The sequence below is a fragment of the Lentilactobacillus fungorum genome (assembly GCF_016860605.1).
GTDB classification, from domain to species: Bacteria; Bacillota; Bacilli; order Lactobacillales; family Lactobacillaceae; genus Lentilactobacillus; species Lentilactobacillus fungorum.
Genome location: NZ_BNJR01000008.1, coordinates 1 through 57671 on the forward strand (window position 1 = coordinate 1; position 57671 = coordinate 57671).

Sequence of the window (57671 nt, forward strand, 5' to 3'; positions counted from 1 at the left end):
ACAACTTCCAATCTAACACTTTTATAATACAAATGTTTCATATTTGCCCAGTATCAAAAGCGTAAATATTCTGTAAAAGTTATTAGAAATTAGCTAACGCAACGAATATTCCTCGATGCTTGACTTACCTTGCTCACAATAGCTTAACGGGCAGCGCCTAACCCCGATTTTACATTTTATGTCTCGCCTTTAACAACACCAACAGCCACACAATCAAGAACACCGAGATAGCGATTGCGATTATCCAAGCGTACTTTAACGTTGCCAGCGGAAGTTTGACGTTCATTCCGTAGAATCCCGTAATGATTGTCGGAACTGCCATGGTTAACGACCAGATCGTTAGGAATTTCATCGTGTCATTCAAACTGTTATTGGCAATGCTATTGAACGTATGGTCAATTCGATCAACCACTTGAGTTTCAATTTCAATCATTCGCTGGACTTGTTCGGCTTCAATTGTAACGTCTTCGAACAGATCCTGCTTTTCTTGATCTGCCCCCTTGCCAAAGTGAGTGCTGGGCATTCGTCTGAGTAAACTTAAGTTTAATTGAACCGCGCTGGTTAAAAAAGTCAGGGTTTGTTGCAGATGAGATAGTGCAATTAAATCAACATTTTTAGTCTTTCGATTCAGCATCTTATCTAATTGATTGCGTTTTCGAGTGACCGCGCGAGCGATGGGAATATAGCTGTCTACGACCGTAAATAATGCTTCTAAGATGAAGGCGTCAACCGTATCAACCTCTGGATTTTCAAAAGCCGATTGAAAAGCATCGTTAACTTCTGCAATGTGTCCTTGATTAAAGGTAAACAAAATGCCCTGATGAAGTAAAATGCCAAACGGCTGGGTAATATAGCGAATATCATTCTTATTCAAGGCATATGGCCCCAACAAAATAAACAGTTGGTCGTCTTCATTGACATCATACACGTAGTTGGCACTTTCATCGCGGTCGGTCACGTATTCAATAATATCTTCATCAATCCCATAATCATCTTGAAGGCGGGCCTGCTCGGCCGGTGTTAATTTAATGGTCTCAATCCACTTGGTTTTGCCAATTGTTTTTTCAGGTCTAATCATGTCAATATCCCCCATCGCTTTTTCTCCATCAATTAACTTTATTCTACCCTAAAAGAAAAGAAGCCGCAGGCAAGATGCCAACAACTTCTTATCAATCAGTTTGTGCCCTTAAGCCTTTTTATAAAGAGTGTGACGTTATATCTAAAGCTCCGAGCACCCGGTTCATAACGAGGTGTTGTCTGAGATTCAATCGCAAACTTTTTATAAAGAGATTTAAAGCAGACCAGTGGATTGTAGGATTAAATAGATATTTAAGATAACCAACACAATCGCTGCCACCCAAGCTGAGTATTTCACCCAAGCTTTGTTGACAAACTCGCCCATTAACTTCTTGCTGCTGGTAAAAATAACCAAGGGAACAACAGCAAACGGTAAGGCAATGCTTAAGAATACCTGCGACAACGTTAACAGCTCTTCAATTTTAGCTTCGTTGCCATGGTAGTAAATGGCAAAGGCGATGACGGGAGAAACTGATAACAATCGCGTTAACAAGCGCTGTGCCCATAATGGCATCTTCAAATGAATGAAGCCTTCCATAATGATTTGACCAGATAATGTTCCAGTAATTGTGGAGCTTTGACCAGACGACAGTAGGGCAATTGCGAACAGCATACTCAATAGCGGACTAGCAATCGCGCCAACAATATGGGAATTACTCAATGCGTTAAATAGATCAACGAATCGGCCTAACTGACTATCTGTGCCAAAGAACAAGGCAGCTCCTAAAACAAGCAGGAGGCTGTTCACGACAAAGGCAATCGACAATTGGATATTTGAATCAATTGTCGTAAACTTAATGGCCCGCTTAACGGCATTACGATCACTACGATCTAGCGCCCTGGTTTGTGAAATCGATGAACCCAAGTATAGGTCGTGAGGCATAACCGTTGCGCCGACAATGCCAAGCGATAAATACAGCATCGACTTGTTAGTCACGATGTCTTTTGAAGGAAAATAGCCCTCCAATAATTCAGTTAGATGTGGTCCTGACAGGAATACTTCATATGAAAAGACCATCAAAATAACAGCTACCAATGTTGCCACAATCGCTTCAATCTTTCGAAAGCCCAGCTTCATCAGCAACAAGAGGATCAAAACGTCCGCACTGGTAATTAAAATTCCGACGATGAGTGGAATATTAAATAGTAATTTGATGGCGATTGCCGAACCAATAATTTCGGCGATGTCCGTTGCCATAATAGCCAGTTCGGTAATAATCCAAAGGAAAAAGCCACCCCATTTGGATGTCGACTCTCGTGTTAATTGGGCCAAATCTTTGCCAGTTACAATTCCCAGCCTCGCAGACATTGCCTGTAACAACATCGCAATCAAGCTGGAAATCAAGATTACGGATAGTAAGCTGTACTTGAACTGCGCGCCCCCGGCGATCGATGTAATCCAGTTTCCCGGGTCCATGTAGCCAACGGCGATTAAGATCCCTGGCCCGGTGTACGTTAGTAGTGTTTTCCAAAAGCCCGCATCATCGGGAACTTTGATACTGCCGTTAACTTCATCCAGGCTTTTACTCGGTGTTTCATCAAATGAAAATAATTTTTTCTTAGGTTCGATAACGTTCTCTCGCATTTCGAATGCCCTCTTTCCATTGGTTTGAAATTCAGGTCAGTTATTTGAGCGAACTCAATTAATTGCCACTAGGGAGTATATACTCATCAAGTTTTTAGTCAAGCCTAAACATTTTGTTTTTTGATGATTAAAAATTGATAGTGGTTACATCGTGATTGAGCTTGCTTTTTGCAAATTATCATTTTTAGAGCAACGTCATTGTAAACTAGATAATTCTCTTTTTTACTCATTAATCGGTCAGATATCGGATGCTTTTTCAACGCAAAAGTAAACTCATGAAAAAAAGTCAAATTATTTAAGTTAAATGATTGCTATTTTCGAGAATGGCTGTTAAAGTATAGATAATGTATTTATACTTCGAAACAAGGTACAACGTTCTATTAAGAATGATTCCTGTTTTTCAAGTTTCAAATGCAAATATAACGGCGCAAAGCGCATGGAGGTTTCATTCTTATGGAACAAGGTACAGTTAAATGGTTTAACGGCGACAAAGGTTACGGATTTATCACTTTAGAAGACGGCAAGGACGTATTCGTTCACTTCTCAGCTATTAATGCTGATGGTTACAAGACCCTCGAAGAAGGCCAACACGTAACCCTTGACGTTGAAGACAGCGATCGTGGCCCACAAGCTGCTAACGTTACTGTTGTAAACGACTAATTTAATTAATTAATGAAAGTCCTCTGTTGAGGGCTTTTTTGTTAGCTTAAATTAAAAAAAACGGGTTGCACCCTTTATAGGTGTGACCCGTTTTTTAGGTTCTCAGCTACCATTATTTCTTGGTAACTGATACATATTTCTGATTTGCAGTGACATAAGCACCATTAGTTAACTGGAATCTAGTAGTCTTGCCTTTTACGACAATCCGCTTAATTTTGAGTGTCGTTCCTTTTTTAAGTCGTTTACCTTGCTTGGAAGTTAAACCACTATTTTTATACTTAAAGATCCCCTTGGCATTCTTAACGGTAACTTTGTATCCCGTTAATTTTCCAGTATAATACGTTGCCTTAACCTTAGTTCCTTTTACAAAGCCACGGTTGGCAGTGACGTATTTTCCATTCGTCAAAAGATATCTCGTAGTTTTACCAGAACGAACAATTCGAGCGACATGCAGCACAGTCCCAACCTTTACATGACGTCCTTTCTTCGCCTTCTTAAATGTCTTACCGGAGTATTCGTACAATCCCTTGGCATTTGCAACATAAAGAAGTGAATTCTTGTAAAGATCATCATTGTACTTGGAACCAACCGTTGTAAAGTCGATAAAGGACTTCAACCCAGTAACGTGAGAGCCATCAGTCAAAATCAACTGCGTCTTGTCACCAACTTTTTCAACTCGTACCACGTGCAAAACTGTCCCGACTGAAATGTAGTTGATTCGCTTACCGCTCGCCGTGTAACGATACAGTCCCTTTCGAGTGATCATTGTCTTACCGGAAAGCGTTGTCCAATACTTGCTGGTAGCTTCGGCAGCTTCAGAAGTGTTTGACGTGTTAGCAGAAGCATTGGCTACTGATGATGAAGCAGCAGCTGACGAACCGGTCGTTGTTCCAGATGTTCCAGCCCCTCCAGTGATACCACCGCTTATTGAACCGCCATTTGTGGATGTCGTCGCAGCGGCACTAATTGCTTGAGCAGCACTGGCGGCGGCACTGGCAGCCGTACTATTAACGGCAGCGCTCGCAGCACTGGCGGCTGAAGTTGCAGCCGAGGCAGCAGCTGAAGCAGCGGCACTGGCTTGTTCTGAAGTACTCTTGCCAGCTGAAGCAGCACTAGCGGCAGCTGAAGCAGCGGCACTGGCAATTGCGGCACTCGCACTTGTTGCAGCACTGGCTTGGGCACTCGCGATTGCTTCACTAGCAGCCGTTGCAGCTGAAGCAGCGGCACTGGCTACAGCAGCACTGGCAGCGCTATTCTTTCCAACTGCCTCACTGGCAGCGGCACTAATAGCGGCATTTGCCGAAGCAACGGCACTCGTAGCGGCCGTCGACGTTGCAGCAGAAGTAGTAGCCGCAGCTGTAGAGGTAGCGGCAGAAACGGCAGCACTAACCTGTTCTGACGCGTTCTTACCAGCGGCACTGGCTGAATCCGCAGCGCTCTTTGCAGCAGATTCAGCAGTACTCGTGGCGGCAGAAGCAGCATCAGCGGCACTTTGAGCGGCAGAAGCGGCGGCACTCACTGCTTTGGCAGCACTGGCGGCTGCACTTGCAGCGGCAGATGAAGTAGCAGCAGAGGCAGCAGAAGCAGCGCTAACAGCAGCACTCGTAGCGGCAGAAGCGGCAGCACTGGCTTGTTCAGAGGCTGTCTTGCCAGCCGCAGAAGCACTAGCGGCGGCAGAAGCAGCAGCGCTGGCAATTGCGGCGCTCGCACTAGCTGAACCACTGGCAGCAGCACTGGCAATTGCGGCACTGGCCGCAGCGGAAGCACTAGTAGCAGCACTGGCAGCAGTGCTTGCAGCAGCACTACCTTTTTGAGCAGCTTCACTAGCTGCAGCACTGATTGCTGCTGAGGCAGAAGCAGCGGCGCTCGCAGTAGCAGCACTTTGAGCAGCGCTGGCAGCTGAGTTAGCAACCACTGCAGCAGCAGAGGCGGCCGCACTGGCTTGTTCAGAAGCCGTCTTGCCAGCTGCACTCGCTGAAGTAGCAGCGCTATTTGCGGCACTTATAGCAGCATTGGCAGCAGCACTAGCCGAATCTGCGGCGCTTTGAGCCGCACTGGCGGCATCACTAATTGCTTTTTCCGCACTCGCAGCAGCACTGGCAATTGCGGCACTTGTAGCAGCGGAAGCGGCGCTGGCAGCTGACGTTGCGGCGCTGGCAGCAGCGGAAGCAGCGGCACTGGCTTGTTCAGAAGCCGTCTTGCCAGCCGCACTCGCTGAAGCAGCAGCTTCACTGGCAGCAGCGGAAGCAGCAGCACTCGCTGAATTTGCGGCACTGGTTTCAGCACTGGCGGCCGCACTGGCTACTGCGGCACTCGCAGATTTAGCAGCACTGGCGGCAGCTTCACTGGCGGCGCTCCCCTTTTCAGCGGCTTGGCTAGCAGCAGCGCTAATTGCGGCACTCGCTGAAGCCGATGCAGCAGAAGCGGCGGCACTCGCAGCAGCACTAGCCGCACTCGCAGCAGAAGCAGCTTGAGCAGCGGCGCTAGCTTGAGCACTCGCAGCGGCACTGGCTTGCTCTGATGCATTCTTACCAGCCACACTCGCTGAAGCAGCAGCACTGGCCGCAGCGGAAGCGGCAGCAGAAGCCGCACTCGCAGCAGCACTTTGAGCAGCGCTGGCAGCATCACTGATTGCCTTTTCAGCACTCGCAGCGGCACTGGCAATTGCAGCACTTTCAGCAGCAGAAGCGGATTTAGCAGCAGAAGCGGCGGCACTCGCAGCAGCAGAGGCAGCAGCACTGGCTTGAGCCGAGGCATCTTGCCCAGCCGCAGAAGCACTCGCAGCAGCGGCACTGGCCGCAGCGGAAGCGGCAGCAGAGGCAGCATTAGCAGCTGATGTAGCCGCTGAGGCAGCCGCACTTTCAACCGCCGCACTGGCTGACTTGGCAGCCGAAGCAGCCGCCTCACTTGCAGCACTACCCTTTTGAGCAGCCTCGTTAGCAGCACTACTAATGGCAGCACTGGCTGATTCGGATGCCGCAGAGGCAGCAGCAGAGGCAGCGGCACTGGCACTTTCAGCAGCAGAGGCGGCACTAGCAGCGGCAGAGGCAGCAGCAGAAGCGGCAGCGCTAGCTTGCTCTGACGCATTTTTGCCGGCAGTCGATGCCGAATCAGCCGCACTCTTAGAGGCAGCAACAGCAGCACTGGCGGCAGCAGAGGCAGCGGCACTGGTTTGTTGGGCATTAGACTTAGCAGCAGAAGCAGCACTGGCAGCCATTGAAGCTGCAGCCGAAGCACTAGTAGCCGAGGCAGCGGCGCTAGCGGCAATATCCCTTGCAGCACTAGTACCAATCTGATCAGCCGCTGAAGCAGCAGCACTGGCAGCAGAAGCAGCATTAGCAGCGGCAACACTAGCCGATGTAGCCGCATTCTCAGCGATAAAGGCAGCACTTGATGTGGTTGCATTATCACCTTCGCTTGCAGCACTAGCGGCAGCGTTAGCAGCACTAGTGGCAACACTGGCAGCCGCACTGGCTTGAGTAGTAGCATCACTTGCTGCCACAGAAGCAGCATTAATGGCAGCTGAAGCACTTGCACTAGCGGCCGTACTGGAAGCTACCGCGCTGGTATACGATTCACCCGCTTCACTAGCGGCCAAAGCAGCTGAAGTTGCATCTGCTTTGGCGCTTGTAGCGTTTGCTAAAGCCGCACTAGCTGAAAGCATTGCAGCCGCAGCACTAGCAGCTGCTTCAGACGTCTTCGCAATTGTTGCTGCATTTGAAGCAGCCGAAGCGGCAACACTGGCAGCAGAGGCGGCAATGTCGGCACTCGTAGCGGCACTGGCAGCTGTAGAAGCCGCATTACTTGCAACAATTGAAGCTGATTTAGCATCAGAAACGGTCGTTGCGTTTTTGGCAACTGCTGCGGCACTAATTGCCGATGAAGCATTTGCCGAGGCAATATTAGCAGCAGAAGCAGCAGCTTCACTCGCGGCACTGGCAGCCGAAGCGCCACTGGTTATAGTTGCATTAGCTGAGCTAAGAGCAGCACTCTCTGAGTCTGCGGTACTCTGAGCTGCACTGGCAGCTGCACTAATTGATTGAGCTGCACTCGCTGTTGCATCAGAGATGGCGGCACTTTCAGCCGCACTGGCCGACTTAGCAGCTTCAGAAGCAGCACTGGCAGCAGCCGATGCAGCGGCACTGGCTTGAGCCGAGGCATCTTGGCCAGCCGCACTAGCGCTCGCAGCAGCGGTGCTGGCGGCAGCGGAGGCTGCAGCCGAAGCGGCACTCGCAGCTGATGTAGCTGCTGAGGCAGCCGCGCTTTCAACCGCCGCACTGGCTGACTTGGCAGCCGATGCAGCCGCTTCACTCGCAGCACTACCCTTTTGAGCAGCTTCACTGGCGGCTGCACTAATCGTGGCACTAGCCGATGCCGAAGCGGCATTGGCAGCCGCACTAGCGGCGGCGCTGGCACTTTCAGCTGCCGAAGCGGCACTCGCAGCGGCACTGGCAGCCGCACTTTGGGCGGCACTAGCTTGAGCCGATGCGTCTTGGCCGGCGCTGGCAGCACTCGCAGCCGCACTAGCGGCCGCTGAAGCAACGGCTGAGGCTGAGGCAGAAGCGGCATTCGCAGCACTCTGAGCGGCACTGGCAGCCGCACTAATTGATTGAGCTGCACTGGCTGTTGCATCAGAGATGGCGGCACTTTCAGCCGCACTGGCCGACTTAGCAGCGTCAGCGGCGGCACTCGCAGCAGCTGAAGCAGCGGCACTGGCTTGAGCCGAGGCATCTTTCCCAGCCGCACTAGCGCTCGCAGCAGCGGTGCTGGCGGCAGCGGAGGCTGCAGCCGAAGCGGCATTCGCAGCTGATGTAGCTGCTGAGGCAGCCGCACTTTCAACCGCCGCACTGGCTGACTTGGCAGCCGATGCAGCCGCTTCACTCGCAGCACTACCCTTTTGAGCAGCTTCACTGGCGGCTGCGCTAATCGCAGCGCTAGCCGATGCTGAAGCGGCATTGGCAGCCGCACTAGCGGCGGCACTGGCACTTTCAGCTGCCGAAGCGGCACTCGCAGCGGCACTGGCAGCCGCACTTTGGGCGGCACTAGCTTGAGCCGATGCGTCTTGGCCGGCGCTGGCAGCACTCGCAGCCGCACTATTAGCAGCACTTTGAGCGGCACTAATAGCATCCGAAGTGGCAGCACTGATTTGGCTGGCAACAGATGTAGCCGCACTCGCAGCAGAGGCCGCACTCGCAGCAGCAGCCGAGGCACTGGCAGCGGCAGCCGAGGCGCTGGTAGCGGCTTGACTAGCCGCACTGGTGCCTGCTTGACTGGCTGCATTCGCAGCACTAGTCGATGCACTGGCAGCACTCGCAGCAGCGGCACTGGCAGCCGCAGCAGCACTTCGGGCAGCGCTCGCAGCCGCACTAGCCGCGGCATTATCGGAAACAGCGGCCGCCGATGTAGCAGCAGAAGCAGCACTGGCAGCTTCACTAGCAGCGCTCGCAGCCACAACACTCGCAGCCTTAGCATCAGCAGCGGCTGAGTTAGCAGCAGCTGACGCACTTGCTGACGCTGTCGCATCAGAAATTGCCGCGTTGATATAAGCATCTCCAGCTTCACTAGCAGCCGATGATGCAATTGCAGCGGCACTCGCAGCTGATTTAGCATTCTCTAAAGCTGCTTTGGCTGAGTTAGCAGCACTGGCAGCAACAGCGCTCGCAGCTGATGTCCCAGCAACGATTGCGGCACTGGCAGCAGCTGAAGCAGCAGCCGATGCATTCTCAGCGGCGACACTTGCACTCGTGGCTGCACTATTAGCCGCACTGGCAGCCGCACTCGCAGCAGTCGAAGCAGATTTGGCATCACTGACAGTTGTAGCCGCCTTGCCTGCGCTTGCCGCACTCGTTGCTGTAGCTTCATTTGCAGCAGCAACACTGGCTGCGTTGCTTGCTGCAACACTTGCACTTGCGGCCGCAGTTGCGCCGCTTGTTACGGTTGAAGCGGCGGCACTTGTAGCAGCTGAAGCCAAATTACTTGCGGTTTGAATAGCTACAGCAGCGCTCGCAGCCGCACTGGTTGCAACATCTTGAGCGGAAGCAGCAGCGCTAGTAGCGGCACTGGCAGCCGCACTAACCGCTGCGCTAACAGCAGCAGAAGCACTTTGACCAGCTGAACTAGCTGAAGCGGCAGCCGAATCAGTAGCCGACTGAATAGCCGCACTGGCTGAGCTTGCAGCTAGTGAAATCGCATCGGAAGCAGATTTAGCAGCACTTTGGGCAGCGCTTTGAGCTGAACTTCCTGCTGAGTCGGCAGCGGATTGGATCGCGGCACTGGCCGAAGTAGCCGCCGAAGTAATAGCATCACTGGCATCCTTTTGGGCAGCTGCCGTAGCGGCCGCAATCGCCGCACTGGCTTGCTCAGAAGCCGTCTTCCCAGCAGCACTGGCCGAAGCAATGGCATCACTCGCAGCTGCACTAGCCGACTTGGCGGCAGAAGTCTGGGCAGTCGCACTCTGATTAATGGCTGCAATCAATGAGTCAGTTGCAGCACTGGCAAGGGCATTAGCTGAAGCTGCGCTAGCTGAAGCAACTCGAGCAGCACTGGCAGCCGCACTAGCTGCTGTGCTAGCAGAATTAAAGCTTTCAGCAGCGGCAGAAGTATTACCGGCAGCACTCGCAGCACTTTTAGCGGTTGCAAATTCACTAGCAGCCAAGCTAGCAGCACTGGCAGCTAAGCTAGAAGCAGCCGAGGCACTGGCAGCAGCGCTAGTAGCGGCACTTTTAGCCGATGTTGCCAAAGTAACATCACCGGTCTTGGCAGCGTCAGAAGCACTGGCAGCTGCTTGGCTGGCGGTTTGATAAGCCGTTGATGCTGAAGATGCTTGATCGCTGGCAACAGCGGCGGCACTTTCAGCAGCACTGGCAGCTATTACGGCAGTTGATTCAGCCTTGGTTTTTGCCTGATCGCTGGCAGCAGCCGAAGCAGAGACTGCCGATGAGTAGGCAGCACTAGCGGCCGAAGCACTCGCAGTCGCGTTAGAAGCCGCCGCACTGGCAGCTTGATAATCACTAGCCGCACTTTCAGCAGCATTGGCAGCCGCACTCGCTTGATCCTGTGCCTCATTATATGAAGCATCACTGGTTGAAATTGTCTTGGCAAGTTCAGCCGCACTCGCAGCCGCAACACTCGCAGCGCTGGCAGCTGTTGAAGCAGCTGATGCAGCACTTGTCGCATTACTACCAGCCGCACTCGCAGCCGCACTGGCAACGGCAGCTGCCGTTAAGTCACCTTTCTGAACAGCCACATCAACCGAAGCACTAGCCGCACTCGCAGCAGCAGCCGCGCTCTTGGCAGCGCTGGCCGCATTACTTGTAGCGGCAGCTTGCGTATCAGCCTTCGCAGCCGCCGAGGCAATCGCTTCCGTATTTGTCTGGGAAACTAACGCTTTAACAGCATCGTTCAAATTACTGGTTGCCGTCAAAATATCAGTAGCACTGACTTTGCTTAAATCAGCTTGGGCACTAGCAGAGAGTGCTTCAGCTGCACTCAAGGCCGTTTTAACCGCATTGTAACTGGCAGCCGTGTATTTAGTCGGATCAATCTGGCTTGCAGCACTAATTGCTTGATCCAGTCCAGAAGTACTCTTAGTAGCTTCAGTTAGTGCTTTATTCAAAGCAGCTGCAGCTGAATCAGCGCTGCTTTGGGTAACCGCTGCTGAAGTCGTCATTTGATTTTCAGTCGCCTTGGCAGCTGTTAGAATCGTTTGAGCATCTGAAAGGGTTGATACTAAGGCATCCCATTCAGCCGACGTTGCTTGGGTCGAACTAGATCCCGCGGTAACAGCTTCACTGGCAGCCGAAACAGCCGCGCTTAAAGCACTCGTATCAGTTGGCACGTAGAAATGACCAGTTACCGTGTTTTCAAGCCCAACTACGGCCGTTCCACTTGGCTGAATATCGTTATTGCCGGTTGAAATACCAGTTTGAACCCGCGTCGTTGCATCTACATATTGGCCGGCTTTCAAAGCAGGAATCGAAATCGACCATTTACCATTGGCATCAGCTTGAATTGTAGACTGATAGGCCCGTGAGCCATCCGCATTGTAAATAGAGACTTGAACCGTATAAACGTTGAGATCCCCACTTGCAAGTGAGCTGGTCTTTGAATTACTAATGGCATCGCTAAAGGTCGTGTCAACCGGGGTAATCGTTGTAATTGTCCCGTTAAGCGTCTGCGAGCCTTGGCTCATTGAATTAAAGTCAACGTTCACATAAGGGGTTTGTCCTTCTTGCAGGCCGTGTGACAAATATCCCAGCGTGCCATACGTAACCTCGCCGGATGCGCTAACCCGCTGAGCTTGAGCGGTAATCACATCGCCGGTGTCCAAAGTAGTTCCAGAAACAATATTGCCATTCTTGTTCCCAAATGACGCCGAGAAGGTGCCATCTGAGTTAACAGTCGTGGTAACAGTTTCCCCAGTGGTTTTATCAGTGACAACCACCTGCAGTACGTCACCACTATTATTCGAAGCAACCGCAGCAGAGAAGGCAGCTGAATCAAGTTTGCCGCTAACGGTGTTGGTACCCTCAGTAATCACTCGGGTTAAACTACCGGAAGTAACCGCTGGAACGGCACTTTGAATCGCGGCGGACAAGGTTGCCAGACCACCAGTGGCTTCAGAACTCCAATCAGTCCCGGTTTGCGAACTGCCGGAAGTGGTGCCGTAGGTGTTGGCAAAGGTAGTGGCATCACTAATTGTTTTACCTTGGGTTGTTGAAAAACCGGTAGCACCGGCAACAACCGTAATGGTGTTGGCAGCCGCTACGGCAGCTGAACTGGCATCACTAGCAAGGGTTACTCGTTGCAAGTAAGTACCCGTATCAGCGGACCAAGATTTCAAATCCAAAGTAAAGACATAACCGGTATCAGTGGTCCCATTACCAACCACTTTACTATTAACAGTGAAGACTGTTTGTCCATCACTATTAACGGAGGTCGTAACTTGAAAATCACCAGTGTTAATTGCCTGAGCCAGAGTGGTTGTCTTAGTGGTATCCAGTAAAGATTGATTGTTAACAGTCTTCATTCCTGTACCCGTTTCACTTCCACCGGCTCCTGCTTCATAGTATGAAACTGTAACGTATTTTTGCCAATCCACACTATTAAAGAAAGTTGTCAAGGCAGTTGGCAGGGTAAATGTCGTCGTATAGCCGTTTTTCAATGACCAAAGATTGGTAATCGAAGAAGCGTCCCCAAAGGTAAGCGTTCCTGCACTAGCATTGATCGTATTTGTCGGTTGATTGTGCAAACTGTTGCCATTGAGACTATCGTTATTCGTCCCATAAACATAGAAGTAAACACCAGTTCCCAAACTAATCGAACCACCGCCAGTCTTAGACAAGTTGGCAGTGTAAAAGTTCACAGTGTTATAAGCCGTTTGCAAAGCATCCGCATCGGTCGTGCCACTATTTAACGTGTTGATGGCGGTTTGAATGGCGTTCTTCAAATTAGTAATTGAATCCGATGAAACCCCAGACATTGCCTTCGAATCTGAAGCAGTTGATTGAGCTGCTGACAAGGCCGTCTTCAACTGATTCTTATAAGCCGCAGCGGACGCATCCGTTGGTACCGTTGCCCAAATAGCCGCTGTCAGCTTAGCCGTATCACTCCCCAAAGTTGAGGCGTTTGAATCGTTGTAGCGCGCATATTGCGCGTTAGCTAACGCACTGGAAAGCGCATTGTAAGAATCGGCGGTTACCCCATTGCTGCCGGCACTACTAATGCCAGCCGCTGTCTGGATAAACTGATCCAAGCTATCAATCGTCACCTGGAAAGTCGTTTTAAGGCCATCGATCGCCGTAATAATAGCTGAAGAAGCCGATGCCAGCTCATCTGGGGTGCTGGCACTATCACTCAACACTGTCTTGGCAGCACTAATTGCTGAACTAAGTGCCCCAGTCGTCGAACTATCAAATGCGGATCCAGCCCCGGCACTGAGTAAAGTGGTGCCGCCGTTGATTGCATCACTCAAGCTGCTGACATAAGTCGATTTACCATTGCCGAACAGCGCTTGATAAGCGGTCGTTAACGAAGCGGTTGCGTTACTAATCTGATCAGCAGTGGCGCCCGCGTTGTTTAATACTGAAGTTGCGTAAACATAAGCACTAGAGAAATCATCCCAAGTACTTGAAGCATAGTTGGCTGAAGCTCCTGTTGCTTGATAGGCAGCTTTAGCCGTATTAATTGCTGATGACAAATCAGTTAAACTGGCTGCTTTGACTAAGCCGCTAACAGCCGCTGACAAATTCGTCATTGCCGTTTGAGCAGTATCGGCAGCCGTGGAATCAGTCACCGCACTAGCAGCACTCAAGGCTGTCTTTAAAGCCGTAATTGAAGCCGATGTATAAGAACCAGCACTGGTAATTGCCGCATTCGCCGAGGCTGCTAACGAACTATAATCGCTCGTAACTGCCTTGGTCGTTGATTGGCCAAGCGTTGTAATGGCGTCTTGCAATGCTTTGTAAATGGCTGCAGCCCGATCGCCAGTTGCTGCAGAGTTAGCAGCCGTGCTTGAAGCGGCAGAAAGAGCAGCGGTGTATGCTTGCCAAGCTTCAGACGTATAGCCGGCAGAAGCTGAAACCGGAAACTTTGCAGCGGCAGAGGTAACGGCATCACTTAAAACAGCGGTGGTAATTTGCTTGCCATCACTGGTAGCCGTTGGCACTAAGCTTTTGACCGCATCGTTAATGAGTTTCGTCGCCGCATTAAGAGCCGTCAAACTGGAACTAGCTGTTAGCTGATTGAGATCACTAACGGTCGCACTCATTTCCGCATAGGACTGGCCAGTGTAATTACTTGCCGTTGACGGCACGCTCTTTAGGGCATCCGAATATGCGGTATAAGCGGCAGACTTGGTAGTCGCCGCACTCAAAGAGGCGGTAGCTGCTAGTACATACGTCGCCGCGCTTGGCACTTTGGTAGCCGCAGAATTTGCGTAAGCTTGGGCAATAATTGCCGCGGTATTAGCAAGGCTAGCGGCAGTTACTGAAGCAGCATCACTATTGAGTGCAGTGGCTAAACTGCTAGCGGCACTAGCAGCAGCGTTCGTCAATCGAGCCGAGCTGGCAGCCAAAAGCGCCTGATCAGAAGCAAGCGTAGCAGCCGACTTAGCTGCAGATAACCCGGCACTCGCTTTGGCAACGTCGCCAGTTGGCACCGCAGCCGATGCTGAAGCTGCCCCAGCACTGGCACTTGTCACTGCGTTTGCCGCTGCTAATGCGGCTGCACTAGCATCAGCTGCAGCGGATGTCGCAATGCTGCTGGCAGCTGAAGCTTTTGCATCAGTCGCGCTTCCTGAAACAGCTGCTGACAAAAGGTCAGTTCCTGATTCACTGACCGCACTAAGGGAAGCCGGATCCGCGTTTAAGGCAGCCGCTTTGAACGTTGTTGTCAGCTTGGTGGCAGCAGATGGTGAATCAGTCTTAGCAGCACTGCTTTGCGCGGTAGTCCCAGATGACGTTGACGAAGGTGCAGTTGACTGCGCCGACGTTCCACTACTTGTTAGGCTACCGTTCTCACTAGTTGATTGCGTCGCACTTTGGGCATTTGAACTAGTTGATGAATCAGTATCGCTGGCAGCTGAACTTGACGTCGGGCTGGCAGTCGTGGTTGTCTGTTGGTCAACATCAGATTGTGCGGCCGTATCGGACTGCTGAGCAGCTGAACTTGAAGCAGCTGATTGGGTTTCGCTGGTCGAAGCAGCACTTGACTGGGCGCTGGTTTGAGCCGATTGAGTGCCTTCAGAGCTGACAGTTTGATCACTGGTCGAAGTAGCCGATGTTTCTTTTGAATTACTATCATTGGTCGAACTGGTGGTTGTATCAGTTGTCGAATCACCAAGTGAAATGGCGGTGTTTGAAGCGCTATCATCCGATGGTTCAATTACTGCTGTTTGATCACCAGTTGATCCCCCTGTACTAATTGATTGGTTGGTTGAAGATTGAACATTTTCAGTCTTAGCAGCCTCGGTGCTTGCAGAAGCACTCGTCGAATCAACGACTGCGCCTCCTAACGAGAACGTAACAACAGTGATCGCGGCGAATAGCCACCGCTTGCCACTCTTGTACATTTTGTAGTGCTGCTTTTGGCTGATAATACTGTCTTTAACCATTTTATTGTGTTTTGACAATATACCTTACCTCCCAAAAACAAATCGTTCATACCCATTAGAATTGAGACACTCGTCGCACATTCCCCCTTTAATTTATACAACTAGTGAGCATATTATTTAACTTTGGAATTGTTAAACATGCATTAATTTCCGCTTATATTAAAACATCAAGCGGTTGCATTCCCAGATAATATCATCTAATTAGATTTTTGCCAATAAAAAGCAACTGCCTGTGTTTCTAGTTGATTATTAATCTAATAACAACTACACTACATAAGGTGATCACCTAATTGGGTGACACGATAACGTTAATTACATAAATGTGTAATGAGTCGATGTCAAAGTTGTTATGTGATTAACGCCATTAACAATTCCATTACAGGGATTCTAACACACAATTACTAAAATGGTTCAAATTTTTATCGTTGGCTTATTAAATTTAGTGGTTATGAATTTTTATACGTTTTTAATTAATAAATATAAATGGAGGCGCTCTTTATGTTATATTTTGTCAATTTCAATATGCCTGTCAATAAATCAGGTATTGAGCACGCGCAGCTTAAGCGAATGGCCTTATTCAAGGCGCACAAAGTCCCAGCAAAAATCGTCACTAGGGATTACGATCCGCAATTGCACGATAATCTCAAATACACGGATTTAACTGATGACGATATTTTAAATGAATTTGACTACTTCCAGGACGCCACCCACGTTGAACCAACAGAAGTTACCCCCAACGATATCAAGATTCCCAAAAATATTGGCGACCAGGTTGTTAAAAAGTGGGTAGCTGACCAAAATTACTATGAGTACTACCATAACAAAGCAATTTTTATGCGGGTTGCGGTCTTTCCTAACACCCAGCAAGTGGCGGCCGTCCATTACTTTGATACGCTACAGAATTTATATCAAGTGGATTACTATGATCGTCGGGGTTTTATCTCAAAGGAGCAGTACTACACTCCAGATAATCAAGTTAACATGGAGCAACTTTTAAGGCCAGATGGTTCCGTCGCCATCCAGCAATTTTATCGGTTCGATCGCTCAATGAAGCGAGCCACTTCCCAATTTCGAGTTGTTGGCTACAAAGGTAAAGATTACGAGTTTAACACCATCTCTGAATTACTGCGTTTTTGCTTAGATGAACTGGCCCGACAAGACCCCCAAGTCAGCATTTTTGTCTCTGACCGTTCCTTAGTTGACGATTGGTCAATTATGCACATGCAGGAAAAAGCCTATAAAGTTTTACATCTGCACAACTCGCAAACAAACGATGCCAACGATCCGATGCACTCCGGCCTCAATTACAACTACGAACTTGGCTTGAACAACCTCGATAAATGGAACGCCATTATTACGGCTACCAAGAAACAAGCCGATAACGTTGCCGCCAGATTTAAGCCGCAAATCCCCATCTTTGTTATTCCAGTTGGGGTGGTACCAGATGCCGTCCTCACGGAAAAGCGCGTTCCAATGAATCAGCGCACCGCCGGCAAAGTGATCGCCGTTGCCAGAATCTCTAACGAAAAGCGCCTTGACGACCTCGTTCGTGCCGTTGGCCAGGCCCGGGAATCGGTGCCGAACATTACATTGGATATTTACGGCTATGAAAATAGTGAAAATGATTACGCTGAGCCGAAGAAAGTCCGCAAAGTTATTAAAGAACTTGGGTTAAGCGATGTCGTCAAGCTTAAAGGCTATACGAATAATTTGCTGCCGGTTTATCAATCTGCCCAAGTGTTTGGCCTCACCAGTCGAATGGAAGGCTTCAACTTGTCACTACTGGAAGCAATTTCTCATGGTGTAGTCGGAGAAACTTATGACGTCAATTACGGGCCTAACAGCATCGTCAAGGATGGCATTAACGGCCACATTGTCGCCTTGGGGAATTGGCACCAAATGGCCAATAACTTTGTTAAACTATTTAAGAACCCAGATTTATTGCAAAAGCTAAGTGATGGCGCCTATCAATCCGCCGAAGAATACTCTTCAGACAATATCTGGGCAACTTGGATCAACCTCATTTCCGACGCAAATCAAAAAATTGCAAATAATCGATAAGAAGGTGCAGATATGATTTATCTTTTAGCCGATAGTTTAGGTGAAGACAATATTGAAGTAAATAATAACCTCAAGCAACAACTCAGAGTTTTTAAGACGTATGATAAGCCGGTTAAAATTGTCACACGCGACTATGATCGCTTTCAGTCCCAGCGTTGTGAGCAATTGGGAATCGACGAAGCAGACGTGATTAATTTATTCGATTACTTTCAGGGAACCGTTAAAGTTGCCCATAAGAAGCCGACTATTCATGACTTGCCACAAATTTCCAAGCGGGCTTACGAAATTCAGCCTCACGGTCCTAATTATCAAGAACTACGGGATGGCGGCCGATTAATCGCCCACGTTCAAATCATGCCAACCACCGTCGGTCAAGTTAATTACATTCAATATTTTGACGAATTTGGTAACATCTCACTAACTCAAAATTATGATTGGCGGGGATTTAAATCTTCAGAGGATTACCTTCACCCCGATGGTAATTTGGCCTACACCTTTTGGTTCAACCAAGCTGGCCAACGGGTGCTGCAGTTGATTCATATGTATAATGCCGATAAGCAAGTAGTGCCCACCAGTTATCACTTAGAGAATTATCAAGCCAATCATTATTTATTTGGCAGCCTCGACGACTTATTTAGCTTTTTCTTGGATGAACTCATCAAAAATGACGACCAGGCAACCCTGATCGTCAATAATCCAGAAAATCTAGCAACGTCGGTTCGCCATTTAACAGGTCATCCACGAGTCTTTTTGCGTTACCAGCATTTGTTTGACCCCCAGCAGGTCATTACCGATTCGACTAACGCTCAAATCACGGACACCATTGTCGCTACCAGCAGTCAAGCAACGGTCCTCCGCGAACACTCAGATCAGGTATTGCCGACGGTCATTGCCGACATGAGCCTTTCAGACACCGAACTGCACGCCGAATACACGCCCATTGTAAAGCGGCAGCACAATGATATCGTGGCATTCACCGACTTTACTGACGAGCTATCATTTGCTAATATTTTAAAGGCTTGGCACCTCGTTAGAAAAACCATCCCGGACGCTAAGCTAACCCTATGCAGTAAACCCGACTCTCGAGTTGATTTAGTCGCTGTTTTCAAAAAAATCAACGCTGAACAATTCCAGAAAATCGTCAACGTTGTCATTGATCAAAATGGGATTGACAAAGCTGTTTCGACATCAAAGCTTATCCTGTACTTATCCAAATTTGCGGCGACGCCCACTACGCTGTTGTACAACTTTAAGGATCGGATTCCAGCCAGGGCAACGTTAAGCAGTGAACTCGCCCCCGTCATTTCCGATCTAGGACTTGGCAAGCCTATTTCCAGTAATGCCGAGGGAATTGCCGAGGCCGTCATCGACTTATTACAAAATGAACCAGCCCAGCAAGCCGCTGTCCAAGCCATTGAAACCGCCCGAACTCAATTAACCATTGATCGTTACTGGCAAGCTTGGCAAAAAGTCTTAGATTAAACAAAAATGCCGGCTCCCAATCCATTATGCGGATTTTAGGAGCTGGCATTTTTTGAATTCATTGTTTTTTGGCAACTACCACTGGCTTCAGTAACCCCATCGGCCATTAATTCCTATCGAATTAAAGTTAAGGGAGGAACTGAAATTTGCAAATTTTTTCATTTTCCAAAGATTTTTGAAACTTTTTTCTTCCTAGAAATAAGCTTAGTGCATTGCCTTATATCAAGCATACCGTTTTCAATGTCTTGACGCTTTTTTGCGAGTAACGGTTAAGTCCGCTGGCTAATTGGCCGCAGCAGAATTTCATTAATGGCTACATTTTCTGGTTGATCAATCGCGTAAGCCACCGCGTGAGCAACGTCGACGGCAGCCAAACCAGCGGTCTCTTCTTGATTTTTAATCTGCTCGCGCGTTTTTTCGTCAGAAATTGTTCGGTATAATTCTGTCTCAACAGCTCCAGGCGAAATCATGGTCGTCCTGATGTGATGATCAACTTGTTCTTGCCTTAGTCCGTCCATAATGGCTTGAATAGCGTACTTGGTGCCCGCATAGACAGCCGTTCCCGGATGAACAACGTGGCCGGCAACCGAATCGGTCGTAATGATGTGACCGTGATTTTGGGCAATCATGATTGGCAAAGCGGCGGCAATGCCATACAAGACCCCCTTGATATTGACATCAATCATTCGCTCCCACTCGTTAACTTTAAGGTCAGCTAATGGCGAGACCGGCATGAGACCTGCATTATTATACAAAACGTCTACTTTACCAAACTTGGACTGGGCTAAATCAACTAAAGCTTTGACACTGTCTTTGCTCGTGACGTCGGTTTCTTGATAAATCACTTGATTATCCCCAAATTGGCTGGCAATTTTTGCTAGTCGATCTTTGCGCCGAGCGCCAATCACGACGTGGGCGCCAGCTTTAGCCAACACTTCCGTGGTTGCCTTGCCAATACCACTAGAAGCCCCAGTGATCACTACTACTTGATCTTTAATCGTCAATTCAATCACTCCTTTGCAACTACCCTTAACTTAAAATGACTTAGAAAGCTCTGGTTAAATTGGTTAGAATCCTTCAAATAAATCTTGCCAAACTCATCAATCAGGCCATGGAATTCCTGAGCGTCTCGGTAGGTAAAAGTTGGTGGCAACGTTATTTGATGTTTTAACTGATGATAGCTGACCGTCGGATATCCCAAGTAACCGAAAAGCTTGCGAGCATAGTTGTCTGCGATAAACGCTGGCTGATCAAAAACATAAACCAGTAAAGAATCCGCCGTTTCTTCGCCAATTCCGGGCAACGCCAATAAGTCTTTGCGTAAATGAGTTCCAGCCAGCTGACTTAGTTTATCAAAATCGCAGTCAGCCTGATCAAACCACTTCAAAACGTTTAATAAGCTCTTGCTTTTGTTCTTGTAGAAACCGCTCGGTCGAATCAAGGCTTCCAGCTCAGCTTGGCTCAACTGCAAAATTTGCTTAACATTCAGGTTGGTCTTGGCCCTTAGCTGATTAAGTGCCAAATCAACGTTGTTCCAATTGGTATTTTGTACCAAAATGGCACCAATAACAATCTCCATTTTGCTATCAGCTGGCCACCAATGCTGAGGCCCCATTTCCTTGAACATCTGATGATAGAGTGGCATCGGATCAATCACGAACACGGTCACCTCCTGTCAATCATTTTATTATAATCCAACTACGATTGTCATCATAAATTATTTACTTTAATATTTAAGGCGATTAAGCAAGCATACCTGATCTTAGCATGCCAGTCTAATCGCCTCGAATATTAACAGCCAATTCCCGTATGTGGCTGGTTATTTTTTACAATAATTAAAGAAAGTTTCTAATTTAGCATTTTAAAGCTTATCAATTGGTTCCTTTAGCTTCTTTGATTGATACCATAGGAACGCCCAAGCAACCAGGCCGAAGAAAATTGGGCCGATAATTGTCCAAAATGCCGTGACATAATCGTGATCAAGAATTGGCGCGATGGCTGTAAACCCAATCCCAATGATTAAGACCAGCATCACGATGACCACAATGATATCGGTAACCCACCGGTTCGTAAAGATTTCAAATGGACGCTCAAGATCCTTTCGCCGTTTAAAGAACGGAAAAGCCGCAATTAAGAACAGGTAAGGAAACGACGTGGAGATATTGCCCATGTTCGTCAAAATCATGTAGAACTGTTTGGCACTAGAACCGCCGAACGTCACGAAGAAGATAAGAACCGCTACGACAATTGCTTGCGTCCACATGGCAAAGGCTGGCATCCCCTTATCATTGAGTTTGGTCATCCGCGCTGGCCAAAAGTCAGGATTTGATCCCATGATAAATGATTTGAGTGGTGAATAGATCAAGATAAAGAAGGAACCCATGTAAGCCATAAACATACTCAAGCCGGCGAACCGTGCAAACGACGTGCCTAAAATCAGACAAGCAGCATTGGACAGATGCAGGCTTTGGCCCAAAACAACGCCCAGATTGTTCATCAAGACGTAGGTGATGTTACCCAAGTTGACTTGGCCACGACCAATCACTGAATGCCAGTTAGCGCTAATGCCCCAAAGAAAGATTGATAACGAATAAGCCACCATGATAACAAACGTCGAAATGACTAAGCCTTTGGGAAAGTCCTTTTCCGGCTTATCCATACTATCGGTTACCCCACCCATCGTTTCGGTACCGGCATACGCAAAGACCGCGTAAATCACAAATGACAGTAGCGCCATTTGTGACTGAAAATCTGGGTTGGGTGATTGAATAAAACTATGTAACCCATGAATTGGCTCTGCTAATTGACCGCCGTTCATCACCAAAATAACGAGACTGGCAATCGTAAAAATAACCGTCAGCAGTGACACAAAAATGCCACCCAAAGAAGAAATCTTTGAAATCGAATCAATGCCCCGGACTGCAAACGAGGTTACCACTAAAATCCATAAAATCGCCATTAAGCCGATGACCTGATTAGAGTTAAGGCCGAATAAAGCCCAACTTTGCGTTTGATCATGGCCAAAAATGGTGGTTGAAAACGGGATCCATACCTTTGACGCCGTTGACATTAACCAAATAATCCACGACGACAGCCAAATGAAAGTACCAATAAATGCCCAGCGGTCACCAATCGAACCGGCCAGCCAAGAATAAATGCCACCGTGAGCGTCTTTAAACGTCGACCCGTATTCGGCAAACATCAACGTGCTTGGTAACAAAAATAAAATTGCCGCCAAAACGTACCAAATAATGCTTGCATACCCCATTTGGTCAAAGGCAACCGTGGTGTTGGCAAAGCCATAGATGGTCGATAGAATCATCAAAATTAGGCCGATCAACGTAATCTTTTTCTTTTTCATCACTTATACTCCAATAATTGATTTAATGAAGGGTAACGCAATCGACGTTTGACTAAGGTGCAATCCAACCGAGCCTCATTTGTCACTAAATTACGATCCCTTAAAAGCACGATTGATTTTAGCATTTAGTCATTAAATTTATCCCAACAAAAGATTTGAATTTAACGAGTAATTATGAAAAAGCACAGCGAAATTCTCACTAATTAAACAAACCAGCCGTTGCATAAAAGATGCAAATTCAGCCGGTTGCTTAGTGAATTCCTTAATGTAAAGCGATTACGCCATGCAGATTATCAAAAGAGATGCAACTCATCTTGTATCGAATATGACAAACTGATTGGGTTGCATTAAATAATTGAGGCATAATTTTAATCTAAGTGCTTAAGGTAGCATTAACTAGCACTATGCGTTATTTAATTTTTCGTTTAGCATGCTCAATTGCTTTCGAGATTTTCTGATTCGCATCCTTAATAACCCGACCATGCCCAACCATTAGGTAACGAATTGGTAACTGGTTTAGCCGCACCATACTTTTGATAGCTGTTGCCGGACTCCAAGTAGCGGCAGCAGAGAACGGAAATTGCCAATGCTTATCTCCAGCAACTGCTAACCCGCCACGAGAAACCATGGCGTCGCCGGCCAATAGTATTCCTGAAGACTTCTGATAAAAAACAATCGACCCCGGGGTATGACCTGGAGCATGATAGACTGTTAGCGACTTTAAATGATCACCTGATCTTAGAAAAGCATTTGGTTTGGTATGTAGATTACGGTCAAAACCTCCTTGAATTTCGGACTGATCCTCTGAGGGCAATAACTTAAAGTTGCCAGCCATTAATCTTGCGTCACGACTGGAAACATATACTTGCGCTGCCGGGAAGACCAACTTAATCGCATCCAATGAACCAATATGATCCACGTGAGGATGGGTTAAAGCGATTCTTGTGAGTGGTTTGTTTAATGCCTTAATCTCTTGTAGAATCCCGTTTTTACAAAATGCCATTCCGGTATCGATTAGCGTTAAATCCAAGCCCTCGTCCACTAAATAACAATTAATTGGAAATATTTTTGGGAGAAATGCCAACTGATAAACATTACCAAATTGTCGAACTTTCATCATTATCACCTGATTCCCGGCTGTCTCCAGCCTTAATTACGGTGAGCATAACACGGGGGTCAACGCCCATGTCAATCTTTCCGATTAACCTAACATAACATATAGAAGCCAACCATCAAACAACTTTCAAAGTCATTTCCCCTACCCGCATATTCGTTTGGATAAGGCTATTTGACCCGGGACGCTACCCCTATGTTAGACTGGTACTCACAAAGAGGTGATTAGATGAATACAACGGCCTTCTGTGAATTAGTTCATACAACTCGTGACACACTGCGTTATTATGATTCGATCGGCCTATTAAAGCCTCGACGATCAGAAAATGGCTATCGTGACTATACATCAGCCGATTCAACTACTTACAACATTATTCAAAATTTGAAAGCAGCCGGGTTATCACTAAACGAAATCTCTCAAGTTCTTCAACTTCAAAACCAACCGATTACGTCGGATTGTCGGCAGTCTGTTCTAACAATGATTCAGGAAAAGAACGATTATTTCACAGCCCAATATCATTTTTATGCGCAACTCATGGCGATTGCATCGCAAATGAGTACCGAAGTTCAGAACAATCATCAAGAGAAGCTAGACGGTCTCATTGAAAAATTGGGATATTTGGATGATTAAACCAGGCGCTAAACTTACCTACAAGTTGATAATAAACAAAAAAGCGCCCAGATTACCGAACGCTTTTCCACTTCATTTATTAATGATTAACCTGAATGACTAATTTCTTATTGCCTGTAATATACGTTCCGTTACTTAGTTGGTAGCGAGTAGTCAAACGGTGCTTCACAATCTTTTTAACGACGAGCGGAGTTCCCTTCTTATAATTGGCAACCTTACCAGTTAAGTTAACCCGCTTATAAGCATTGACGCCCTTAGGATTAATCACCGTTAATTGCCGACTCTTTGGCATTGTCTTGTAATAAACCGGTACCACATACTTTTGGTTGGCAGTAATATAACCAACTTTGCCAGCCGTCTTGCTGCCATGGTTCACATCGCGAACTTTGTAACGCAAGGTGCCTTTAGCCGAATGGGCATAACCAGTCACTACAAACATTGGGCGACTAATCCGCTTGGCTTTAGGATACTTAGCGAGTCGCTGAGTATTCTTGAAAGTTGAATTCTGATACAAATAGATTCCTTTAGTCGCGTAAACGGCAGCCCCTTTAACAGCTACGTTATTTGGCGTACTTGCCGTATCTGCCTGCTGGGTTGTTGATTCACTGGCAGCCAGTGTTGTAGCCGCTGAGCTTGAATCATGCTTTGGCGTTGTGATCTCACCAGTTGGAGTGGATGGTGTCACTGACGCAGTGGTCGATGCAGGTTTAACGTGAACCGTCAAGTTGTCAGTGTCATCACTGGTCAATGTGTATTTAATTGGCTTCGGGTCAACTAGCTGGTAGCCATTAGGCGCCACTGGCGTGTATTCACCATTCTTGGCAACGAAGCCATCGATCAAATCGGATTTTACGATCGCTCCTTTAGCATCATCATTTACATAGTTAACGGTTGCTGAAGCAGGTTGGTATTCATAAGTAACCGTGATGGATGACGGAGCCATTTGACCGTAAAATTGCATGCTTAATGGTGGAGTTCCCTCAAATGAAATTCCTGTTTTTATGGCTTCTAAAAAATTAATAAAAGCTTCAGAAATTGTGTTGAATGGTTTCATGAGTTTATTATCCACAAGCACTTGAAATTCAGCCATGCCGATATACGTTATTTGGAGTGAATCATTAGGGTTAACCGGTTGAAGTGTCGCAATCACTCGATTATTTGGAGTATCTAACGTCATAGCTTTACTCGAAGCATTTAATATTGCCTGAAACGCTGGGTCTACTCCGAACTTAATCGATCGAACTGTTTCCACTGGCTCATACCCCGGCACACTCACATTAACACAGTCTACAGTGGAATTAGTAGCCGTAATTGTAAATTGCGCTGGTGCTTTTAATTGATTCCCCTTGGTATCGACAACATAAACTGTCGTTGTAATCTTAGTTGGTGTGTCATCAGCCCGAACATTAAGAGATTGACCCCCAATTAAAAAGATAATAACGGAGACCAAACAAATATAGCACGTCGCCATTATCGCCCTCATTTGATTCTTAGCCATTATTTTCCCCTCCGATTATGAAAATGATAACCCTATCGCACTCTCCTTTTAGTATATGTGAATTATTGATCAAAATCAAATTTGGCGGCCGGTGATAAAGAAAAAAGCCAACCTAAACAAGATTGACTCTATGATTTTATTCAATTAGCATTCAATTATTAATCCAACTTCGTCTTATTCAAAACATTCAACTTATCATCAAAATCATAAACAACTGGTTCGCCGGTTGCCATTTCCAAATTCATGATGTCTTCATCTGAGATGTTTTCAATATACTTGGAAAGTGCCCGCAATGAATTACCATGGGCAGCGATAACCACGTTCTTACCGTCTAGTAGCTTAGGGGCAATTTGATCTTCCCAGAATGGCATTACTCGTTCCAAAGTGACTTTAAGGTTTTCGCCACCAGGGATAATGTGGGGATCCAAGTTTGCATATCGACGATCGTGAACAGCAGAACCTTCATCGTCAGCCTTCAAAAGTGGTGGCAAAACATCATATGAACGACGCCAAATATGAACTTGCTCATCACCATACTTTTCAGCGGCCTTCTTCTTGTTATGGCCTTGCAAAGCACCATAATGACGCTCGTTTAGACGCCATGACTTTACTTCTGGAATCCAAAGTTGATCTGAATATTCCAAAACGTAGTGCAGCGTCTTGATGGCCCGGGTTAAGACAGATGTAAATGCAAAGTCAAACTCAATGCCAGCTTGCTTGATTAACTTACCAGCGTTGATTGCCTGCTTAACGCCTTCCTCACTTAAATCAACATCGACCCAGCCAGTAAATTGGTTGGATAAATTCCATTCACTTTGTCCATGACGAATTAAAACAAGTTTTGCCAATTTCATTACCTCTTTCTCTTATTGTCTATCAGTTGATTTTACACCAAATGTCATCATTTTTCAGCCTTTTTTAGCGGCATTTTTATCTGCGGCTGCCGCTACTGGTTCATCGTGGCGTTTAACCCCGAGAATATCCAAGAAGAATGTGAAAATCGGGACGCCACAAATTAACCCCCAGACACCAAAGAAATGCTCACCAACTAACAAGACGATGAATGTGTAAAAGATTGGTAAGTTGGTCTTAGATGCCATGAAATTAGGGTTCAACACATAGGCTTCAAACGCGTGCACCACCAGAATTGTAATGATTAGGTACACCACGTCTTGGATCCCACCTACCGAGTAACCTACCAACGATAAGGGGATAAACGAGATAATCACCCCAGCTACCGGAATCAAGCTTAAAATAAACACCATTAGCGCCAAAACAGCTAGTTGTGGCAAGCCCATGAATGCCATGGCAATTGTAGTCAAAATCGTGTTGCAAATTGCAATGAAGAACTGAGCTTCGATCACGACACCAAACGTTGACACAAATTTCTTGCCAAAGAAGTAAATATCTTGGAAAAACCAGCCAAAATCACTTTCAAGAAATAGCAGTGAAAACTTGTCCATGGTTGCTTTTTCTACCGTAAAGAAGAAACTGAGGATCATTGATAAGAAAAATGTAATCCCCATCGTGCCGATACCAGTGACATATTTCCAAATGAGTGACACGCCATTTTTCATTTGTCCCATGATGTTACTTTGTTTGACAAGTTCGTTAAACCAGCGAATAGTCGTGTCATCGGGGACGTTCTTAGGATTCGAGTAAAAATTAATGATATCTTGAGTCGCGTTGATTGCTTGATCAGCAATTTTTGGAATATAGATCGTGATGCCATAATAAATCGCCAACACCACTAGGACATAAACGACAGTCACAATCAACGGGCTTGGAATCTTAATGTACTGGCGGATTTTATCCGTTAGTTTGACGACCAGTAAGCAAAAAATAAATGTTAGCAAGAGTGTACTCATCATGCTCCTAGTAACATACAAAACGAAAATAACCAGCATTAAGACGGTGAATCTTCGAAGTGGAACGTTATTAATAAATCTAGACCAAGCCGACAAACAACCAACTCCCCTCACGCTTATGATAAAAATCGTGTCTTAATCATACATTGATTTAGCTATTCTAAACAAGTTTAATCTATATTTAATCCATAATTGAAGGCAAATTTAAAATCTCAGAAAGGATGGGAACCATCTATTCCTGAGATTTTATTGCACTAGCTTATCAATTAATTGCCTTATCGATCAATAATGCGCTTTAACGTATTGTCTAATGGACTCATTGCTATTATGGGCCCCTTTAATAACATTACGGACATCTTGATCGCTCATAGCATTGGAATCCACGCCCGCTGCACTAATTTGCTTTCTAGCACTCGCAATTTGGCTGGCCGTAATTTCTTTGCCATTAATTTCTTTTTGACTTGGCGTCACCGTATATTCATTTGACCCCTTATAGTTCGCAGCTGCCTTTTTCTCTGATGAAGTCAAACTGGCGCTGCTATTAGAAGCAACGTTGGGGTTGTTGGTCGTATCACTTGAAGAAGTTGATGATTCAAAATCATTTGAGCTGGTTGCACTGCTGCCAGTCAAGGCACTATTGTTTTTGTCCCGTAGCTTTTCAGCTTTTGCTAAGACTGATTTGTAATAGGTCTGCTTAATTGATTTATCTGAGAAGATTTTATCCAATGTGCTATTAGACTCGGCGTACTTACCTTCACCAGTTTGGTTAAGCGCTTGATTATAAATCTTGTTGTATTTCTTGATGTTTGCCTGAATTGTTTTAATTAATGATAATCTTGCCTTAGCCCGATTCTTTAATAAATCATTGCCCTTCTTGGTGTCAGCAACTGATTGATAGTTACTCTTGGCATTATCAAATTGGCGATCATTAAACGAATCATTAGCAGACATAAACGTTTGGGTCTGGTTCAAAATGACTGACGCTTTATTATCGTTAGGCTTTCTCTTTAATGCGTTCGTATAGGCTGTTTCTGCAGCAGTATAATTTTGATTGGAAATCTGCACGCTGCCCCGCTGCATAGCGTCTGTATAAAGTTTTTCATTTTGACTATGTCGGGCATATGCATAACCACCAACCCCAAGTGCAACAATAATGGTGATTACAATCCAAATCCATCTCTTCAAAGTGAAGCCCTCCTAAAAAGTAAAGTGAGCGGAGCAAAGCGCTTAGAAACTGGAGCATAAGTCTCCTCTAACGGGAATCCCCGGTTCTGGGATTTTCGTTAGAGGTGCTTATGCGGAAGTTTCTGCTTTGCGCAGCTGTCCTAAATAAAGTGAGCGGAGCAAAGCGCTTAGAAAGCGGAGCCTAAGTTGACTTGGCCGGAAATCCCGGTTTTGGATTTTGGGTCAAGTTGACTTAGGTGCAGCTTTCTGCTTTGCACAGCTGTCCTAAAAATAAATAAAGCGCCTAAAAAACACAACTAAGCAAGTTGTTTTACAACCAACCCACGCTTCGGCTAAGCTATAAGCATCAAGGGAATTCAACGTGTGAACGCTTAGCCAACTGACACGGATTTTTGCTTTGCACCGCAAGCATAAAAATTTATTCAAATTTATTATAACATTATTGCCCCGACCACATTCAACAGTTTACACTGGTTTTGAAAACGAATATGATAATTGTGAAATTGAGATTGCTGTAAAATTGAGATTGCCTTTTAAAATGATCCATCAGCTCACATCACCATGAAACAAGTCGTTCGTTTTCTACCATATTATATTATTTCATTTCGACAGGCGAACTGCTTTTTAGATCAATATTTGGTAAAGTAATTTTTTTAAAACAATTGAAGGGAGCCTTGAAGTTATGGCAAACGACTCAGAAGATTATATTAAGCAACACATGTTTGGCAATCCCCAAATCAAGCCCGACGAGAAACGAGCATTTTTAGGCAACTTTAGAGAACGAGTTGCGTTGGCGCTGACAATTAGCCAACTGCGTCAATCTCAAACCAACGAGATGGTCAACCAGGTGATTAACAATTATCCAGAATACCGGATGTATCTCAATGGCAAAATGGATGACGAATTGATTGATCATTACATGGGTATGGCCATCGACCATCATTATCAGTTTACTGTATTGGTTCAAAATGGCGTCAGAGTTCCTGCCCACATTGGGCCAAATGATTTCGGCTTGGTCATCGCTTCGCCAACCGAAAAGGTAAAGCGGCGGATATTATTGTAACGCACAAAATTGGGCACTTACACTTAGAAGGAAGCTTCTGTCCAGCGAAATATATTTCAACCCGGTCGCTAGAAAATTATCTTTAACTGATTTTCTGATTAAACTGACTTAGGCTTGAGTTGCTTCTTAGTTTCGCCCGTTTTAGCTCAGTCGGCCCATTCACATACATCAAAACAATTCATTCCCCATCGGGCCACCAACATCCTGGCAAAGGACATTGGCGGCCCGATCACCATTTATGAGATTAATTGTCTACCATCTATTTTGATGCCCAACAACGCTTTTGCTGGTAAATCCGCCATCTTTCGCGCTAAAATTGAATTTGACAAACATTAGTTCACAGATTAATATTATTTTTAACTAATTTTGTTGCTTAATTTCTAATAATTATACACATTGAATCGAGGTTCGCTCATGAAGCGCTATCAATTAGTTCCTGTTGGTGATCAAGCAATTTCAATCGAATTTCCAAACGAAATTAATCCTCAAGTTAACTTGCGACTCCAAGCACTCGCTCGAATCATTATTCAATCCAAGCTGGCCGGGGTCCAAGCTGTCATTCCTGCCTACCATACCCTAATGGTTACTTATGACGCCATGACCACAACTTTGGCGTCATTAGAACATCAGCTCAAGCAACTGATTGACGACCAGCTGACAGCCCCATTGCCGCCTAGACGAACGCTATTTATTCCGGTTTGCTATGAAGAACCTTACGGACCAGATCTAGCCGATGTTGCTGACTATGCCGGCATTTCAGCTGCTGATGTGATTAAAAAGCATACCGAAAAATCCTATCTCATTTATTTTCTTGGCTTTTTACCAGGATTTGCTTATATGGCTAGCGTCGATAAGCAGATTGCAATGCCCCGGCTCTCCAAGCCGCGGGTTAAGATTCCCGCCGGCAGTGTGGGCATCGCCGGGATTCAAACCGGTTTTTATCCCGTTACCTCCCCCGGCGGCTGGCGTTTAATTGGCAAGACGCCGTTGACCCTGTATCGACCAGATGCCCCGGAGCCGTTTTATCACGCCGGCGACGAAATTAAGTTTGAGGCGATCGATAAGCCGACTTTTAAGGCAATCAAACAGGCCGATCAACTTGGTCACTATCAAGTAAAGGTGGTGAGCGAAAATGCCTAACTTATCAGTAGTTCAACCGGGATTGCAAACAACGGTTCAAGATCTGGGACGCATCACTCACCAAATCGATGGCTTCCCAACGTCTGGCAGTATGGACCAAGCTGCCCATCGATTAGCCAATCTGCTGGTTGACAATCCCGGCAAGACTGCCGTACTTGAGTTCGCGTTAGTTGGCCCCACCCTTGTTTTTCGAACCGAGACATTCATTGCATTAACCGGCGGCCAGTTTTCTCCTAGTTTAAATGGCAAACCAATTCCCCAAAATCAGGCCATTCGAATTCAAAAAAATGACCGCCTGACAATTGGTGCTGTCGAAACTGGCCGGTATGGTTATCTGGCCATCAAAGGCGGCATTCAAGTCCCTCCCGTGATGGGCAGCCGCTCGACTACCCTGAGGATTGGCATCGGTGGCTTTCATGGCCGGGCATTGGCTGCCGGTGACCAGCTGCCAATCACCACTCAAAACGTCTTGTCAGCCTATGCCCATCGCCAAGTTTCCCAACAATTTCTAAAGCATTTTTGCGACCCGCTCTTGATGCTGCAAAGCCCTTTAACCATTAGAATTTTGAAAGGCCCCCAATGGCACCTGTTTTCAACTCAAGACCACCAGCGACTCCAACATCAGCAATATCGATTAACTGCCGATGTTGACCGAATGGGTTATCGACTAGCAGGCAAACCACTCGTTACCCAACTAAAAAGCCTTCTCTCGGAAGCAACCGTATTTGGTGGTATTCAACTTACGACTGATGGCCAGCCAATTGTGTTACTAGCCGATCGGCAAACAACTGGCGGCTACCCGGTCATCGCTACCGTTTTAACGGCAGATATTGGTAAATTGGTGCAATGTCAACCTCATCAGCTCATCCAATTTCAGCTAACTGATCTGCAAACAGCTCAGGCTGAATTGCACCGGCAAACCGAATTGCTTCAACGGCTCAAAGTCAGCTTTATCGATCAACGCTATCAAAATCCAATTGGCATTAATCGAGCAGCAGCGCAACGAATCCGTAGACTTTTTCCTTAGGACAGCTACGCAAAGCAAAAGTCTGTGCATAAGCACCTTTAACAAAAATTCCAAGCCCGGGAATTTCTATCTGAGGAGCCTTACACTCCGACGGCCGTGAAACGCCTAGCCTACCTGGCGCTTTCTAACCGCTTTGCTTAGCTCACTTTTTTAGGACAGCTGCGCAAAGCAGAAACTTCCGCATAAAACATCTTGGCCAAAAATCCAGGCCCGGGATTTCCGGCCAAGATGCCTTATGCTCCAGTTTCTAACCGCTTTGCTCCGCTCACTTTTTAGGAGGACGCAAATGAACATTGACTTAATTCAAGCACTTGCCAAAATATTAAAAGATAATCAACTTTCAGAGTTAACGTATCAAAATGGTAATAGAAAGCTCAAACTCAAACAACAATTGGAAAAAAGTATCGGCCGGCCCGAACCGCCAGTGAGTATCGAAAATACTAGCCCTCAAGACGAACAAAAAGTCATTACCGCACCAACGATTGGCACCTTTTACACGTCTAAATCACCATCCGACCCGCCATTTGTGTCAGTTGGTGATCACATTGAGGTTGGCGACACAATTGGCATTATCGAGGCAATGAAAGTTATGAACGAAATCAAAGCCGATAAGGCCGGGATTATCAAAGAAATCCTTGTCACAAACGGCCAAGGAGTTGAATTTGATGAACCAATTATTCAGCTCGCATAAGCCAGTTAAGCAATGGCCTTTTCATAAAGTCCTTATCGCTAACCGTGGCGAAATTGCCGTTCGTATCATTCGCGCGTGTCGCCAATTAGGATTGGAATCGGTCGCCATCTACTCAACCGCTGATAAAGACGCTCTTCATACTAAATTAGCTGATTCAGCAGTTTGCATTGGCCCCGCGAACGCCGCTAATAGCTATCTCAACATCAATAACATTATTACGGCTGCCCAGGTTACCGGTGCCGACGCGATTCATCCTGGTTATGGTTTTTTATCCGAAAACGCCGATTTTGCTCGGGCCTGCGAACAGAACCACTTAATTTTTATCGGTCCAAGCGCTGATGCCATTTCACTACTTGGCAATAAAGAACAAGCCCGACAAACAATGGTTCAAGCCGGGATGCCGCTTGTCAAGGGTAGTCCAACAGTTTTAACCGATTCAAAGGCGGCGTTAACGGAAGCCAAAAAGATCGGCTTTCCGATCATGATCAAGGCTAGTGCAGGCGGTGGCGGTAAAGGGATGCGAGTCGTCCAGTACCCAGAACAGTTTGAAAGTACCTTTGATCTTTGCCAAGATGAGGCTCGTTCAGCTTTTGATGACGACCATATGTATTTAGAACAATACCTTACCCATCCGCGCCACATTGAGATTCAACTGATTGCTGATCAGGGCGGCAACACCTTAGCCATTGGTGAAAGAGACTGTACGATTCAAGCCAATCACCAAAAAGTAATGGAAGAAGCCCCGGCCCCTTCACTTGACGACACTACTCGCCAGCAAATGTTTACGATAAGCGAACAAGCCGTCGCCCACATTCATTACGAAGGTGTTGGCACGGTAGAGTTTCTATATAACGGCCCCGGCGCCTTTTACTTCATGGAAATGAACACCCGGATCCAAGTTGAACATCCCATTACTGAACAAACCACTGGCTTAGATTTAATTGAAGCTCAATTTCGAGTTGCTGCCGGCGAGCCCTTAGTTGACAGCCGACCAACAGTTGCGAACTACGCGCTGGAATGTCGAATCACGGCGCTAACGCCTGGGACTATCTCCGGCCTTCATTTACCCGGTGGCTTAGGCATTCGCGTTGATACTGCCCTATATCAAGGCTATAACGTCCCGCCAAACTACGATGCCATGATTGCCAAGCTAATCGTTTATGGGCCAAATCGTAACGTGGTATTAACTAAAATGCGCAACGCTATCGATGAAACCGTGATTGCCGGTATTTCAACGAATTTAGAACTATTAGCCCAACTCCTAGCCGAACCTGATTTGATCGCGGAAAAAACCGATGTCAACTGGCTGGATCATCTGTTAGCAGCAAAGGAGGAAGATTCTTATGACAACTAATTTGGCAACGTTATCTCCCGTTGAGTTACGCCATCTCATCCGCACCGGTGAATTTGCTGGCCCCACCAGTGGTTTGGCGGCCGGTTACACCCAAGCAAACTTAGTCATCTTGCCAAAATCTTGGGCCTACGACTTTTTATTATTTACCCAACGAAATCCACGGCCATGTCCAGTACTAGAAGTCAGCGATACTGGCAGCCGTAAGCTCCATGATTTTGCACAAGATATTGATCTGGCTAACGACTTTCCAAAGTACCGCATCTATCGGGACGGCATCTTGGAGAAAGAAGTCACGTCAGTAGCCGATATTTGGCAGGACGATTTTGTCAGCTTCATTATTGGCTGCAGCTTCTCGTTTGAATCCGAGCTACTAGCTGCCGGCATTGAAGTCCGCAATATTACTGAAAAAGTGAACGTCCCAATGTACAATACAACCATCCCGTTAAAGTCGGCTGGTCCGTTTCATGGCAACATGGTCGTCTCCATGCGTCCCATCTCAGAGAGTCAAATTCCCGTTGCCGTCCAGGTGACTGGCGCAATGCCAAAAGTTCACGGTGCCCCCATTCAAATTGGCGATCCACAAGCAATCGGCATCAACCACCTTGACCAGCCAGATTATGGTGATCCAGTGACGATCAAAACTGGGGAACAGCCCGTCTTTTGGCCGTGTGGCGTCACCCCGCAAAACGCTATTATGCAAACCAAGCCGCCACTGGTGATTACCCACGCACCCGGCCATATGTTAGTAACCGACGTTGTTAATGCCACGCTAAAATACTGAAAGGAAGCAATTTCATCATGACAACAATTGATTTAAACAGTGATCTTGGCGAAAGTTATGGTCGTTACCATCTTGGTAATGACGATCAGGTCATTCCACTAATTAGTTCAGCCAACATCGCCTGCGGCTTTCACGCCGGCGATCCAGATGTCATGTACCAGACCGTTTTAATGGCTGAATCAGCTGGCATTGGCGTTGGCGCCCACCCTGGGTTTCCAGATCTCGATGGGTTTGGCCGTCGGCGAATGGATATGAGCTTGGAGGCGGTTACCCATATGGTCACTTACCAAGTCGCCGCCCTAGCTGGTTTCACAAAAACTCATCACCTGCATCATGTCAAGGCCCACGGTGCTCTTTATAACGCAGCCGGAAAAGATTTAGCATTGGCAACTGCAATCTGCAAAGGGATTAAGGCCGAAGACCCTCACTTGATGGTCTATGCCCTTTCAAATAGCGCCTTAGTGACAGCCGCTCAAAACCTTGGATTACCAGTCGCCCAAGAAGTCTTTGCGGATCGAAATTACCAGGCTGACGGCAGTTTAGTGCCCCGAAGCCAAGCAAATGCCGTTTTGCATGATCCTGATGAAATTGCCAAACGAACAATTTCAATGATTAAGACCCAATCCGTTCAGGCGGTTACCGGTGAAACGGTGCCACTCAAAGTTGACTCAATTTGTGTTCATGGTGATAATGGTGCAGCTCTAGAAATTGTTAAGCACCTCACCAAAGCATTGAACCAAGAAGGAATTGCCATTAAAACCCGTTAATTTGGACTCTGGCAGGTTTTAACGCTCGCTTTATTAGGACAGCTGTGCAAAGCAGAAAGCTCCGTGTAAGCACCTCAGCCACAAATCCCAAACCCAGGGATTTCTGTCTGAGGAGCCTTACACTCCGCTTTCTAAGCGCTTTGCTCCGCTCACTTTACTTAGGACAGCTGCGCAAAGCAGAAACTTCCGCATAAAACATCTTGACCAAAAATCCAAGCCCGGGATTTCCGGCCAAGATGCCTTATGCTCCAGTTTCTAACCGCTTTGCTCCGCTCACTTACTTTGAAAGGAAATGCCCATGAAAAATCCACAAGTTCCTACTAACCCAGATAACAAACGACTTAGAAGTGCTGCCTTGGGTGCTGCGTTCCTAATGGCGATGGCTGCCGTTGGCCCAGGCTTTTTGACTCAGACTGCAACCTTTACCGGCCAATTAGGAGCTAACTTTGGGTTTGCCATTCTGGTTTGTATTATTGTCGATATCATCGTTCAACTCAATATCTGGCGAATCATCATCGTTTCCGGTAAACGGGCGCAGGTGATTGCCAACGAAGTCTTTCCAGGCCTAGGATATCTTCTCTCGTTCCTAGTTGCCATGGGCGGTTTATTCTTCAATATTGGTAACATTGGTGGGGCCGGCTTAGGTTTAAACGTTTTATTTGGTATCTCCCCTGAAAATGGCGCACTCATTGCTGCCGCTATCGCAATCATCGTCTTAATCATTAAAAACGCCTTGAAAGCAATGGATATTACCGTCCAAATTCTTGCCGTCATCAAAATTGGCATCTTGCTTTATATTTTGTCCGTTATGACTGTTCCGTATGGGACCGCAGCGGTTCACGCCTTTGACCCTTCCAACGTTAACTTTTACTCAATCGTAACGATTGTTGGTGGTACAGTAGGTGGTTATATCTCGTTTTCCGGCGGTCACCGATTATTGGAGGGCGGCGCTCATGGTCCTCAAAGTATCAAATACGTAAATGAAGGCGCCTTAACCGGCATTGGGATTGCCTCAGTCATTCGGGTCATGCTTTTCTTAGCTGGTCTGGCCGTCGTAACGGCTGGATTCAAGTTAGATCCAGCTAATCCAGCTGCTTCCATTTTCAAATACGCTGCTGGCAACTTTGGCTATAAGTTCTTTGGTTTACTGTTATTTGCTTCAGGGATGTCCTCGACGCTTGGGTCAACCTTTACGTCAACCTCATTTTTGGACTATGCCGTCAGCGACCGTGGTGGGGCGATGTTTAAGCGGTATCGCAGTAGCTTTATTATCGGTTTCATCATTGTTTCAACTGCTATTTTTTATTTTATTGGCAATCCAGCCCAAGTGTTGGTCGTCGTCGGTGCCTTAAACGGCTTTGTCTTACCAATTGCCCTGGCAATCTTATTGCTTGCTTCTAGAAAGCAGCCGATTATGGGCATTCAATATCATCACCCGGCCTGGCTCACCTGGACTGGTTGGCTCGTTGTTATCTTTATGGCTTACGCAGGTGTCCGCACGATCATGGGCTTATTCTAAATTAAAAAGTGCCTGGCAACGACTCAACTTGAAGTCATTGCCAGGCACTTTATGTATCTTCATCTAAACAACCATCGCAAGCAGAAAAACTGCACATAAGCCGAGGACAACCGAAATTGCCATCGAACGTGTCCAATAAGCAATCCCAATGACGATCACCGCAGCGATCATTTCAGGAGCACGGTTAACAACTGAAACAACGTAATCAGGCGTGATAAAAATATCTTTGACGACCAGTGCTGTAAACAAAGATACGGGAATATACCGCATCCATTCATTGAACCAATTGGGGATCTTTCTGGTTCTAAAAAACATTAGTGGAATTAAGCGAGGCGCAAACGCCACACAAAAACATCCTAATATTAACCAAACATGCTGTGTCGTGTTCCATTCCATACGAACTACTCCTACTCATCAACGTCTTCAGGTGAACCAGCTGGATTCTTAATATGTCTTAATAAGCTGCTGTCGGGAAAATACTTTCTGATTGATGCCTCTGCCATAAAACCAATGAATGAAGCCGCCAGCGTTGAAAGAACCAGTCCCAACGTTGATTTGGTCAAAACCATAAAGTAAGCCGCTAAGAATCCCGACAAAATACAAATTAAAATAATCAACCCATTTTTTAACTGAACCACAATCATGTACAAGAACAAAGCCGTTAAAGCAAAATGGACAATTGTTAAGTCAATGTGAATGGCACTTCCAATCAAACTACCAATAATATTGCTGACCGTCCAAAAAGCCAACGTCATATGTTCAACGTGAAGCGCTTCTTTGGGGGTAAACTTTTTATCCGTTGAAAATTTTAAATAGTTTAAAGCGTAATTTTCATCATTCATTGAAGCCGCAAAAAGAGCTGTGAAACCAAGTGATTGCCCGTGTAAATACTTTGAAAGGCTGGACCCCAGTAATGCATACCGCAGTTCAAGAAAGAACATCATCAAAATAACTGAATACATTGGTGCGCTGGTTGCCAGTAGTGACGCAATTAAAAATTGGGCTCCACCGGAAAAAACCATAACTGACACCATTAAAGTGGTCCAAACGTTAAATCCAGAAGCGTTCAACAAGATACCACAAGCCAAACCAATTGGAATATAGCTTAAATCAACTGGCAGCGAAGCGTCTAAAATGCGCCGCCAATACGGCTCTTGTTCCCTAGACTTCGCAATGTTTTTACCCAAAAGGATTCCTCCATTATAACGCAATGACTACCCTGCTCCATGTAATATTTGTGTAAACACAATCCACGTACAATTATATTGGATATGGATCAATTAATAAACACTTTAAGCAAATGTTTTTCAAAACAGCCGCAAAATCGCCCGCCACAGCAAAACAAACGGGTTGGCCTTTTTGACCACTTCATTGGTCACTAATTTGACTTTATTATAATAACCACGTAAATATTTAGGCAGCACCCCGGCAAAACTGAGTTGGGTCTCGCCGGCATTGGTCCCTTTTTTGGCCGGAGCGGCAATCTTGTGATTTAGCTTAACGTACTGACCGTGAACTTGCTGCTTAGAAATGGATCGGGGCGCCCAAACCCAGGCTTTTTGCTTAGTGACGGCTTTTACAGCCATTTGTTTGCCATCTGGCACAGTAGCTTTACCGACACCTGAAATCTGGCTGCCTTTGTTAAACGTCAGTGGGTGTTGGGCCACAAAAACGTAGCGCATTAATTTTGCAGTTTGCACGAATCGGGCTGGATCAGCTGCTGATTTGTTGCTTGCGCCTAATACCACGGTAATAATCCGGTGATGATTTTGGGTTGCTGACCCGACAAAACACGCGCCAGCCTTATCGGAAGTCCCGGTCTTTAAGCCGTCAACCTGGACGCCTTGAGCAATCTTTTTATCCGTCAATAACTGATTATGGCCGCTAATCGTCGTCCCGTAAAATTTGGACCGCGTTTGCTTAGTAATCTGGGTTACTTTGGGAAATTCTTTGATTAACTTACTGGCCAATAAAGCCACATCGCTGGCAGAAAGTTCATTTTCAGCATTTGCACTAACATTCGGCAACGCTAATTTCCCCGTCAGCTTGTTTGTTAATCCCGAAGCGTTATAAAATTTAGCGTCGTTAATTCCCAATTGCTTAGCAGTCTGATTCATTAACTTGGCAAATTTTGCTGAAGTCCCAGCAACTTTTTGCCCAAGCGCCAAAGCCGCAGCATTAGCCGAAGCCACCAAGGTTGCGTTGGTTAACTGCCGAACCGAATAAGACTTGCCAGCAACTAATGGGACGTTGGTTAATTCTGCGGCGGTACTCAATTTGGCCAAAGCAGGCGTGATTTTGACCTTATCACTCCAAGCTAAATGGTTTTGCTTAATTTGATGATGAACTATGTAAATTGTCATCAGTTTAGAAACCGATGCAATTGGTAAAGCCTGATGCGCGTTTTTTTCATACAATACTTGGCCAGTTTTAGCATCGACGGCGATCGCAGCTTTGGCAGCAATCGTTGGCTGATTGGCAAGTGTATCAGCACGGACACCTGCATCAAGACCAACGCCAGCAGACAATAAAAAAGCGCCAGTTAAGGCAATCATTAATTTAAATCGTAACTTCATCGAAATCCCTTCTAGTAAATAGTGAGCGGAGCAAAGCGGTTAGAAACTGGAGCATAAGGCATCTTGGCCGGAAATCCCGGGCTTGGATTTTTGGCCAAGATGTTTTATGCGGAAGTTTCTGCTTTGCGCAGCTGTCCTAATATAGTGAGCGGAGCCAGGCGTTCAGAAAGCGGAATATAAGTCTCCTCTAACAGAAATCCCCGGGCCTGGGATTTTTGTTGGAGGTGCTTATATGGAGGTTTCTGCCTGGCGCAGCTGTCCTAATAAGTGAGCGGAGCAAAGCGGTTAGAAACTGGAGCATAAGGCATCTTGGCCGGAAATCCCGGGCTTAAGTTTTTGGCCAAGATGTTTTATACGGAGCTTCCTGCCTGGCGTAGCTGTCCTAACCAATCCGTGACTTCGCGTTTGGTTGACTCAAACGATCACCGTGTTTGATTGGAACATGAATCGCAAAAGTTGTCAAATCAGGATCTGAGGTGACATTAATATAGCCGCCATGCAGGTCAATAATACTTTGGGCAATTGCCAATCCCAACCCCGAACCACCAGTGTCTTTGTTTCGGGATTCCTCAACTCGATAGAATCGTTCAAAAATCTGGTTAAGCGACTTTGGGGGAATTTGAGGACCATCATTGGAAACGTTGATAATTGCTTCGCCTGGTTTGCCAATTTTGGCACTCAAGTAAATATTTTGACCACCTTTGCCATATTTAATCGCATTAGAAATCAGGTTGTTAAACACCCGCCCTAACTTCTCCGCGTCTGCCTCAATATATAAAGGCCGATCCGTGTCCTTAGCAGAAATCGCCAAGCCACTTTTTCTGGCATCCAGCTCGAAGCTAGCAACAAGTTGCTCCATCATTTGGTTGAGATCAATCTTATTAATCGAAAGCGGCGTTCCGGTCTGCTTGACTTTAGTATATTCAAATAAATTATCAACTAGTGACTTCATTTGCTTAGCTTTAAGATACGCAATTTCAGTATACTTCAATAAATCGGCTTCACTATGATACTGCTTATCTTGAATAAGCCCCAGATAACCCAAAATGGACGTCAGCGGTGTCCGCAAGTCATGACTCACGTTGGTAATTAATTCGTCCTTAGAGCTTTCGATAGCGCGTTCTTCATTCATTGACCGAATGACACTATCAACCAGCGCGTTAATACTTTCAACAACTGATTGCGTATTCCCTTTTAATTTAAAGCTGATTCGATGGTCCAAATGCCCATTGGCAATGTAATGTAATTCGCTAATAATGTGTCTTAACTGCATCTGATGATAACGGCGAATAAGCCGCCAATAAACTACCGCGGCATCAAAGATCAACATTAAGACAATGAAAATATTTTCCCAACTCCAAAGATGATAATGGTTGGGGCCAATCAATATGGATCGTTTAATAATGAAGATACCATCCCGCAACCCCGGATTGGTCATAATCGATTGGTTAATCAAAATAATAATTGACAAATTTAGCAGCAATAACAGAATAACTGTCACAATGCCTTCTAAAAATAATTCAGTTTTTTCCCGGCCGGTTAACTTCAAGTGACTCCCTCTTTTTGTGATTAGTGTGATTCAATCTTGTAGCCGACACCCCAAACGGTTTGAATGACCTTCTCGCCGTTAGTTGCTTCTTCGATCTTGTCGCGCAAATGGCTAACGTGGACCATGACTGTTTTAGCGGAAACAATGCTTTCTTGACGCCAAACCCGTTCAAAAATTTCGTCAGCCGAAAAAACACGATTAGGATGACTGGCCAATAGGTAAAGAATCCCAAATTCTAAAGCGGTTAATTGGATTAAAGTGCCTGTAATGGTCTTAACTTCATGCGAGTCCTTATTAATGGTTAATGGTCCAATATCTAACACATCCGGCGTGTCATTAGTCACATGTTCTTCAGTTCGCCGCAGCAACGACTTAACCCGCGCCATGACTTCCAGTGGATTAAACGGCTTGGTCACATAGTCATCCGCACCACTGATAAGCCCTTGAATTTTATCCATGTCTTCAGTTTTCGCCGACAAAATAATGATTGGAATCTGAGAATCTTTACGAACTTCTTTAATGACTTCAATCCCGCTCATCCCGGGCATCATAATATCTAAAATCATCAAGCCAATATCGGATTCAGTCCGCAGCCGCGTCAAGGCTTCTTTGCCACTATACGCAGAAACTGGTTCATACCCTTCATTTCGAATGTAAATTTCAAGCAGTTGAGCAATTTCTTTATCATCATCGACAACTAAAATTTTCATTATGACTATACCTCATCTATTAAAGTTCCTTAATTACTAAGTACGATTCTAAAGTGTCAGGTTCACTATAAATTTTACACTTTTTGAATTAAACGACAACTTATTGGTCAATTATACTGTGCCCTGGGATGTTTAACCAATGCTAATAATGTTAACAGAGAAAGCTTAAAGATTACTTAAGGAAGCAAGGCCTTTACCAATAACTAACTCTCAATCATTGACATTTCAGTCAAAAAAAATACCAACGCTGGAGGTAGCAAAATGCCTTCCAACCTTGGTATCTTTTATCAAGTGCCAGTTACTAGCTTATTAACTTTAAACGCTATTAATCAATCAAAACACTAATCATCTCGGCGTTTCTTAAACACTAACATTCCGCTCAATGCAATAAGCAAAATCATCAAGCCCATCAACGAAACTAATGAAGAATTTTGATCACCCGTTTGTGGTAACTTTTCAGGAGCTGTTGAATTCTTCTTAGGTGTTGCTGCCAGCGTCACGGTCTTTCCGGCCTTGATTGTCGAATTAACAGGGCGGTTTGGCTTACTTGGCACCGTTGGTTGATCTGGTTGGCTAGGCTTACTTGGCTGGCTAGGTTGCCTTGACTTGTTAGGGACTTGTGGTTTCCCTGGCACGCTTGGTTGGCCTGGTACAACCGGGGTGTTTGGCGTTGTTGGCGTATCGGGTTCATTGGGCGTATCGGGCGTATTCGGCTCGGTTGGTGTGTTCGGTGTTACTGGCGTATCTGGCGTCGTAGGTGTTGTCGGTTTGATCGTATTGATAAAGGTAATCTGATAGACACCATCACTCACTTTAGTCAGCGCTTGACTAACGGTTGAGTTAAACCCGGCAACCGGAACTTCAGCAACATCATAGTCAACATTGGTTGGCAAATCGGCAAATTCGCCAGTCCAATGATTGTCTTTGGTTAAATCAATTGAGCGCACAACAATTGTTGAAGTCGTTCCATCAGCATTCGTCACGTCATGAGTTAAGTTAATGGTTACTTTGCCCGGTAATTCAGCATCAGGATTACCGTTAAGATCCCACTGCTTATTAACTTTGATAACTTTGGTTCCTGGTTCACCGAAAATGACAGTCCCGTTAGACCCAATGCCCCCGCCGCGAGGAGCAGAATTGCCACTAATAATGACGGTTGCTAAAGCCGCGGCCAGTGCTTGAGCTGAAGAAACACTCTTCAAGTCAAACGCACCAGTTTGATTAGTTATTGTGACTGGGGTCGTTTCCTGCTGCCCGTCACGATCATGATACCAGGCAACGTCTCCGCCACCGAGTATTTCATTGGCAAGGGTCACGGAACCATAGCCAGCTTTAACTTCACTGGCAAAATCATTTCCCTTATTCACAGCACTATTACCATAGATAGCCGTGCCATCAGTTACATTAATCGTCGCATTGCCAGTTGGGCAAAACCAAACGCCGCCACCAATGCCTGGATTAAGTAACGTGCCATCGGTCCACGAGATGACAGAGCCAGCTGTTGCTGAATTATTTGTGATAAGACTATTACCAAGTTTTAACGTATAGTGAGCAATGCTGACATAAATTCCACCACCATACATTGCGGCGCTATTATTGGTAATTTTAGCTTTCTTAATTGTAACGGCATTTGAGTTAACGTAAATGCCGCCACCAGGTCCGGCAGCCTTATTGCCATCAATGAGACCATCATTAATCACTAATTTGGCTGCATTGTTTTGATCATAAACATTCGCATCCTGATAATCTTGCTCGGTATACCCAGTTGACACCGCAATACCACCACCTGGAGCAGCCGCGTTTGTTGAAAGACCGACATAACCAGTAGAATTATTAGTAATGGCGCCACCATTCATAACGAATGAACCATTACCATTAATATAAACGCCACCAGCTTCGTTCCAAGAAATATTACCATCAATTTTTCCAGAATTCATAACAAAGGTAGAAAGCTTGTTCTGGGGGTCTGTATCTGCATCATTCCGATCACCAACGATGATTCCGCCGGCTTGCGGGCCTTGGTTATTGCTGACAGTACCGCCATTTAAGATCAAATGACTACCATCATGAACACCAATCCCTCCAGCAGCAAGTGATGCATTCCACGAAATTGTGTTCCCAGTTACAGAACTACCTTCATTCATCGTTAAAGTGGCCCCATCGTTGACAGAAATACCACCAGCATCATCAATATTTGACCCTTGATCAGTCGAGATATTATTGTTGATGACGCGAGCATCCTTATCCATCGTTAAACTGGCATTGGCACCATTAACGGTCACGGTCGCAACGTTGTGGGGCATCCAAGGTTTAAAGGAAAAGCCCATAATATCGGTACCGGTCATTTCAGTTGTTCCCGAAATTTGAAGTGGCACATCCGATTTTCTTTGAAAATCGTCACCAGGCGCAATGGTAATTCCCTGAGCCTGATCACCATGGAAGTTCAACGTCGCCCCTTTATCGACAATAATGGCACCATTGAGCTTTAAGGTCACCTTTTGGCCAGCATCATTGGTAAAAGTGATGTTTTGGCCTTGAACAATTTCTATCTGCTTAGTTGCAAATGACCCGCCAAGGATAATTGTTTGAGCCGTCCCGTCTTTGGGTGCTTTACTAATCGCATCAGCTAATTGTTGTTCGGTTGTCACCGTCATTGAATCGGCAGCTTGAACAGCTGCAGTTGCTTGAACGTCTTGTTTGGAATCTTCAGCTTGAGCGGTTAACCTTGCCGATGAAGGCGTTGAAACAACCATGTTACGATCCTTCAGATTGTCAGAAGCTGATTTAGCAGTGACTTGTGGCTGATTCTTTTCGGTAGAAGTTGGTTGATCAGGATTAACTGACGAATCCTGAGTATGGGTCGAATTGACAGTATCTTGATTTGAACTTGTCTGATCATCAACACTTGAAGAAGTTGGATCCGCTACGTTATCAGTATTAACATCGGCTCCAGTTCCCTCAGGCGCTTGAGTTGAGTTAACTGAATCTGTTTGCCCGGCATCCACCACTGATGGATCCGGCGATGACGTTATGTCCGTTGTGCTTTGGGTTACGTTGGTTGCAGTCGTTGTCCCCCCAGTATCCGTTTGAACCGATACTGGAACAGCTTCTGCAGTGCCGCTTACATCAGCTGACACTCGAATCGGCCCAGACAAGAATATCAGAGCCACTAATGTCAATATGCTAACCACGACAAAACAAGCACCCCGTTTGAGCCTGCAATCAATATTCATATTCATGATCTCCTTATCGTACATTTCTGTACGTGGCGCATTTTTATTGATACGCTCTAAAAAAGTTAATCATTACCCCATTCAGAATATCAATTTGCTGCTGGTGCTCGAATTTTGCCAAATAAAAACAGTAGAGTGACAAATTTTAATAACCAACTAACAAGTTGGCAATTAATTTGTTCATGCAAGCTCATAGCGATTTCCCTCTTTATCGCAAATTGCTGGTGCAAGCAAAAATATCGAAACTTCAAATGAATTAAAAGAACAACACTGAAGCATATAGGAACCACATTATTATTTTCTTGAACTCGATTGCGTAATTAATATAACATTCTTTTTCAAATGAAAACACACCTTCTTAAAATTATTATTCAATCGCCAAAAAAGACTAGTTGAAAGATCAAAAGCCGACCTAACAACTAGTCACAAAATTTAAGTAAACGCTATAAATTACTTCCCCTGTTTTTCTAATAACTTTTCTTGCATTTGATCCAAACGATGGGTCACGTAAACTGGAAATTCGTCGGGATTAGTCAGTCGTTCGGTTGCTGAAGGCAATTCACTAAGCATTTGCTTACCATGCTTTTGAATAGTGAAAACATCCGGCAAATCAGCTTTTAGTTTTTTGCCATCTAGAACCGGTTCCTGCAATGCAACCGCATCAAAGTCTCTAATCAATTGATCTCGTTTGGTTGCAAGCGGATTGGCTTTAACAACGTCCAGTGGATCAGACAGTTTCTCATCCTTTAAAGCAATTACATCGGCAAATGCTTTCTTAGTTCCCTTATGGTACAGACGATAAACTTGCTTTAACCCGGGCAACGTCAGCTTTTCTCGACTCGCGCTCACTTTAATCTTAGGAATTAAGTTACCCTGCCCATCAGAAACCGCAGCCAATTTATAAACACCACTCAAAACCGGCGAAGAAGCACTGGTAATCAAATTTTCACCGATCCCAAAGTTGTCTAGTGGTGCCCCTTCGTTAAGCAGTGACATCACCACGTGTTCATCCAAAGCATTTGACGCGGTAATTTTAACATCGGAAAAGCCAGCGTCATCTAACATTTGACGGGCCCCACGTGCTAATTGGGTAATGTCACCAGAGTCAATTCGAATCCCAACTGGTTGATGGCCACTAGCTTTCAATTGCTTAAATACCTTGATTGCGTTTGGAACGCCTGATTTCAAAACGTCATAGGTGTCGACCAGCAAAGCCGCATTATCTGGATAAACTTCTGCCCATTTTTCAAAGGCTGTTAATTCGTCTGGGAAAGCCTCAACCCAAGCATGAGCCATTGTTCCGGCAGAAGGGATGCCAAATTCCTTGGCCGCTAGCACATTGGATGTACTGGTACAGCCGCCAATCACCGCTGCTCGGGCGCCGTAAGTTGCGCTGCTTGGTCCCTGAGCTCTTCTAGCGCCAAACTCCATCACTGGTCGATTGCCAGCGGCATAAGTAATCCGGCGAGCCTTGGTGGCAATCAATGACTGGTGATTCAAAAGATTGAGAACCAGTGTCTCAAACAACTGAGTTTGGAGTAAGGGTCCCCGAATTGTCAGCAATGGTTCCCTTGGAAAAACCGGCGTCCCTTCTGGAATCGCCGCGACCTGGCAGTTAAATTGAAACTTACTCAAGTAATCCAAAAAATTCTCTTTAAACAACTTTAGCGAGCGCAAGTAATCAATATCGCTTTGATCAAACCGAAAGTTTTGCAACGCTTGAACTACTTGCTGGAGGCCGGCGCAAATGACAAAGCTGCCCTTATCAGGCACTTTACGAAAGAAGACGTCAAAGACGCCCTCTTCATTTTCCAAGGCTTGCCGATACCCATTAGCCATTGAAAATTCATATAAATCAGTTAACATCGATAAATTATCCATAGGTCAATCCTTCTTTATGTGATCTCAACAAATTAAAAGTAAATTTAACTTTTATTTAGATAAAATAAAAGTACCCACTAACTTTTATTATACGTTAACGCGCTTTTGCTTGAATTTCAACCCCCAACGTAAGCCAGTTTGTAGAGTCGAGCTGGACGTCCCGGACGCCTAGCCGCCGTTGTTCCAATATCTGTAAATAATTTTCGATGGCTTTTTTTGAAGTTTGAATTATCAATTTCATTAATGGGGGTCTTTAAAAAGGGTGAATAAACCAATCGGGCATCTTTTAACGTAAACTGGGTTCCCAATACTAACAAGATATTTGGCTGATAATCCAGCTTATTTTTAATTCGATCGCACGCAACTTTCAAAATCCACTCATGATCAAACGCTAAATGTGTTTTGCTGTGTGTCTGGTTTTGAGCGAATTGATCGTAATATTGATTTTCAGTTAAACTAGCGGCAGTCTTAAATACCAAGTCGCCATTTGAAAAAACATACTGATGGTCCGTGTACCCCATCGCAAACCAGCGAGCATCAGAGGCCCCATAGCCTGCTTCTAGCTGAGGCTTATCCGGCAAAAAAGTCATATATGCCAATGACAATGCCCGCGAATCCGGTGTCCGCAAAATATTGGTAAAGGTGGCCAACTGCTCCGTATGACTATTTGACAGCGCCAAGCCAATCTTTTCCTTGACCAGACGGAGTGCTGCATCATCGGCACTTTCTTGGTAACGCATAAAGGTTTCCGGTAATGCCCAAAAGTGATTATATGGTGTCTGATCCCGCTTAACCAGCAGTATATTAACCTGATTAGTTGTACGATCAAAGCTCCAAATAATGTTTGTAATATTAATATAAGGCCGCTCAAGAATATTCGAGTACGCCAAATCAATCCCTCCAGTAATAAAGTGAGCGGAGCAAAGCGGTTAGAAACTGGAGCATAAGTCTCCTCTAATGGGAATCCCCGGTTCTGGGATTTTCGTTAGAGGTGCTTATGCGGAAGTTTCTGCTTTGCGCAGCTGTCCTAATAAGTGAGCGGAGCCAGGCGTTTAGAAAGCGGAATATAAGTCTCCTCTAACAGAAATCCCCGGGTCTGGGATTTTTGTTAGAGGTGCTTATATGGAGCTTTCTGCCTGGCGCAGCTGTCCTAACAAAGTGAGCGGAGCAAAGCACTTAGAAAGCGGAGCCTAAGTTAACTTGGCCGGAAATCCCGGGCCTGGATTTTTGGACAAGTTGACTTAGGTGCAGCTTTCTGCTTTGCGCAGCTGTCCTAAAAAGTGAGCGGAGCAAAGCGGTTAGAAAGCGGAGCCTAAGTTAACTTGGCCGGAAATCCCGGGCCTGGATTTTTGGACAAGTCAGCTTAGCTACAGCTTTCTGCTTTGCGCACCCTAAATGGGCTACATACTAAATATAGCCTACTTCCCCCAAAGAAAAAACCATCAACCGCACATCTTAGTTTTTATTAAGTAAATCATCGTTAATTCAAGCCTGTAATAATTGCTAAACCCGGTGACCTAATTGATTGTTTATCAAACTTTGACAGATTATAATGATTTTAGTATGAGGATGTTGTTAGCGTTTTAATAATGATTATTCTCGTTTCTCAATTGTTATCAATACCTACCTGCCGTGTTTTCCTATAAGGAAGTGATTCCCATGCTTAAAAAATGGTTTAAACCCTTTGATACAATTCTGCTAATCGCTATTATTTTAATTTTGGGAGTGGGCACCTTCACCGTCTCCGCCACGCCTGCTCCGATTACCCCTCACGGAACAGCCAGATTTCAATCGGCAACTGCCACTATCAACACTTCAAGCAACTCAGTTCGCTACCAGAAGATTTGGAATCAAGCTATCAAGGCATGGAATCGCACGGGCGTATTTGAATTTGTCCCGACTTCAGATGATAGTGCCCAGGTAATTACGAGTACCAATTCAGCCCTCGGTGTTAATTACACCGGCATGACCTATATCACGACTGGTAGTGACGGCTATATCAGCCATACCCAAAGTGAATTAAATCCGCAAGCCTTAGCCGCTTATCACTATTCAACTTCAGAAATTGTCAACGTTGCCGAACATGAACTTGGCCATTCCATTGGGCTACTGCACAATCCCAACCGGGCCAGTGTGATGTTTGCCGCTAATCGTTACTACAGCATCCAAAGCGTTGACACTCAAAGTGTTCAGCAACTATACGCAACCCAACCGGATCGGATTGGTAACGTCCGTCGAAAGATCATTTTTAAGGATCCAATCCACGTTAAATAACTAGCTCAACCTAACAAAATACTCACGGCTAACCGTCATAAACGTAAGCAAGTCGGCTCAGGGTTGTGAAGTTTTTAATTAGTTCTTCGACCAACGTATGCGGTATTTGATAAACGAAGGGCGTGTGGTGGCAAACCGAAAACGACAGCGGATCAAATTTATCAAAGGAAACGTTCTTTTTACCGTCAGTAACTGGATCTCGAAAAGTGGCACTTCGATCAGGAATTCGAATGCTATCGGCTTGGGAACTATAAAATTGGTTAACGCCAGCAATATCAACGGCTTGGATACCGTAATAACGATTGGCCGCATACATGACACTGGCTCGATTCGGGTTATGATTGAGGCCAATTGAATGCCCTAACTCATGTTCGGCAACGTTAACCATTTCAAACTTGGAATACCGGTAAACTTTAAATGCCTGGGGGTTAATCTCCGCGTCAACATGGTCTAAGTAACCTTGCTGGTTAATGGTAATAAAAGTCATGCCCGTGTAGTTTACCCCCAGTTTGGTATCCGCTTGAGCAGAAATATCTGCAGCCGTCGTAGTGATTATAAAATTAAATGCGCCAGTACGGTTCCATGCTTGAATTGCCTGCGTCCAAATTCGCCGATTTACCGCAGAATTTTGGGTAATATTGATTGTTGCTGTATTGGTTTCAAATCTCGCCGTTCCGTGGGGCGTAACGGGTACAGCTGCCAATGCTTGAATAGCCGGAAAAAACACCCCCAAGAAAAATGATAGTAAAAATATAACCATCACGGTTGATTGTTTTTTCTGCATAACGCGCCCCTTTTCCCATGCCGGTTCGAACCCATCTAGGCCCATTATATAACAATTTATATAACGCTGTGTTTATATTTCAAGGAAATTCTAAGTCAGCAATGTAAATCGGGTATTCGGATAAGTTGCTTGGCAAAAAAGAAAAAGTGGTTAGATCTAAGGCTTCACTTACAGAGATGTTATACTCTTAATAGAAAATTGATTATTAGGAGATGTTGCAAATGACAACTAAACCGCTCGATTATTTAAAATTAATAGTCGTTCCGACTATCACGTTTGTAATTTTAGGCACCAACCTAACGATTATCGGGTTAGCCTCAAATTCCAAAAAGAGCAGTTCAGTCGTCAACACAGTCAAAACGGTTCGTCTACAACCAGCAGAGGTCTTTGTTCGCGACAACGCCAGTATTTTTAAAGATCTCCATCTCACAAAAGTCATCTATCGGGTGAGGCCCGATGATAATTATCTAGCGGTCATCACCACCAAACAAGCGGTCATCAAAAAGCCCGGCCTACGAACTGCCACTTACAATTACGTCATCGACAAGCAGGACAAAGCCATCCGTGGTTGGGTGAAGGTGACCCAAATCGCATTGAACTGCTAACTTTTATAAACTGGTTACTAAAATATGGTAACCTAATTATGCGTGATTGAAAATTTCACTAATAGTTAAATAAACCGATGATCGCATTGTTTTTCAGCTGATTTAGTTATTTAACGAAGAAAACCAATCATCCCGACTTGGGGTGATTGGTTTTCTTCGTTAAACGCTTAAACGCTAGGAATAACTATTCCAGTGTCTGGACGCAGTATTAATCTTCTCTTTTATAGTTTGGTGCTTCCTTGGTAATGGTCACGTCGTGAGGATGAGATTCTCGCAAACCAGCGTTGGAAATTTCAACAAATTGAGCGTTGTCATTGAGATCCTTAACGGTTGCCGATCCGGTATAGCCCATTCCGGAACGCAGGCCACCAACCATTTGAAAGACAATCTCGTTAATGCTTCCTTTGTATTCAACTTCGCCTTCGATACCCTCAGGCACTAATTTGTTGGCTTCGCTTACGCCACCTTGGAAATAGCGGTCAGCAGAACCATGTTGTTGTTCCATCGCCGCGACACTACCCATTCCTCGATAAGTCTTGTACTTCTTACCATTTTCTTCATATACATCACCAGGAGCTTCTTGCGTTCCTGCCAACATACTGCCAAGCATGACGGCTGTACCGCCAGCTGCAAGTGCTTTAACGATGTCGCCAGAATACTTGATACCGCCATCGGCAATTATTGGCTTACCCCATTTTCTAGCAACCGAAGCGGCGTCATAAACAGCCGTAATCTGAGGAACGCCAACGCCGGCAACAACTCGTGTGGTACAAATTGAACCGGGACCAATGCCAACCTTCACAACGTCAACGCCGGCTTGGAATAAGGCCTCAGTTCCTTCGGCAGTGGCAACGTTGCCTGCAATCAACGTCGTGTCTGGATAATGATCCCGGATTTCGGCAATCTTTCTTAACACGCCAGCAGAATGGCCGTGGGCAGTATCGATAACAATTGCATCAGCACCAGCTTTAAGTAAGGCTGACGCACGATCAAAGGTATCAGTTGAAACGCCAACGGCAGCCGCCACTAGTAATGCATCATGATCATCCACAGCTGCTTTAGGCGTGTCGGCTGTCTTCTTAACGGCCTTTACCTTGGCAACCTCAGCTGCTTGCGCTTCAATACTGAGGTTCTTATGAACAACCCCCAAGCCACCGAGCTTTGCTAAGGCAATCGCCATCTTTGATTCGGTCACAGTGTCCATTCCGGCACTGATAAAAGGAACATTTAACTTCAAGTTGTCAGCCAACTGGACTGATAAATCCACATCATTTGGTAATACATCACTTGCTGCAGGAATTAACAGTACATCATCAAACGTATATCCCTTTTTACCGAACTTACTATCCCAACTAACCATCTATCTCGCTCCTTTATAATTTAAGTTGCTTAGTAACATACCATGACGTTTCATAATAAGCAATCATTGATGCAATAATCTCATGATGCTCTCATAATGAATCTCAATAACTAAGTAACAGCTTCTTAAAAGTTGTTATCGATTATACACGAACTTTCTAAATAGTTAAAGTCTTTTATTGGAATTAATTTATGGCTATTGTGATTATTTCGAATTCGAAATCATATAATGTTCGTGTTTTGAACGATTAAAATAAAAATCTGCTTTGGTAATCCTCCCAAAAGCAGATTGATATCCTATGTCACATTTCGACACTTAATGCTTCATATGTCAAACCATTAAAAAAGCCCACCGGTTATGCTAAAGTGACGTTTATACCACCATGAACCGCCAGCACTCAACAGTCCCAAGACAATATAAGCATAACTATTTAAAGCAGGGTTAATGACTGCAGGCAGCATTGCAGCGCCAGTAAAGACACCCATCCAGACGACTACAAAGACAATCATAATGGCAATGCGAATCCAGATTGAGTATTTGTGTTTCACCCCAGGCGTAAACATCATTGTAACAAGTGGAATGCCGACACCAGCAATGGCAGCGCTAATTAAAATGCCTGTAATCCCCATAACGGGTTGTGGATGCCCCTTAGATGGGAAAAAGCCAATGATTCCGTACATAAACGTAAAAATCATCAAAAACAATAACGCATTATACCCCGCATTAGGCCAATAATCGCGCTTGGGATCTGGCTTGCGCTTCGGCGGATTTAAGACTGCCTGAACCCGTTGTTCAACCGTTCCCCACATATTGCGGGCTGTTCTACCTGATTTTTGGCCTTCAAGCAGGTCTTGAACCATTTTGTTAACAATTTCCGTTTTTTGCGCCGTTGATAATTTACTGCTAGTATTGTTAAACGCTTGGGTAAACTTGTACATATACTCCGAATTTCGCTTCGTTAGCCCAATGTTATCAAATTGGGAATGGACCATTTTGGCAGACCGATCCCGATCTTGATGAACATGGGCGTTTTTTTCGCGCGCGCGTAAATTCTGTTTGGTCTCATCGTTATTACTACTCACTGATTTCGCTCCTTAAATGATTGACTGTCGTTGGAAAATGGGCAAGCCGCTTAGCAGAAACGTGCTCGGCTAGGCAGAAACTTCCGCATAAGCACCTCTAACAAAAATTCCAGAACCGGGAATTTCTGTCCTTCTAGGCGACTTGGCAGAAATGTGCTCCGCCAAGCAGCAATCTGCGCATAAGCACCTTTGCCAAAAATCCCAAGCCCGGGGATTTCTATTCTAGGCGACTTGGCAGAAACGTGCTCGGCTAGGCAGAAACTTCCGCATAAGCACCTCTAACAAAAATTCCAGAACCGGGAATTTCTGTTAGAGGAGACTTATGCTCCAGTTTCTAAGCGCCTAGCTCTCGCACTCTACACATTGAACCTAAACTCCACAATATCCCCATCCTGCATCACATAATCTTTTCCTTCAAGCCGCAGTTTACCCGCTTCCTTAACAGCTGCTGGGGTTTTTAGTTTATCCAAGTCCTCAAATGCCATCACTTCTGCTCGAATAAAGCCACGCTCAAAGTCTGAATGGATAATGCCGGCCGCTTGTGGTGCTTTAGTTCCCTTTTTGAACGTCCATGCTCGCGTTTCCTTGCCGCCAGCAGTGAAGAAGGTCTCTAGGCCTAACAATCGATAAGATGCGCGAATTAGCCGGTTTAAGCCGGGTTCTTCGACGCCTTCTGCTTCCAAGAATTCCTTCTTTTCAGCGTCATCCAATTCGGCAATTTCTTCTTCAGGCTCTGCAGCAACCGCGATTGCTTGGGCGCCTTCCTTATCAGCGAACGTTTTAATTTCTTTGAAGTACTTAGAATTCTCCGGGTCAGCCATATCATCTTCTGCAATATTGGCTACATATAAAACCGGCTTACTGGTTAGTAGAAATAGCCCTTTAACAATTTTTTGTTCGTCTTCATCAAAATCAATAGAGCGAACTGAACCGCCATCTTCTAAGACCGGTTTAATTTTTTCTAGAACCGCTAATTCAGCTTTGGCCTCTTTATCGGCTCCCTTAGCTGCTCGCTGGACCTTGCCTAATCGTTTATTAACGGCGTCCAAATCGGCAATGCCTAACTCCAAATTAATCGTTTCAATATCATCAATTGGGTCAACTTTGCCGGTAACCGTAGTGATGTTATCATCGTCAAACGCCCGCACAACGTGAACAATCGCGTCTACTTGACGAATATTTTCAAGGAACTTATTGCCAAGCCCCTCACCTTTACTGGCCCCTTTCACAATTCCGGCAATATCAGTAAATTCAAAGGTGGTTGGGACGACTTTTTTGGCTGGGATCAATGCTTGGATTCGATCCAGTCGTTTATCAGGTACTTCCACCATTCCAACGTTTGGGTCAATCGTCGCAAATGGATAGTTGGCCATTTCAGCACCAGCTTTGGTGATCGCATTAAAAAGGGTCGACTTACCAACGTTTGGTAGACCAACAATTCCTGCAGTTAGTGACATAACTTAACAACTCTTCTTTCAATTTATTTTTCAGCTTTTTCAAGAATCTTCTTTAACTTATGATCAAATTCCCGGCGCGGCATCATGACAATATGACCACAGCCGGTACATTGAATTTTAATATCAGCCCCGACCCGAATGATTTGCCAACGGTTGGTACCACATGGATGAGGTTTTTTCATTTCTACAATATCATTAAGATCATACATCATAATGACCGTCCTTTCTCTAGCGGAATGGTTAAATGAGGTGGCTGAATGCAAGAGCGTCCTCGGTTAAACAAGGGCTTTCAAATGAACATCAATAAAGATTCCAAGTCCGCTTTCTGTTCTAGATTACCCAGCAGAAACGTGCTCGGCTAGGCAGAAACTTCCGCATAAGCACCTCTAACAAAAATTCCAGAACCGGGAATTTCTGTCCTTCTAGGCGACTTGGCAGAAATGTGCTCCGCCAAGCAGCAATCTGCGCATAAGCACCTTTGCCAAAAATCCCAAGCCCGGGGATTTCTATTCTAGGCGACTTGGCAGAAACGTGCTCGGCTAGGCAGAAACTTCCGCATAAGCACCTCTAACAAAAATTCCAGAACCGGGAATTTCCGTTAGAGGAGACTTATGCTCCAGTTTCTAAGCGCCTAGCTCTCGCACTCTCTAATTGAGGTCCACCCCAAACATCTCCAACAAGCGATTTAAATCATCTGTTGACGTATATTGGATTTCGATTTTGCCCTTTCCCTTTTTACGGGAGGAATTCACAATTGAAACCTGCGTGCCAAACTTTTCTTGGAGTTGGCCTTCTGATTCTCTCACGAATGGCGACTTTCTTGGTGCTTTCTTCTTTTTGGTGCCCTTTTTGCCGTTAATCTTTGCGGCAGCCTGTTCAAGTTGGCGAACCGTCATCGATTCTGCAACTGACTTCTTTGCTAATTGAATCAAATCCTGCTTGTTATTAACGGACAATAAAGTCCGCGCCTGGCCCATTGATAACTGATTATCTTCTAATAATTCCTTCACCTCAGAAGGTAATCCTAAAATCCGCAAATAATTTGCGATATAGGGCCGGCTTTTGCCAAGGCGGGAAGCAACTTGGGCCTGCGTCAAATCAAGGCGGGTCATCAACATATTATAAGCTTCAGCCTCTTCTAGCGCCGTCAGATCTTCTCGCTGTAAATTTTCCATTACAGCGATTTCCATCATTTGTTCTTCGGTTGCATTACGCACGATTGCCGGAATTGTCGCCTGCTTGGCAATCTTTGATGCCCGCAGCCGCCGTTCACCAGTTAAGAGTTCATACGAAGCAACTTGTGGATCTGGTTGGCGAACAATAATCGGTTGAAAAACACCTGAATTCTTGATTGAAATTGCCAAATCCTGCAGTGCCTTTTGATCGAATCGGTGTCTTGGCTGGTAAGGATTAGGCTTAATCTCACTGACTTTAATATCAATGACGTCTTCCTTGCTTGTATCAACGTTATTATCTTGGAAAAGGGCTTCAATGCCCTTTCCCAGCCCCGTGGGTTTCTTTTTATTAGCCATGATTTGCCAGCACCTCTTTCGCCAACTTCATATATTTTTCAGCACCCTTTGACTTTGGATCGTAGTCCATGATTGGCAAACCATAACTAGGGGCCTCAGATAATCGAACATTTCTTGGAATAATGGTTTGGTAAACTTCATCTTTAAAGTATTTGCGAACTTCCGTGTTGACCTGTTCACCCAAATTCGTCCGGGCATCAAACATCGTCAACAAGACGCCTTCAATCTTCAAATCAGGGTTAAAATGCTTACGAACCAAGTCAATGGTGTTTAACAGCTGACTCAACCCCTCAAGCGCATAATACTCACTTTGCACCGGAATTAAAATCGAGTCGCTGGCCGTAAATGCATTGATGGTAATTAATCCAAGTGACGGTGGACAATCAATTAGGACAAAGTCATATTGGTTTTTAACAACATCCAACGCTGCTTTGAGCCGAGTTTCTCGAGCCATCTGCGGCGTTAATTCAATTTCTGCACCAGATAATTGAATCGTCGCTGGGACAATATCCAAACCAGCATGGGCTGTATGTATAATCGTTTCTTGCATCGGATCTTCATTTACTAATACATCATAAATATCTTTTTTGATATCTGCTTTAGAAATCCCAACGCCACTAGTCGCATTCCCCTGGGCATCAGCATCGACTAACAAAATCTTCTTGCCTAACGAGGCCATTCCTGCCCCTAGGTTAACGGCAGTAGTTGTCTTTCCAACCCCACCTTTTTGATTGGCAAGCGAAATCACGTCTGTCATTGTCCATCCCTCCTTTTTAATTAGTAATCGGTTCCCGGTTGGGGGTTCCTGGTTTTCTTGGATACTTTTTCGGCGTTGATTTAAGTTTATTCACCACAATGATGTGTCGCGGTTCATTAGAAATTGGCAATAAAAAGTCATTGTCACTAGCTACTTGACCACCCAAAACTTGAATAGCTGCCTTGGCATCGACCAGTTCATCTTCGGCTTTAGCAGCCTTCATTGCGATCAATTTGCCGCCAACTTTAGCCAGTGGCAAACATAGTTCACTTAACACAGCCATCCGGGCAACGGCTCGCGCAGTCACCACATCAAATTGTTCGCGAAACGGCGACTTTTTGCCACCAAATTCCTCTGCCCGCGCATGATGCATCAAAACGTCTTTAAGTCCAAGTGTCTTGACAAGTGCTTCTAGAAAATTAATCCGCTTATTTAATGAATCAACGATTGTGACCTTTAGTTGGGGAAAGACGATCTTTAATGGAATAGATGGAAATCCTGCTCCTGCGCCAACGTCGCAAATTGTCAACGATTCAGTTTGAATCTGTGAAACAAAAAAAGCAGGCGTAATCGAGTCATAGAAATGTTTTAAATAAACCGCTGATCTTTCCGTGATGGTTGTAAGGTTAACATGCTCATTAGCTTCTACCAACAGCTTAAAATAGGCATCGAACTGATCCATTTGCTGATCCGAGACTTCGATGCCTTGGTCTAAAAGTGCTTGTTTAAACTGGTCATTGTTCATAAATACTTTCTCCCGGTGTGTGAAACAATCTGTTTCACGTCTTAGTATACTTTACCTTAAAATAGCTTGCCTGACAAGGCTTTCGTCAACATTAATTCACTCTATACAAAGATCATTTTAACATGGCTTCCTCGGATCTGGATAATTGGTT

General features: G+C 45.4%; 41 protein-coding genes. 14 read left to right on the plus strand and 27 right to left on the minus strand.

Going from position 1 to position 57671, the window contains the following annotated elements; translation table 11 throughout:
- Positions 1 to 169: 169 nt before the first annotated feature.
- Entirely contained in the window at positions 170 to 1078 is a 909-nt protein-coding gene (locus YK48G_RS04110) for a magnesium transporter CorA family protein (RefSeq protein ID WP_203629505.1), read from the minus strand.
- Positions 1079 to 1291: 213 nt separating this feature from the next.
- Positions 1292 to 2662 carry an Nramp family divalent metal transporter gene (locus YK48G_RS04115; RefSeq protein WP_203629456.1) on the minus strand — a complete coding sequence of 457 codons (1371 nt, stop codon included), beginning with the start codon at positions 2660 to 2662 and terminating at the stop codon, positions 1292 to 1294.
- Between the two features lie 453 nt (positions 2663 to 3115).
- On the opposite strand from YK48G_RS04115, the gene YK48G_RS04120 reads away from it, so the two are divergent.
- On the plus strand, positions 3116 to 3322 hold the full coding sequence (locus YK48G_RS04120; RefSeq protein ID WP_203629457.1) for a cold-shock protein: 207 nt from the start codon (positions 3116 to 3118) through the stop codon (positions 3320 to 3322).
- 112 nt (positions 3323 to 3434) lie between these two features.
- Here the strand turns inward: YK48G_RS04120 and YK48G_RS04125 are convergent, their stop codons facing one another.
- Positions 3435 to 15452, minus strand: a complete 12018-nt coding sequence (locus YK48G_RS04125; protein ID WP_203629458.1) for a DUF5776 domain-containing protein — start codon at positions 15450 to 15452, stop codon at positions 3435 to 3437.
- 480 nt (positions 15453 to 15932) lie between these two features.
- Here YK48G_RS04125 and YK48G_RS04130 point away from each other — a divergent pair, with 480 nt between their 5' ends.
- Both YK48G_RS04130 and YK48G_RS04135 read left to right on the plus strand, forming a co-directional pair.
- Positions 15933 to 17495 carry a glycosyltransferase gene (locus tag YK48G_RS04130; RefSeq protein WP_203629459.1) on the plus strand — a complete coding sequence of 521 codons (1563 nt, stop codon included), beginning with the start codon at positions 15933 to 15935 and terminating at the stop codon, positions 17493 to 17495.
- 12 nt (positions 17496 to 17507) lie between these two features.
- A complete protein-coding gene (locus tag YK48G_RS04135; protein WP_203629460.1) occupies positions 17508 to 18977 on the plus strand; it encodes a glycosyltransferase family protein in 1470 nt (489 codons plus the stop codon).
- A gap of 269 nt (positions 18978 to 19246) precedes the next feature.
- Here the strand turns inward: YK48G_RS04135 and YK48G_RS04140 are convergent, their stop codons facing one another.
- The 4 genes from YK48G_RS04140 to YK48G_RS04155 form a co-directional block, all read right to left on the minus strand.
- Positions 19247 to 19981 (minus strand): SDR family oxidoreductase, encoded by a 735-nt coding sequence (locus YK48G_RS04140; protein WP_203629461.1) that lies wholly within the window; start codon positions 19979 to 19981, stop codon positions 19247 to 19249.
- Positions 19982 to 19986: 5 nt separating this feature from the next.
- Positions 19987 to 20634, minus strand: a complete 648-nt coding sequence (locus YK48G_RS04145; protein ID WP_232365280.1) for an endonuclease III domain-containing protein — start codon at positions 20632 to 20634, stop codon at positions 19987 to 19989.
- 204 nt (positions 20635 to 20838) lie between these two features.
- Positions 20839 to 22338, minus strand: a complete 1500-nt coding sequence (yjeM, locus tag YK48G_RS04150) for a glutamate/gamma-aminobutyrate family transporter YjeM (RefSeq protein ID WP_203629462.1) — start codon at positions 22336 to 22338, stop codon at positions 20839 to 20841.
- 409 nt (positions 22339 to 22747) lie between these two features.
- Positions 22748 to 23458 (minus strand): MBL fold metallo-hydrolase, encoded by a 711-nt coding sequence (locus YK48G_RS04155; RefSeq protein WP_203629463.1) that lies wholly within the window; start codon positions 23456 to 23458, stop codon positions 22748 to 22750.
- Between the two features lie 222 nt (positions 23459 to 23680).
- Between YK48G_RS04155 and YK48G_RS04160 the strand changes: the two genes are divergently transcribed.
- A complete protein-coding gene (locus YK48G_RS04160; RefSeq protein WP_203629464.1) occupies positions 23681 to 24082 on the plus strand; it encodes a MerR family transcriptional regulator in 402 nt (133 codons plus the stop codon).
- A gap of 79 nt (positions 24083 to 24161) precedes the next feature.
- On the opposite strand, the gene YK48G_RS13660 is transcribed toward YK48G_RS04160, so the two are convergent.
- The 4 genes from YK48G_RS13660 to YK48G_RS04180 all read right to left on the minus strand — a co-directional run bounded on the left by YK48G_RS13660 (position 24162) and on the right by YK48G_RS04180 (position 28633).
- The gene (locus YK48G_RS13660; RefSeq protein ID WP_373300160.1) at positions 24162 to 25580 is read right to left on the minus strand and encodes a DUF5776 domain-containing protein; all 1419 of its coding nucleotides are present in this window, start codon (positions 25578 to 25580) and stop codon (positions 24162 to 24164) included.
- A 158-nt stretch (positions 25581 to 25738) separates the two neighbouring features.
- Positions 25739 to 26428 carry a 2,3-diphosphoglycerate-dependent phosphoglycerate mutase gene (locus tag YK48G_RS04170; RefSeq protein ID WP_203629465.1) on the minus strand — a complete coding sequence of 230 codons (690 nt, stop codon included), beginning with the start codon at positions 26426 to 26428 and terminating at the stop codon, positions 25739 to 25741.
- A gap of 60 nt (positions 26429 to 26488) precedes the next feature.
- A complete protein-coding gene (locus YK48G_RS04175) occupies positions 26489 to 27487 on the minus strand; it encodes an AI-2E family transporter (protein WP_203629507.1) in 999 nt (332 codons plus the stop codon).
- Positions 27488 to 27730: 243 nt separating this feature from the next.
- Complete coding sequence (locus YK48G_RS04180; protein ID WP_203629466.1) at positions 27731 to 28633, minus strand: hypothetical protein; 903 nt, start codon at positions 28631 to 28633, stop codon at positions 27731 to 27733.
- A 682-nt stretch (positions 28634 to 29315) separates the two neighbouring features.
- Here YK48G_RS04180 and YK48G_RS04185 point away from each other — a divergent pair.
- The 8 genes from YK48G_RS04185 to YK48G_RS04220 all read left to right on the plus strand — a co-directional run bounded on the left by YK48G_RS04185 (position 29316) and on the right by YK48G_RS04220 (position 36975).
- Positions 29316 to 29696, plus strand: coding sequence for a DUF1694 domain-containing protein (locus tag YK48G_RS04185; RefSeq protein ID WP_203629467.1), 381 nt, complete (start codon positions 29316 to 29318; stop codon positions 29694 to 29696).
- A 414-nt stretch (positions 29697 to 30110) separates the two neighbouring features.
- A complete protein-coding gene (gene pxpB / locus YK48G_RS04190) occupies positions 30111 to 30836 on the plus strand; it encodes a 5-oxoprolinase subunit PxpB (RefSeq protein ID WP_203629468.1) in 726 nt (241 codons plus the stop codon).
- Complete coding sequence (locus tag YK48G_RS04195; RefSeq protein WP_203629469.1) at positions 30829 to 31863, plus strand: 5-oxoprolinase subunit C family protein; 1035 nt, start codon at positions 30829 to 30831, stop codon at positions 31861 to 31863. Before pxpB ends, YK48G_RS04195 begins: the two co-directional genes overlap by 8 nt.
- 286 nt (positions 31864 to 32149) lie before the next feature.
- The gene (locus YK48G_RS04200; RefSeq protein ID WP_203629470.1) at positions 32150 to 32554 is read left to right on the plus strand and encodes an acetyl-CoA carboxylase biotin carboxyl carrier protein; all 405 of its coding nucleotides are present in this window, start codon (positions 32150 to 32152) and stop codon (positions 32552 to 32554) included.
- The gene (locus YK48G_RS04205) at positions 32529 to 33908 is read left to right on the plus strand and encodes an acetyl-CoA carboxylase biotin carboxylase subunit (protein ID WP_203629471.1); all 1380 of its coding nucleotides are present in this window, start codon (positions 32529 to 32531) and stop codon (positions 33906 to 33908) included. Before YK48G_RS04200 ends, YK48G_RS04205 begins: the two co-directional genes overlap by 26 nt.
- Entirely contained in the window at positions 33898 to 34689 is a 792-nt protein-coding gene (locus tag YK48G_RS04210) for a putative hydro-lyase (RefSeq protein WP_203629472.1), read from the plus strand. The genes YK48G_RS04205 and YK48G_RS04210 overlap by 11 nt, the downstream gene beginning before the upstream one ends.
- Before the next feature lie 17 nt (positions 34690 to 34706).
- On the plus strand, positions 34707 to 35456 hold the full coding sequence (locus tag YK48G_RS04215; RefSeq protein WP_203629473.1) for a LamB/YcsF family protein: 750 nt from the start codon (positions 34707 to 34709) through the stop codon (positions 35454 to 35456).
- Between the two features lie 292 nt (positions 35457 to 35748).
- Positions 35749 to 36975 (plus strand): NRAMP family divalent metal transporter, encoded by a 1227-nt coding sequence (locus tag YK48G_RS04220; RefSeq protein ID WP_203629474.1) that lies wholly within the window; start codon positions 35749 to 35751, stop codon positions 36973 to 36975.
- Positions 36976 to 37038: 63 nt separating this feature from the next.
- On the opposite strand, the gene YK48G_RS04225 is transcribed toward YK48G_RS04220, so the two are convergent.
- The 8 genes from YK48G_RS04225 to YK48G_RS04260 form a co-directional block, all read right to left on the minus strand.
- The gene (locus YK48G_RS04225) at positions 37039 to 37371 is read right to left on the minus strand and encodes an AzlD domain-containing protein (RefSeq protein WP_203629475.1); all 333 of its coding nucleotides are present in this window, start codon (positions 37369 to 37371) and stop codon (positions 37039 to 37041) included.
- Between the two features lie 11 nt (positions 37372 to 37382).
- Complete coding sequence (locus YK48G_RS04230) at positions 37383 to 38162, minus strand: AzlC family ABC transporter permease (RefSeq protein WP_203629476.1); 780 nt, start codon at positions 38160 to 38162, stop codon at positions 37383 to 37385.
- 120 nt (positions 38163 to 38282) lie between these two features.
- Positions 38283 to 39551 (minus strand): D-alanyl-D-alanine carboxypeptidase family protein, encoded by a 1269-nt coding sequence (locus YK48G_RS04235; RefSeq protein WP_203629477.1) that lies wholly within the window; start codon positions 39549 to 39551, stop codon positions 38283 to 38285.
- 382 nt (positions 39552 to 39933) lie between these two features.
- Complete coding sequence (locus YK48G_RS04240) at positions 39934 to 41100, minus strand: sensor histidine kinase (RefSeq protein ID WP_203629478.1); 1167 nt, start codon at positions 41098 to 41100, stop codon at positions 39934 to 39936.
- 20 nt (positions 41101 to 41120) lie between these two features.
- A complete protein-coding gene (gene croR / locus YK48G_RS04245; RefSeq protein ID WP_203629479.1) occupies positions 41121 to 41810 on the minus strand; it encodes a response regulator transcription factor CroR in 690 nt (229 codons plus the stop codon).
- Positions 41811 to 42151: 341 nt separating this feature from the next.
- The gene (locus tag YK48G_RS04250) at positions 42152 to 45043 is read right to left on the minus strand and encodes a Cna B-type domain-containing protein (protein WP_203629480.1); all 2892 of its coding nucleotides are present in this window, start codon (positions 45041 to 45043) and stop codon (positions 42152 to 42154) included.
- Positions 45044 to 45493: 450 nt separating this feature from the next.
- On the minus strand, positions 45494 to 46924 hold the full coding sequence (locus YK48G_RS04255; protein ID WP_203629481.1) for a nicotinate phosphoribosyltransferase: 1431 nt from the start codon (positions 46922 to 46924) through the stop codon (positions 45494 to 45496).
- A gap of 116 nt (positions 46925 to 47040) precedes the next feature.
- Positions 47041 to 47814, minus strand: a complete 774-nt coding sequence (locus tag YK48G_RS04260) for an NrtR DNA-binding winged helix domain-containing protein (protein ID WP_203629482.1) — start codon at positions 47812 to 47814, stop codon at positions 47041 to 47043.
- Between the two features lie 769 nt (positions 47815 to 48583).
- Between YK48G_RS04260 and YK48G_RS04265 the strand changes: the two genes are divergently transcribed.
- Positions 48584 to 49198 (plus strand): matrixin family metalloprotease, encoded by a 615-nt coding sequence (locus YK48G_RS04265; RefSeq protein ID WP_203629483.1) that lies wholly within the window; start codon positions 48584 to 48586, stop codon positions 49196 to 49198.
- A gap of 28 nt (positions 49199 to 49226) precedes the next feature.
- On the opposite strand, the gene YK48G_RS04270 is transcribed toward YK48G_RS04265, so the two are convergent.
- Positions 49227 to 49982 carry a matrixin family metalloprotease gene (locus YK48G_RS04270; protein ID WP_232365279.1) on the minus strand — a complete coding sequence of 252 codons (756 nt, stop codon included), beginning with the start codon at positions 49980 to 49982 and terminating at the stop codon, positions 49227 to 49229.
- Positions 49983 to 50203: 221 nt separating this feature from the next.
- Between YK48G_RS04270 and YK48G_RS04275 the strand changes: the two genes are divergently transcribed.
- Entirely contained in the window at positions 50204 to 50587 is a 384-nt protein-coding gene (locus YK48G_RS04275) for a hypothetical protein (RefSeq protein WP_203629484.1), read from the plus strand.
- A 208-nt stretch (positions 50588 to 50795) separates the two neighbouring features.
- Here YK48G_RS04275 and guaB read toward each other — a convergent pair whose 3' ends face one another.
- The 7 genes from guaB to rsmG all read right to left on the minus strand — a co-directional run bounded on the left by guaB (position 50796) and on the right by rsmG (position 57520).
- Positions 50796 to 51947: an IMP dehydrogenase gene (guaB, locus tag YK48G_RS04280; RefSeq protein WP_203629485.1), complete on the minus strand. Its 1152-nt coding sequence runs from the start codon at positions 51945 to 51947 to the stop codon at positions 50796 to 50798.
- 338 nt (positions 51948 to 52285) lie between these two features.
- Positions 52286 to 53029 (minus strand): DUF1129 family protein, encoded by a 744-nt coding sequence (locus YK48G_RS04285; RefSeq protein WP_203629486.1) that lies wholly within the window; start codon positions 53027 to 53029, stop codon positions 52286 to 52288.
- A 356-nt stretch (positions 53030 to 53385) separates the two neighbouring features.
- Positions 53386 to 54486 carry a redox-regulated ATPase YchF gene (ychF, locus tag YK48G_RS04290; protein ID WP_203629487.1) on the minus strand — a complete coding sequence of 367 codons (1101 nt, stop codon included), beginning with the start codon at positions 54484 to 54486 and terminating at the stop codon, positions 53386 to 53388.
- Between the two features lie 23 nt (positions 54487 to 54509).
- A complete protein-coding gene (locus YK48G_RS04295; RefSeq protein ID WP_203629509.1) occupies positions 54510 to 54695 on the minus strand; it encodes a DUF951 domain-containing protein in 186 nt (61 codons plus the stop codon).
- Between the two features lie 438 nt (positions 54696 to 55133).
- Positions 55134 to 56018 carry a ParB/RepB/Spo0J family partition protein gene (locus YK48G_RS04300; protein ID WP_203629488.1) on the minus strand — a complete coding sequence of 295 codons (885 nt, stop codon included), beginning with the start codon at positions 56016 to 56018 and terminating at the stop codon, positions 55134 to 55136.
- Positions 56011 to 56775, minus strand: a complete 765-nt coding sequence (locus tag YK48G_RS04305; RefSeq protein ID WP_203629489.1) for a ParA family protein — start codon at positions 56773 to 56775, stop codon at positions 56011 to 56013. Before YK48G_RS04305 ends, YK48G_RS04300 begins: the two co-directional genes overlap by 8 nt.
- A 16-nt stretch (positions 56776 to 56791) precedes the next feature.
- Positions 56792 to 57520: a 16S rRNA (guanine(527)-N(7))-methyltransferase RsmG gene (gene rsmG / locus YK48G_RS04310; protein ID WP_203629490.1), complete on the minus strand. Its 729-nt coding sequence runs from the start codon at positions 57518 to 57520 to the stop codon at positions 56792 to 56794.
- Positions 57521 to 57671 lie beyond the last annotated feature (151 nt).

What these genes read in the sequence shown, in the direction of transcription:
- YK48G_RS04110 (WP_203629505.1), bottom strand. Translation starts at nt 1,078, where the DNA reads ATGATTAGACCTGAAAAAACAATTGGCAAAACCAAGTGGATTGAGACC.
- YK48G_RS04115 (WP_203629456.1), bottom strand. Translation starts at nt 2,662, where the DNA reads ATGCGAGAGAACGTTATCGAACCTAAGAAAAAATTATTTTCATTTGAT.
- YK48G_RS04120 (WP_203629457.1), top strand. Translation starts at nt 3,116, where the DNA reads ATGGAACAAGGTACAGTTAAATGGTTTAACGGCGACAAAGGTTACGGA.
- YK48G_RS04130 (WP_203629459.1), top strand. Translation starts at nt 15,933, where the DNA reads ATGTTATATTTTGTCAATTTCAATATGCCTGTCAATAAATCAGGTATT.
- YK48G_RS04135 (WP_203629460.1), top strand. Translation starts at nt 17,508, where the DNA reads ATGATTTATCTTTTAGCCGATAGTTTAGGTGAAGACAATATTGAAGTA.
- yjeM (WP_203629462.1), bottom strand. Translation starts at nt 22,338, where the DNA reads ATGAAAAAGAAAAAGATTACGTTGATCGGCCTAATTTTGATGATTCTA.
- YK48G_RS04155 (WP_203629463.1), bottom strand. Translation starts at nt 23,458, where the DNA reads ATGATGAAAGTTCGACAATTTGGTAATGTTTATCAGTTGGCATTTCTC.
- YK48G_RS04160 (WP_203629464.1), top strand. Translation starts at nt 23,681, where the DNA reads ATGAATACAACGGCCTTCTGTGAATTAGTTCATACAACTCGTGACACA.
- YK48G_RS13660 (WP_373300160.1), bottom strand. Translation starts at nt 25,580, where the DNA reads ATGGCTAAGAATCAAATGAGGGCGATAATGGCGACGTGCTATATTTGT.
- YK48G_RS04175 (WP_203629507.1), bottom strand. Translation starts at nt 27,487, where the DNA reads ATGCTGGTTATTTTCGTTTTGTATGTTACTAGGAGCATGATGAGTACA.
- YK48G_RS04185 (WP_203629467.1), top strand. Translation starts at nt 29,316, where the DNA reads ATGGCAAACGACTCAGAAGATTATATTAAGCAACACATGTTTGGCAAT.
- pxpB (WP_203629468.1), top strand. Translation starts at nt 30,111, where the DNA reads ATGAAGCGCTATCAATTAGTTCCTGTTGGTGATCAAGCAATTTCAATC.
- YK48G_RS04195 (WP_203629469.1), top strand. Translation starts at nt 30,829, where the DNA reads ATGCCTAACTTATCAGTAGTTCAACCGGGATTGCAAACAACGGTTCAA.
- YK48G_RS04200 (WP_203629470.1), top strand. Translation starts at nt 32,150, where the DNA reads ATGAACATTGACTTAATTCAAGCACTTGCCAAAATATTAAAAGATAAT.
- YK48G_RS04205 (WP_203629471.1), top strand. Translation starts at nt 32,529, where the DNA reads ATGAACCAATTATTCAGCTCGCATAAGCCAGTTAAGCAATGGCCTTTT.
- YK48G_RS04210 (WP_203629472.1), top strand. Translation starts at nt 33,898, where the DNA reads ATGACAACTAATTTGGCAACGTTATCTCCCGTTGAGTTACGCCATCTC.
- YK48G_RS04215 (WP_203629473.1), top strand. Translation starts at nt 34,707, where the DNA reads ATGACAACAATTGATTTAAACAGTGATCTTGGCGAAAGTTATGGTCGT.
- YK48G_RS04220 (WP_203629474.1), top strand. Translation starts at nt 35,749, where the DNA reads ATGCCCATGAAAAATCCACAAGTTCCTACTAACCCAGATAACAAACGA.
- YK48G_RS04225 (WP_203629475.1), bottom strand. Translation starts at nt 37,371, where the DNA reads ATGGAATGGAACACGACACAGCATGTTTGGTTAATATTAGGATGTTTT.
- YK48G_RS04235 (WP_203629477.1), bottom strand. Translation starts at nt 39,551, where the DNA reads ATGAAGTTACGATTTAAATTAATGATTGCCTTAACTGGCGCTTTTTTA.
- croR (WP_203629479.1), bottom strand. Translation starts at nt 41,810, where the DNA reads ATGAAAATTTTAGTTGTCGATGATGATAAAGAAATTGCTCAACTGCTT.
- YK48G_RS04250 (WP_203629480.1), bottom strand. Translation starts at nt 45,043, where the DNA reads ATGAATATTGATTGCAGGCTCAAACGGGGTGCTTGTTTTGTCGTGGTT.
- YK48G_RS04255 (WP_203629481.1), bottom strand. Translation starts at nt 46,924, where the DNA reads ATGGATAATTTATCGATGTTAACTGATTTATATGAATTTTCAATGGCT.
- YK48G_RS04265 (WP_203629483.1), top strand. Translation starts at nt 48,584, where the DNA reads ATGCTTAAAAAATGGTTTAAACCCTTTGATACAATTCTGCTAATCGCT.
- YK48G_RS04270 (WP_232365279.1), bottom strand. Translation starts at nt 49,982, where the DNA reads ATGCAGAAAAAACAATCAACCGTGATGGTTATATTTTTACTATCATTT.
- YK48G_RS04275 (WP_203629484.1), top strand. Translation starts at nt 50,204, where the DNA reads ATGACAACTAAACCGCTCGATTATTTAAAATTAATAGTCGTTCCGACT.
- guaB (WP_203629485.1), bottom strand. Translation starts at nt 51,947, where the DNA reads ATGGTTAGTTGGGATAGTAAGTTCGGTAAAAAGGGATATACGTTTGAT.
- ychF (WP_203629487.1), bottom strand. Translation starts at nt 54,486, where the DNA reads ATGTCACTAACTGCAGGAATTGTTGGTCTACCAAACGTTGGTAAGTCG.
- YK48G_RS04295 (WP_203629509.1), bottom strand. Translation starts at nt 54,695, where the DNA reads ATGTATGATCTTAATGATATTGTAGAAATGAAAAAACCTCATCCATGT.
- YK48G_RS04300 (WP_203629488.1), bottom strand. Translation starts at nt 56,018, where the DNA reads ATGGCTAATAAAAAGAAACCCACGGGGCTGGGAAAGGGCATTGAAGCC.
- YK48G_RS04305 (WP_203629489.1), bottom strand. Translation starts at nt 56,775, where the DNA reads ATGACAGACGTGATTTCGCTTGCCAATCAAAAAGGTGGGGTTGGAAAG.
- rsmG (WP_203629490.1), bottom strand. Translation starts at nt 57,520, where the DNA reads ATGAACAATGACCAGTTTAAACAAGCACTTTTAGACCAAGGCATCGAA.